At 66.3% G+C, this 55,797-nt stretch carries 56 protein-coding genes (2 of these 56 running past the window's edge); 35 read left to right on the top strand and 21 right to left on the bottom strand.

Annotation, left to right across the window (positions count from 1 at the left end):
- Together mgtE and VGT77_RS08025 are read left to right on the top strand one after the other, a co-directional pair.
- A protein-coding gene (gene mgtE, locus VGT77_RS08030) for a magnesium transporter (RefSeq protein WP_327461318.1) crosses the window boundary here: on the top strand, positions 1-324 show its final stretch. 1,080 nt of this gene lie to the left of the window's left edge; 324 of the gene's 1,404 nt are visible here — the last part of the coding sequence; its start codon lies off the left edge, out of view; it ends in the stop codon at positions 322-324.
- 7 nt (positions 325-331) lie between these two features.
- Entirely contained in the window at positions 332-730 is a 399-nt protein-coding gene (locus VGT77_RS08025) for a DUF1489 domain-containing protein (RefSeq protein WP_327461316.1), read from the top strand.
- Between the two features lie 97 nt (positions 731-827).
- Here the strand turns inward: VGT77_RS08025 and VGT77_RS08020 are convergent, their stop codons facing one another.
- The 5 genes from VGT77_RS08020 to VGT77_RS08000 form a co-directional block, all read right to left on the bottom strand.
- On the bottom strand, positions 828-1,547 hold the full coding sequence (locus tag VGT77_RS08020; RefSeq protein ID WP_327461314.1) for a head GIN domain-containing protein: 720 nt from the start codon (positions 1,545-1,547) through the stop codon (positions 828-830).
- Positions 1,548-1,819: 272 nt separating this feature from the next.
- Positions 1,820-2,368, bottom strand: coding sequence for a CarD family transcriptional regulator (locus VGT77_RS08015; protein WP_327461312.1), 549 nt, complete (start codon positions 2,366-2,368; stop codon positions 1,820-1,822).
- Between the two features lie 241 nt (positions 2,369-2,609).
- A complete protein-coding gene (gene fdxA, locus VGT77_RS08010) occupies positions 2,610-2,948 on the bottom strand; it encodes a ferredoxin FdxA (RefSeq protein WP_327461311.1) in 339 nt (112 codons plus the stop codon).
- Between the two features lie 31 nt (positions 2,949-2,979).
- On the bottom strand, positions 2,980-3,270 hold the full coding sequence (locus VGT77_RS08005) for an RNA-binding S4 domain-containing protein (RefSeq protein WP_327461310.1): 291 nt from the start codon (positions 3,268-3,270) through the stop codon (positions 2,980-2,982).
- A gap of 124 nt (positions 3,271-3,394) precedes the next feature.
- Positions 3,395-5,881 (bottom strand): helicase-related protein, encoded by a 2,487-nt coding sequence (locus VGT77_RS08000; RefSeq protein ID WP_327461308.1) that lies wholly within the window; start codon positions 5,879-5,881, stop codon positions 3,395-3,397.
- 179 nt (positions 5,882-6,060) lie between these two features.
- On the opposite strand from VGT77_RS08000, the gene VGT77_RS07995 reads away from it, so the two are divergent.
- Positions 6,061-7,527: a M23 family metallopeptidase gene (locus tag VGT77_RS07995; protein WP_327461306.1), complete on the top strand. Its 1,467-nt coding sequence runs from the start codon at positions 6,061-6,063 to the stop codon at positions 7,525-7,527.
- Between the two features lie 105 nt (positions 7,528-7,632).
- On the opposite strand, the gene VGT77_RS07990 is transcribed toward VGT77_RS07995, so the two are convergent.
- A complete protein-coding gene (locus tag VGT77_RS07990; RefSeq protein WP_327461304.1) occupies positions 7,633-8,232 on the bottom strand; it encodes a YdeI/OmpD-associated family protein in 600 nt (199 codons plus the stop codon).
- A gap of 140 nt (positions 8,233-8,372) precedes the next feature.
- Here VGT77_RS07990 and VGT77_RS07985 point away from each other — a divergent pair, with 140 nt between their 5' ends.
- Both VGT77_RS07985 and VGT77_RS07980 read left to right on the top strand, forming a co-directional pair.
- Positions 8,373-9,029: a DUF4893 domain-containing protein gene (locus VGT77_RS07985; protein ID WP_327461301.1), complete on the top strand. Its 657-nt coding sequence runs from the start codon at positions 8,373-8,375 to the stop codon at positions 9,027-9,029.
- A 54-nt stretch (positions 9,030-9,083) separates the two neighbouring features.
- Positions 9,084-9,554, top strand: coding sequence for a hypothetical protein (locus tag VGT77_RS07980; RefSeq protein ID WP_327461299.1), 471 nt, complete (start codon positions 9,084-9,086; stop codon positions 9,552-9,554).
- Here VGT77_RS07980 and rarD read toward each other — a convergent pair.
- The 3 genes from rarD to VGT77_RS07965 all read right to left on the bottom strand — a co-directional run bounded on the left by rarD (position 9,529) and on the right by VGT77_RS07965 (position 11,946).
- Positions 9,529-10,437, bottom strand: coding sequence for an EamA family transporter RarD (rarD, locus tag VGT77_RS07975; RefSeq protein WP_327461297.1), 909 nt, complete (start codon positions 10,435-10,437; stop codon positions 9,529-9,531). The genes VGT77_RS07980 and rarD overlap by 26 nt on opposite strands.
- Positions 10,434-10,655, bottom strand: coding sequence for a hypothetical protein (locus VGT77_RS07970; protein WP_327461295.1), 222 nt, complete (start codon positions 10,653-10,655; stop codon positions 10,434-10,436). Before VGT77_RS07970 ends, rarD begins: the two co-directional genes overlap by 4 nt.
- Positions 10,656-10,797: 142 nt before the next feature.
- A complete protein-coding gene (locus VGT77_RS07965; protein WP_327461293.1) occupies positions 10,798-11,946 on the bottom strand; it encodes an acyl-CoA dehydrogenase family protein in 1,149 nt (382 codons plus the stop codon).
- Positions 11,947-12,077: 131 nt separating this feature from the next.
- On the opposite strand from VGT77_RS07965, the gene VGT77_RS07960 reads away from it, so the two are divergent.
- Positions 12,078-14,030, top strand: a complete 1,953-nt coding sequence (locus tag VGT77_RS07960) for a S9 family peptidase (RefSeq protein WP_327461291.1) — start codon at positions 12,078-12,080, stop codon at positions 14,028-14,030.
- Complete coding sequence (locus VGT77_RS07955; RefSeq protein ID WP_327461288.1) at positions 14,027-14,875, top strand: SMP-30/gluconolactonase/LRE family protein; 849 nt, start codon at positions 14,027-14,029, stop codon at positions 14,873-14,875. Before VGT77_RS07960 ends, VGT77_RS07955 begins: the two co-directional genes overlap by 4 nt.
- Here the strand turns inward: VGT77_RS07955 and VGT77_RS07950 are convergent.
- On the bottom strand, positions 14,826-15,308 hold the full coding sequence (locus tag VGT77_RS07950) for a hypothetical protein (RefSeq protein WP_327461286.1): 483 nt from the start codon (positions 15,306-15,308) through the stop codon (positions 14,826-14,828). The genes VGT77_RS07955 and VGT77_RS07950 overlap by 50 nt on opposite strands.
- Positions 15,309-15,445: 137 nt before the next feature.
- On the opposite strand from VGT77_RS07950, the gene VGT77_RS07945 reads away from it, so the two are divergent.
- From VGT77_RS07945 to VGT77_RS07935, 3 genes are all read left to right on the top strand, one after another.
- Complete coding sequence (locus tag VGT77_RS07945; RefSeq protein ID WP_327461284.1) at positions 15,446-16,717, top strand: thiamine pyrophosphate-dependent enzyme; 1,272 nt, start codon at positions 15,446-15,448, stop codon at positions 16,715-16,717.
- A gap of 184 nt (positions 16,718-16,901) precedes the next feature.
- Positions 16,902-17,906: an alpha-ketoacid dehydrogenase subunit beta gene (locus VGT77_RS07940; RefSeq protein WP_327461575.1), complete on the top strand. Its 1,005-nt coding sequence runs from the start codon at positions 16,902-16,904 to the stop codon at positions 17,904-17,906.
- Between the two features lie 111 nt (positions 17,907-18,017).
- Positions 18,018-19,352, top strand: a complete 1,335-nt coding sequence (locus VGT77_RS07935; protein WP_327461282.1) for a dihydrolipoamide acetyltransferase family protein — start codon at positions 18,018-18,020, stop codon at positions 19,350-19,352.
- 94 nt (positions 19,353-19,446) lie between these two features.
- Here VGT77_RS07935 and VGT77_RS07930 read toward each other — a convergent pair whose 3' ends face one another.
- A complete protein-coding gene (locus tag VGT77_RS07930) occupies positions 19,447-20,820 on the bottom strand; it encodes a glutamate--cysteine ligase (RefSeq protein WP_327461280.1) in 1,374 nt (457 codons plus the stop codon).
- A gap of 41 nt (positions 20,821-20,861) precedes the next feature.
- The gene (locus VGT77_RS07925; RefSeq protein ID WP_327461278.1) at positions 20,862-21,608 is read right to left on the bottom strand and encodes a 16S rRNA (uracil(1498)-N(3))-methyltransferase; all 747 of its coding nucleotides are present in this window, start codon (positions 21,606-21,608) and stop codon (positions 20,862-20,864) included.
- A gap of 111 nt (positions 21,609-21,719) precedes the next feature.
- Between VGT77_RS07925 and ubiA the strand changes: the two genes are divergently transcribed.
- From ubiA to VGT77_RS07880, 9 genes are all read left to right on the top strand, one after another.
- Complete coding sequence (ubiA, locus tag VGT77_RS07920) at positions 21,720-22,637, top strand: 4-hydroxybenzoate octaprenyltransferase (protein WP_414713369.1); 918 nt, start codon at positions 21,720-21,722, stop codon at positions 22,635-22,637.
- 24 nt (positions 22,638-22,661) lie between these two features.
- The gene (locus tag VGT77_RS07915; protein WP_327461276.1) at positions 22,662-24,008 is read left to right on the top strand and encodes a TldD/PmbA family protein; all 1,347 of its coding nucleotides are present in this window, start codon (positions 22,662-22,664) and stop codon (positions 24,006-24,008) included.
- The gene (locus VGT77_RS07910) at positions 24,001-24,780 is read left to right on the top strand and encodes a 3'(2'),5'-bisphosphate nucleotidase CysQ (RefSeq protein ID WP_327461274.1); all 780 of its coding nucleotides are present in this window, start codon (positions 24,001-24,003) and stop codon (positions 24,778-24,780) included. Before VGT77_RS07915 ends, VGT77_RS07910 begins: the two co-directional genes overlap by 8 nt.
- Positions 24,781-24,952: 172 nt before the next feature.
- Positions 24,953-26,155 carry a Na+/H+ antiporter NhaA gene (gene nhaA, locus VGT77_RS07905; RefSeq protein ID WP_327461571.1) on the top strand — a complete coding sequence of 401 codons (1,203 nt, stop codon included), beginning with the start codon at positions 24,953-24,955 and terminating at the stop codon, positions 26,153-26,155.
- On the top strand, positions 26,152-27,180 hold the full coding sequence (locus VGT77_RS07900) for an LLM class flavin-dependent oxidoreductase (RefSeq protein ID WP_327461272.1): 1,029 nt from the start codon (positions 26,152-26,154) through the stop codon (positions 27,178-27,180). The genes nhaA and VGT77_RS07900 overlap by 4 nt, the downstream gene beginning before the upstream one ends.
- A 52-nt stretch (positions 27,181-27,232) precedes the next feature.
- A complete protein-coding gene (recQ, locus tag VGT77_RS07895) occupies positions 27,233-28,987 on the top strand; it encodes a DNA helicase RecQ (protein ID WP_327461271.1) in 1,755 nt (584 codons plus the stop codon).
- Positions 28,988-29,045: 58 nt separating this feature from the next.
- Positions 29,046-29,471, top strand: coding sequence for a TIGR01244 family sulfur transferase (locus tag VGT77_RS07890; protein WP_327461270.1), 426 nt, complete (start codon positions 29,046-29,048; stop codon positions 29,469-29,471).
- Positions 29,468-29,761, top strand: a complete 294-nt coding sequence (locus VGT77_RS07885) for a hypothetical protein (RefSeq protein WP_327461269.1) — start codon at positions 29,468-29,470, stop codon at positions 29,759-29,761. Before VGT77_RS07890 ends, VGT77_RS07885 begins: the two co-directional genes overlap by 4 nt.
- A gap of 104 nt (positions 29,762-29,865) precedes the next feature.
- Positions 29,866-30,837: a sterol desaturase family protein gene (locus tag VGT77_RS07880; protein ID WP_414713373.1), complete on the top strand. Its 972-nt coding sequence runs from the start codon at positions 29,866-29,868 to the stop codon at positions 30,835-30,837.
- Here the strand turns inward: VGT77_RS07880 and VGT77_RS07875 are convergent.
- Entirely contained in the window at positions 30,724-31,383 is a 660-nt protein-coding gene (locus tag VGT77_RS07875; protein ID WP_327461569.1) for an MBL fold metallo-hydrolase, read from the bottom strand. The genes VGT77_RS07880 and VGT77_RS07875 overlap by 114 nt on opposite strands.
- A 180-nt stretch (positions 31,384-31,563) precedes the next feature.
- Between VGT77_RS07875 and pabB the strand changes: the two genes are divergently transcribed.
- The 5 genes from pabB (at position 31,564) to VGT77_RS07850 (ending at position 38,994) form a co-directional block, all read left to right on the top strand.
- Positions 31,564-33,267: an aminodeoxychorismate synthase component I gene (gene pabB, locus VGT77_RS07870; protein ID WP_327461267.1), complete on the top strand. Its 1,704-nt coding sequence runs from the start codon at positions 31,564-31,566 to the stop codon at positions 33,265-33,267.
- A gap of 29 nt (positions 33,268-33,296) precedes the next feature.
- Complete coding sequence (locus VGT77_RS07865; RefSeq protein ID WP_327461266.1) at positions 33,297-34,499, top strand: pyridoxal phosphate-dependent aminotransferase; 1,203 nt, start codon at positions 33,297-33,299, stop codon at positions 34,497-34,499.
- 333 nt (positions 34,500-34,832) lie between these two features.
- Positions 34,833-34,973 carry a hypothetical protein gene (locus VGT77_RS07860; RefSeq protein WP_327461265.1) on the top strand — a complete coding sequence of 47 codons (141 nt, stop codon included), beginning with the start codon at positions 34,833-34,835 and terminating at the stop codon, positions 34,971-34,973.
- Positions 34,974-34,977: 4 nt separating this feature from the next.
- Positions 34,978-35,658 (top strand): peptide-methionine (S)-S-oxide reductase MsrA, encoded by a 681-nt coding sequence (gene msrA / locus VGT77_RS07855; RefSeq protein WP_414713368.1) that lies wholly within the window; start codon positions 34,978-34,980, stop codon positions 35,656-35,658.
- Positions 35,659-35,808: 150 nt separating this feature from the next.
- The gene (locus VGT77_RS07850; RefSeq protein WP_327461264.1) at positions 35,809-38,994 is read left to right on the top strand and encodes a bifunctional cytochrome P450/NADPH--P450 reductase; all 3,186 of its coding nucleotides are present in this window, start codon (positions 35,809-35,811) and stop codon (positions 38,992-38,994) included.
- Positions 38,995-38,996: 2 nt separating this feature from the next.
- Here the strand turns inward: VGT77_RS07850 and VGT77_RS07845 are convergent, their stop codons facing one another.
- A complete protein-coding gene (locus VGT77_RS07845; RefSeq protein ID WP_327461263.1) occupies positions 38,997-40,172 on the bottom strand; it encodes a hypothetical protein in 1,176 nt (391 codons plus the stop codon).
- Positions 40,173-40,246: 74 nt separating this feature from the next.
- Here VGT77_RS07845 and VGT77_RS07840 point away from each other — a divergent pair, with 74 nt between their 5' ends.
- The 8 genes from VGT77_RS07840 to rfbA all read left to right on the top strand — a co-directional run bounded on the left by VGT77_RS07840 (position 40,247) and on the right by rfbA (position 47,608).
- Positions 40,247-41,191, top strand: coding sequence for a LysR substrate-binding domain-containing protein (locus VGT77_RS07840; RefSeq protein ID WP_327461261.1), 945 nt, complete (start codon positions 40,247-40,249; stop codon positions 41,189-41,191).
- Positions 41,154-42,377, top strand: coding sequence for an esterase-like activity of phytase family protein (locus VGT77_RS07835; RefSeq protein WP_327461259.1), 1,224 nt, complete (start codon positions 41,154-41,156; stop codon positions 42,375-42,377). Before VGT77_RS07840 ends, VGT77_RS07835 begins: the two co-directional genes overlap by 38 nt.
- Positions 42,378-42,447: 70 nt before the next feature.
- Positions 42,448-43,902, top strand: a complete 1,455-nt coding sequence (locus tag VGT77_RS07830) for a wax ester/triacylglycerol synthase family O-acyltransferase (RefSeq protein ID WP_327461257.1) — start codon at positions 42,448-42,450, stop codon at positions 43,900-43,902.
- Complete coding sequence (locus VGT77_RS07825; RefSeq protein WP_327461255.1) at positions 43,895-44,203, top strand: phasin family protein; 309 nt, start codon at positions 43,895-43,897, stop codon at positions 44,201-44,203. Before VGT77_RS07830 ends, VGT77_RS07825 begins: the two co-directional genes overlap by 8 nt.
- Positions 44,204-44,254: 51 nt before the next feature.
- Complete coding sequence (gene rfbC / locus VGT77_RS07820) at positions 44,255-44,818, top strand: dTDP-4-dehydrorhamnose 3,5-epimerase (RefSeq protein ID WP_327461253.1); 564 nt, start codon at positions 44,255-44,257, stop codon at positions 44,816-44,818.
- Positions 44,818-45,882: a dTDP-glucose 4,6-dehydratase gene (gene rfbB / locus VGT77_RS07815; protein WP_327461251.1), complete on the top strand. Its 1,065-nt coding sequence runs from the start codon at positions 44,818-44,820 to the stop codon at positions 45,880-45,882. Before rfbC ends, rfbB begins: the two co-directional genes overlap by 1 nt.
- Positions 45,879-46,739: a dTDP-4-dehydrorhamnose reductase gene (rfbD, locus tag VGT77_RS07810; protein WP_327461249.1), complete on the top strand. Its 861-nt coding sequence runs from the start codon at positions 45,879-45,881 to the stop codon at positions 46,737-46,739. Before rfbB ends, rfbD begins: the two co-directional genes overlap by 4 nt.
- Entirely contained in the window at positions 46,736-47,608 is an 873-nt protein-coding gene (gene rfbA, locus VGT77_RS07805) for a glucose-1-phosphate thymidylyltransferase RfbA (RefSeq protein ID WP_327461247.1), read from the top strand. The genes rfbD and rfbA overlap by 4 nt, the downstream gene beginning before the upstream one ends.
- Positions 47,609-47,674: 66 nt before the next feature.
- Here rfbA and VGT77_RS07800 read toward each other — a convergent pair whose 3' ends face one another.
- The 3 genes from VGT77_RS07800 to panC all read right to left on the bottom strand — a co-directional run bounded on the left by VGT77_RS07800 (position 47,675) and on the right by panC (position 50,431).
- Positions 47,675-48,073: a thermonuclease family protein gene (locus tag VGT77_RS07800; protein ID WP_327461245.1), complete on the bottom strand. Its 399-nt coding sequence runs from the start codon at positions 48,071-48,073 to the stop codon at positions 47,675-47,677.
- 86 nt (positions 48,074-48,159) lie between these two features.
- Positions 48,160-49,548, bottom strand: a complete 1,389-nt coding sequence (gene fumC / locus VGT77_RS07795) for a class II fumarate hydratase (protein ID WP_327461565.1) — start codon at positions 49,546-49,548, stop codon at positions 48,160-48,162.
- A 37-nt stretch (positions 49,549-49,585) separates the two neighbouring features.
- Entirely contained in the window at positions 49,586-50,431 is an 846-nt protein-coding gene (gene panC / locus VGT77_RS07790; RefSeq protein WP_327461243.1) for a pantoate--beta-alanine ligase, read from the bottom strand.
- Between the two features lie 84 nt (positions 50,432-50,515).
- Here panC and VGT77_RS07785 point away from each other — a divergent pair, with 84 nt between their 5' ends.
- The 3 genes from VGT77_RS07785 (at position 50,516) to pgmG (ending at position 53,084) form a co-directional block, all read left to right on the top strand.
- Positions 50,516-51,301, top strand: coding sequence for a division plane positioning ATPase MipZ (locus tag VGT77_RS07785; RefSeq protein WP_327461241.1), 786 nt, complete (start codon positions 50,516-50,518; stop codon positions 51,299-51,301).
- A complete protein-coding gene (locus VGT77_RS07780) occupies positions 51,301-51,576 on the top strand; it encodes a J domain-containing protein (protein WP_327461239.1) in 276 nt (91 codons plus the stop codon). Before VGT77_RS07785 ends, VGT77_RS07780 begins: the two co-directional genes overlap by 1 nt.
- 119 nt (positions 51,577-51,695) lie before the next feature.
- Complete coding sequence (pgmG, locus tag VGT77_RS07775) at positions 51,696-53,084, top strand: phosphoglucomutase/phosphomannomutase PgmG (RefSeq protein ID WP_327461237.1); 1,389 nt, start codon at positions 51,696-51,698, stop codon at positions 53,082-53,084.
- 104 nt (positions 53,085-53,188) lie between these two features.
- On the opposite strand, the gene nusB is transcribed toward pgmG, so the two are convergent.
- The 4 genes from nusB to VGT77_RS07755 form a co-directional block, all read right to left on the bottom strand.
- Complete coding sequence (gene nusB, locus VGT77_RS07770) at positions 53,189-53,644, bottom strand: transcription antitermination factor NusB (protein WP_327461235.1); 456 nt, start codon at positions 53,642-53,644, stop codon at positions 53,189-53,191.
- A complete protein-coding gene (gene hisD / locus VGT77_RS07765; protein WP_327461233.1) occupies positions 53,641-54,915 on the bottom strand; it encodes a histidinol dehydrogenase in 1,275 nt (424 codons plus the stop codon). Before hisD ends, nusB begins: the two co-directional genes overlap by 4 nt.
- A complete protein-coding gene (gene hisG / locus VGT77_RS07760; RefSeq protein WP_327461564.1) occupies positions 54,912-55,562 on the bottom strand; it encodes an ATP phosphoribosyltransferase in 651 nt (216 codons plus the stop codon). Before hisG ends, hisD begins: the two co-directional genes overlap by 4 nt.
- A 131-nt stretch (positions 55,563-55,693) precedes the next feature.
- Positions 55,694-55,797, bottom strand: the end of a protein-coding gene (locus VGT77_RS07755) for a hypothetical protein (RefSeq protein WP_327461231.1). 121 nt of this gene lie beyond the right edge of the window; 104 of the gene's 225 nt are visible here — the last part of the coding sequence; its start codon lies off the right edge, out of view; its stop codon occupies positions 55,694-55,696.

Below are 55,797 nucleotides of genomic sequence, written 5' to 3'. Positions count from 1 at the left end.
AACCAGCTGACCCAGTCCAATACCTGGCGTTCGATCTGGCGGGAGCTTCGCATCGCGCTCCTCAACGGCGGCACGGTGGCGGTGGTAATCGGCGTCGGCGTCGCGCTTGTCTTTGCGAACTCGCAGCTTGGGGGCGTGATCGCGGCGGCCATGCTGATCAATATCCTGATCGCCGGGCTTGCCGGAGTGATGGTGCCGTTGTTGCTCGACCGCCTGAACCAGGACCCGGCGGTCGCCTCCTCGGTGTTCGTGACGATGCTGACCGACTCGATGGGTTTTCTCGCCTTTCTGGGGCTTGCAACGGCGGCAGGACTCGCCAGCTAAGCATTTGATGTCTCTGCATTTGACGAAAGTGGCGATGGGTTGCACCACGGCACAGGCGCTGCGCGCGCGCGTCGCGGCGCGGGCCGAGGGCGGGGTGATGCGGATCGTCACGCGCTATCGGCCGACGCGCCATGCCGAGCTGATCGGCGGATCGCTCTACTGGATCATCAAGCACCAGCTGGTCGGGCGGCAGGAAATACTCGGCTTTGCCGAGGCTGAGGACCGGCGCTGCATCATCGAGCTGGAGGCACGGCTGGTGCCGGTGCTCGGCGCGCCGAAGCGCGCGCACCAGGGCTGGCGCTATCTGCCGGCGGCCGACGCGCCGGCCGATGTCAGCGGCGGCAGCGGCCTCGCCAACCTCCCCCCGCAGATGCTGCAAGAGCTGAGTGCCTTGGCTCTCGTATAGAGAGGATCGTCATTGCGAGGAGCGCAGCGACGAAGCAATCCAGTTGCTCCAACTTCGGCTGGATTGCTTCGCTGCGCTCGCGATGACGAAGTGAAGTCTAGCCGCAGCGGACGGTGCCGGAGCCCATTTTGCTGACCTTGCAGCGCGGATTGCCGACCAGCTGGACGTCTCCCGAGCCCATGATCGACACGTCCGCTTCGCCGCTGACCTGGGCGCGGACATTGCCGGAACCGGCGATGCTGATCTTGGCCCGCTCGGCCTTCAGCCCCTGCGCGGAAAGGTCGCCCGAGCCCGCGATGGAGACATCGATCGAGCGCGCCTGACCGACCAGCGACGCCCCGCCGGATCCAGCGATGCTGAGCGACGCCTCCTCCGCCTGGAGACCGCCGATTGCCAGGTTGCCGGAGCCCGCAATCGAGCCGTCGAATGAGGCGGCCTGCACCCGGTCCACATGCATGTCCCCGGAACCGGCGACCGAAGCGCCGCGAATGCGCGGCAGAGTAACGGTGATCGTCACCGGCTTGCGGTCCGGCGACCAGCCCATGCGCCACTTCTTCTCGCGGCCGACGCGCAGCTCGCCATTGACCACTTCGACTTCAAGCCGCTCCAGCAAATCCTCCGGTCCGGTCGCCGTGACCGACTCGGCGCCGCCGACCTTGACGATCACATTGTCCGATCCGCGCAGCTCGACCCGATCGAAGCCGCGCACGGCAAAGCTGCGCGTGCCGGATGCGCCGCCGTCGCCGCTTTCCGCGCGGACCATGCCGCAGGCGCTTAAGGTGGCGATCGCAATGGCAAGAAGTGGCAGACGTGACATCAGGTCCTCCCGAACTGTGTTGCATGCGCAATACACCACGCTCGATTTGATGTCCAGCATCCTCCCCGCTCGTTCTGAGCGAAGGCCGCAGGCCGTAGTCGAAGGGCGCCTGCTCTGAGCCGCGCCCTCGACTTCATGCCGGAGGCATGAAGTTCATCCTGAGCGCCGGCCTCAGCAGGCAGCCGGAGGGCTCACGACGAGCGAATGAGTTCGTGCAAAGGAAAAGGGCGGCGCCGTCTCCGGCACCGCCCTTTCGTTTGTCGGACCTAAGCCTACTCGGCCTCAGCGGCCGCCTCGGCCTTGGCCTTGTTGTAGATGGCGGCGGCCTTGTTGAGGATCTCGAGGATCTTCTTCAGCGCGCCCGGCTCGTCCAGCTGTTCCATCGCCGCGAGCTCGCGGGCGAGGCGGCTGGCGGCCGCTTCGAAGATCTGGCGCTCGGAATAGCTCTGCTCCGGCTGGTCGTCGGCGCGGAACAGGTCGCGCACGACCTCCGCGATCGAGACGAGGTCGCCGGAGTTGATCTTGGCCTCATACTCCTGGGCGCGGCGCGACCACATGGTGCGCTTGACCTTGGGCTTGCCCTTCAGCGTTTCCATCGCCTCGCGCATCGTCTTGTCCGACGATAACTTGCGCATGCCAACGCTTTCCGCCTTGTTGGTCGGAACGCGGAGCGTCATCCGCTCCTTTTCGAAACGCAGCACATAAAGTTCGAGGCTTGCACCGGCGATTTCCTGCCGCTGCAGTTCCACGACGCGGCCCACGCCGTGCTTGGGGTAAACAACATAATCGCCAACGTCGAAGCTGAGCGCCTTGGCAGCCATGAGTGACCTTTCTGTCTTCTTGGTCCGTCCCGACGCGTGCTCCCGGGCCCCGGGGAGCATAAGCGACCTCATCGGGATTGGACGGTCAGAGGAGGAGTTGGACCTTTCTGCAGATGTAAGGGACATCTGTTCCGAGCCAAGCCCGGTGGGAGACCACTTAACAGATTCGCAATATAATTGCCAGCGGTGTCAGTGACCCCTTAGTCGTCACCCCGAACCTGGTTCGGGATGACGAGGAGCATCAGTCTCCCTGCCCGGGCTCCGGCGAGAAGAACTTGTCGTATTTGCCTTCCTGACCCTTGAACTCGTCGGCGTCGGCGGGGGCGCCGCGACTGCGGGTGACGTTCGGCCATTGGGCGGAGAAGGTCGCGTTCAGCTCCAGCCATTGCTCCAGGCCGCTCTCCGTGTCGGGCAGGATGGCTTCGGCCGGACATTCGGGTTCGCACACGCCGCAATCGATGCACTCGCTGGGATTGATCACCAGCATGTTCTCGCCTTCGTAGAAGCAGTCGACCGGGCAGACCTCGACGCAGTCCATATATTTGCAGCGGATGCAGGCGTCGGTGACGACATAGGTCATTTGTGCGGGCCCCTTAGGTGTTTCCCTGTCGCTATGTCGCCGAGGCGGATGCGTCAACAGGGGGCGACAGGTCGGCATAGCAGAGCCGCGCTTCAGAGGCGGGGCCGCGCCGCGCCGGCAGCGCCTCGACCCGGATCACCCGCACGCGCCCGTGCAGCGGAAAGCTCAGCACGTCGCCGATCCGAACCGGAGCATGCGCCCTGTCGACGATCCTGCCGCTGATCCGCATGTGGCCCGCCTCGGCGACTGCCTGGGCAACGGTCCGCGTCCTGGCGAGGCGGGCGAACCAGAGGAATTTGTCGAGGCGGAGGGTGTCGCTCAAAAGGCGTCATCCCGAACTTGTTTCGGGATAGGGCCTCCCTCGCTTTTGGTCCGCAGCAACCCCCATGCTGTCCGCTGCCCCACTCTTATCCCGAAACAAGTTCGGGATGACCAGAAATGTACGCTCACCGCCCCAACTCCGCCAGCTTGGCGAACGGGCTGTTGGGATTGACCTGAACCTCCTCCTCGCGCCGGCGCCGGCCCTGCCAACGCCATGACGGCGCGGCGCCAGCCTCGACCGGCAGAGCGCGGAAGCCGAGGCTCAGCATCAGGCGGTTGAGCGTCGCCGGCTCCAGCCCCACCGAGGTCGCGAGCGAGGCATCGGGCACGAAGGCGCGCTTGCCCTCGCGCGCTTCGTGCGCGGCGCGGGCGATGCGCTCCACCATGTCGATCCGCACCTGCTGCCGCCCGATGCTGCGGAAGCCGGGCACATTGCCGGACGGCAGGATCACCGCTCCGGCAGGCGGCAGCTCGGCCATCGGAGCGCCGCGCCGGACGGCCAGCAGCGCAGTGCGCCAGCGCAGCGGCTCCGGCTTCAGCAGCGCCGGCGCGAACACGTCCATGGCGCCGATGGTGATGCCGAGCTTGCGGGCGGCGGCGCGGTCTTCGCGCGTCAGAGCAGCGAGCCCCGGCTCGACGCTGCGCCGATCAGCGATGCCGCCTGCTTCGACCAGAGGTGCGAGCAAGGCCCGCAAGGCGCTCGGCGTCGCGGGATCGGCGGCGGCGGCCGTCATTTTCTCGAGCGGATCGAGCAGTTTCTCCGTGCGCTCCTCCAGCCACTTGTGGAGGCGCGCGAAAATCAGGTCGCGGTTCGCGGGCTCGAGTGCGGCGGCCGCGCGCTCCAGCTTCAGGCGCGGGCGCAGCAATTCGCGCGTCGGCTCGAAGCTGGCGATCGGCCGCCCTTGCCACAGAATGGTCGGGGGCTGCCCGGCTTCGGTTGATAGCGCGAACGCCTCGTCCCCACTCGCCGCCAAGGCCCGCGAACGTTTGACACGCTCCGTTGCGAGCAGCCGATCGGCGGCGGCGATCAGTCGGCGGGTGTCGCCGTGGCGCGCGCTCGCATCAGGAGTGAAGGCGAAGCCATCGAGCCGGCCAATCGGCTCTTCATCGACGGTAACGGCACCATCCTCGCCAATGACCACCGGCAACTCGCTCAAGCCAGCCCCGATCTCGCGCAGCAGCACCGAAGTGCGACGGTCGACGAAGCGCTGGGTGAGCGCCGCGTGCAGTGCGTCGGAGAGCCGTTCCTCGATAGCGCGCGTCCGCTCGGCCCAATGCGCCGGGTTCTCCAGCCAATCGGGCCGGTGCGCGATATAGGACCAGCTGCGGATAGAGGCGATGCGGTCCGCGATCGTGTCCACGTCGCCGCCCATCCGGTCGAGCCGGGCGATCTCCTCGGCGAACCAGCTGTGCGGCACATGGCCTTCGGAAAGATGCTGGTAGAGGCGACCGACGAAGCGGGCATGATGGTCCGCCCCGGTCTTGCGGAAATCGGGTAGACCGCAGGCCACCCAGAGCCGCTTCACCGCCTGGGGGCTGCGCGTGCGGGCGCGGACCCAGTCCTCGCCCGCCAGCTTCTTGAGCACGGCCAGGTCGATCGCTTGCGGCGCGGCACGCAGCACCGGCTGGTCCGGTTTCTCCTCCAGCGACGCGATCAGGTCGTCGAGGCTAGACATACCCGGCTCGCCGTTGCGCCAGTAGAGATGCTCGAGCCTGGGAAAGTCGTGGTTCTCGATCGCCTCAATCTCTTCGGGCGTGAAGGCGCCCGGCCCGTCCTCTCCGCCGAGAGAGCCAAAGGTGCCATCCCGCTGGTGCCTCCCCGCCCGACCGGCGATCTGCGCCATCTCGGCCACCGTCAGCCGGCGTGTCCGCCGCCCGTCGAACTTCTGCAGCGACGCAAAGGCGACATGCGCCACGTCCATGTTGAGGCCCATGCCGATGGCGTCGGTTGCGACCAGATAATCGACCTCGCCGGCCTGGAACATGGCCACCTGGGCGTTGCGCGTACGGGGGCTGAGCGCCCCCATCACCACTGCCGCGCCGCCGCGCAGCCGCCTCAGCGTCTCGGCGACGGCATAGACTTCCTCGGCCGAGAAGGCGACGATCGCCGACCGTTTGGGCAGCCGCGACAGCTTCTTGGCGCCGGCGAAACTGAGCGTCGAAAAGCGCGGCCGGGTGACGATCTCCGTCTTCGGCAGCAAGGTGCGGATCATCGGCCGCATGGCTTCGGACCCGAGGATCAGCGTCTCCTCGCGGCCACGGGCGCGCAGCAGCCGATCGGTAAAGACATGCCCCCGCTCCGGGTCCGCACCCAGCTGCGCTTCATCAAGCGCTACGAAGGCAACGTCGCGGTCGACCGGCATCGACTCCGCCGTGCAGAGCAGCCAGCGCGCATGCGGCGGCATGATCTTCTCTTCACCGGTGATCAGCCCAACCTGCGCCTCGCCCTTGATCGCGACCACCCGGTCATAGACTTCGCGGGCCAGCAGCCGCAGCGGGAAGCCGATCATGCCGGAGGAGTGGGCACACATCCGCTCGACCGCCAGGTGCGTCTTGCCGGTGTTGGTGGGGCCGAGCACCGCCGCAACGGGCGAGGACGCAAAACTGGACATGGCGCCTCCAACTTGGGGGTTCCGCCAGACTTGGCAAGCACTTGATCCATTGAACGCACGAGTCCAGCGTTTCGCCGCAGCAACGGCTTCTGGCGCGGCGCTTTAGGTTGACGTTAACCCCGATTGCCCACAGCAGAAGCACCTCGACGCCACACGCGCCGCCATGCCGGGGGGCAGATTTGTACCAGCACAAGGGTCAGGAGTTCAGCCTCGGCGGCAGCGCAGGCGCGATTGCGCTGGCTCCTGCCGGGTTCGGGCGCCGCGGACCGGCTGTTGCCCTCCCCGTCCGCTCTGCTTCGGACTTCGACCTTGTTCCCGATCTCGGCGCCCGCATCGGCTCGCGCGACTGGTGGCGAGGGCTCGCGACGCTCATCGCATTGTGCGGCTCTGCGATCGCGCTCGGACCCTCGCTTAATCGTCCCGTCCTTGCGCCGGCACCGGCGCCGCTGACCGGCGAGGCAGCCGAGCAGGCGCGCGCGCAATCCATCTCTCCGCTCGCCTATGGCGCCGACACCGGCAGCCGCATGGCCGCAAGCGACCTGGTGCGCCCGCTCGGCGAAGCGCCCGAACGGCCGATGCTGGAGCTGACGGCCGCGCTTGGCGCAGGCGACAGCTTTGCACGAGTGCTGGAACGCGCGGGCGTCGGTGCGGCGGAAGCCAAGAGCGTGGCTGACCTGGTGGCCGGCACGACGCCGCTATCAGGCATTGCGGATGGCACCAGGCTCGACATCCGCCTCGGACGGCGCCCCAATAAATTCGTGCCGCGCCCCTTGGAGGCGCTGGCCTTCCGCGCCCGCTTCGATTTGCGCATCGAACTGACGCGGGTGGATGGCGCACTCAGGCTCACGCCGATACCGATCCGCGTCGATCACACGCCGCTGCGCGTCCAGGGCGTAGTCGGCGATAGCCTTTATCGCGCCGCCCGCGCGGCCGGCGCTCCGGCTGGAGCCGTTGAAACTTACCTCCGCGCGCTGGCGGGCAAGGTGTCGATCGGATCGATCGGCTCCGGCGCCCGCTTCGACCTGATCGTCGAGCAGCGCCGTGCCGAAACCGGCGAAGTCGAGACCGGGCAATTGCTGTTCGCTGGGCTCGATCAGGGCCGCCGCAAGCTGCAGCTGCTGAAGTGGAATGTCGGCGGCCGCGCCGAATGGTATGACGCAGCGGGTGTCGGCGAAAAGCGGGCGGGCCTGACGCGGCCGGTCGCGGGGCGCCAGACCTCGGGCTTCGGCATGCGGCTCCACCCGTTGCTCGGTTACAACCGCTTCCATCGCGGCATCGACTTCGGCGCGGGCCATGGCTCGCCCATCTATGCGGTGAGCGACGGCCGCGTCGCCATGGCAGGCCGCGCGAGCGGTCATGGCAACTATATCCGCCTGCTCCACGGCGGCAACATGGCGACCGGCTATTCGCACCTCAGCCGCTTCGCCGTCCGCGCCGGCCAGATGGTCCGCCAGGGGCAGGTGATCGGCTATGTGGGCTCGACCGGTCTGTCGACCGGACCGCATCTGCATTTCGAAGTCTATCGCGGCGGCGCCCCCGTCAATCCGAAGAGCGTCAACTTCGTCAGCACCTCGCTCTTGAGCGGCAATGAACTGAAGGCGTTTCGGGCGAAGCTGGCCGGCCTGCTATCGACGCCGCTCCGCTGAAGATTTGCCCCACCTGATCGTCATCCCCGCGAAAGCGGGGCCCAGCTCTCACACTATGCCCTTTCCGGGTTCTTGCCTTCGCGGGAATGACGAGAGTTGGGGAGCTCAGCACTTCTCATATTTCCAGTTGCGGCGCTTGCCCTCAGCCATCCATTCGACGGCTTGGGCCACACGCTTGGCGCGCGTCTCGGGGCGTTTCGCCTCGACCACCCACTCGAGATAGTCGCGACGGCAACTGGGCGGGAAAGCGTCATAGGTCGCCTGCGCCGCGGGTGAAGCGGACAAGGCTTCGGCAAGGTCCGCTGGCATGGTCAGTTCGGGCTTCGGATGTTTGACCGGGCGCCGCGCTTTCATGCCGCTGTCGATCAATGCCACGGCCTTGCCGATCAGCGCGTCCAGCTCTGCATCGGAGGGAAGGTCGGCGATGCTGGTCAGCCGCCCGAACTGGCCCATGGCCGATCGGCTCTCATCTTCGCCCGACACTTCCTTGCCGCGCCAGAAGCCGAAGGTCGCATGCGACTTGAACGCCGCCATCTGGCACAGGATCTGCCCCTTGTAGGTGAAGCTGGGCATCGACCAGCGGAGCGTCTCCTCCACGCCGGGACAGGCACGGTGCACGGCGGCGCGGAGATGCTGCAAGATGGGCCGGGCGAATGCGGGCTTGCCATCGATATAAGCGTCGACGCGCGGATCGGTGCTGGGCATGATCGTCTCCCCTCCCGCCCAAGCTAGCGCAAGCCGCGCCGCATGCGAACTGCTCCGGAACGGAGCCAATGCTCCGCTAACCATGGCCCTCCTGCTGACCTTGAGGTAAACAGTGCGCGTTTGTTGCTGGAGCCTGTCCGATGACCGGCCGTGTTGCGTTCGTTGTTCCGATGCTGCTGGCGCTCGCCTTGCCGGGCTGCGCCCTGTTCCGCGCCAAGCCCGCACCCGCGGCACCTGCGGCCGTGGTCGAGGTGACGGAAGATCCGGTGCCGCTGGAATGGAAGTCTGTCGCCAGCCCCCGTGACCAGGAGCGGCTGGAAGCCATGCCTGAGACCTGGCGCGCCGCGCTCGCGTCCGCGCGCCGCTATCGCGGCGCGATCGCGTCGGAAGGTCCGCTGCTGGACCCGGACGCAGCCCTGCCGCGGGCGATGCCGACGCCCGGCGCCTATCTCTGCCGGGTGGTGAAGCTTGGCGCCCGGCCTGCCTTCATCGCCTTCCGGCCCTTTTATTGCTACGTCGAGGCCGAAGGCGACCTATTGACGCTGGTCAAGGGCACCGGCTCGCAGCGCCCGGCGGGCCGGCTCTGGGCCGATAGCGACAGCCGCCTGGTGTTCCTGGGCGCGATGGGCTTCGATCGCGAAGACGCGCCCGCCTATGGCGAGGACGAGAGCCGCGACGTGGCGGGGTATCTGGAGCGGGTCGCGCCGTTCCGCTGGCGGCTCGTCGTTCCCGAACCGGGCGACGGCGCCCTGCTCGACGTCTACGAACTCCTGCCGTCCATCCCGCTCGAGCCTTGACCGCGCACCTCCGCCGACCTACTGTGTTGCTATAGCAATACAGTGGAGGTGCTGGTGTACGCACGGTTGACGCTCATGACTGGCCTTGCCCTGCTCGCGGCCTGCGACCGCACGAACGACGCGCCCGTCGAGATCCGCTCTGCCGAAAAGCCTGGGCAGAGCCGGCTGAAGATCGAAGCCGACGGCTTCAAGGCGGACGTCAACCTGCCGCTGGTCAGCATGATATCGGATAAGATGGAGGTCGATGGGGTCAAGCTCTTCCCGGGCTCCAAGATCTCCGGCGTCGACATCGACGCCAAGGGCGAGCAGGAGGGCCGCGTCACCATGCGGTTCGAGGCGCCGGCGCCGCGCGACAAGGTTGCGGCATGGTTCCAGGACCAGTTCACGCAGCAGCGCTTCGAGGCGCGGACCACCAGCGGCGGCTTTGCCGGCACCAGCCGCGACGGCAATTGGTACACGCTTGATCTGAAGGAGGCGGGCGGCAGCACCGCCGGCGAGTTCAGGCTCGGGAAGGCGCAGCGCTGACCGGCCGCGCGGCGCGGCGCAGCCCGTCCGCCGCATAGATGGCAAGCCCGCTCCAAATACAGGCGAAGCAGATCAGGTGGGCGGTGGTCAGCGGCTCGCCATAAGCGAGCACGGCCAGCAGGAACTGGATGGTCGGCGCGATATACTGCAGCAAGCCAAGCGTCGAATATTGCAGCCGCCGCGCGCCGGCCGCGAACAACAGCAGCGGGGTCGCGGTGACCACGCCGCCCAGCGCCAGCAGCACGGACAGGTCGAGCTCGGTCCCGAAGCGAATCGCGCCTGTCGCCGAGAGCCAGAAAAGATATGCCGCGGCGACCGGCGCCAGCAGCACGGTCTCGATCGTCAGTCCTTCCAGGCTGTCCACGGGTGCGATCTTTCTGATCAGCCCATAGGTGGCGAAGCTCAGCGCCAGCGCCAGGCTGATCCACAATCCCGACCCCGCGCCGACCGCCAGCACCGCGACGCCCGCCGCCGCGAGCGCCACCGCCAGGCCTTGCGCGCGCGTCAGCCGCTCCTTCAGCAGGGCCACGCCCATGACGACGTTGACCAGCGGATTGAGGAAATAGCCGAGGCTCGTCTCGAGCACGTGGCTGGCGCCGATCGCCCAGATATAGACCAGCCAGTTGAAGCCGATCAGCAGTGCGGACGCGGCAAGGAGCTTCAACGCCTTGGGATTCCTTAAGGCCGAAAGCAGTTGCGGCCAGCGCCGCGTGCCCGCGATCAGCCCCGCCAGCAGCAGCACGGACCACAGTACACGCTGCGCGACCACTTCGGTCGGCAGCACTTCGCCCAGCAGCTTGAAGTAGACGGGCAGGAAGCCCCAGAGCAGATAGGCGGAGAGGCCGAAGCCGACCCCCTTCTTCGCCTCGGCGTCCGAAATCAAAAGATGCCGCCGCCCAGCATCAAGCGCAGGCTCGCCACGACGATCACGACCAGGTTCAGGTTCCGCCCGGAGGTCCGGCTCGACACGACGCCCAGCGCCAGGCCCAGGATCGCCCACGGCAGCACCAGCCAATTCAGCGCGCCAATAAAAGGCAGAAAGGCCACCAGCGCCCAGAGCAGCGCGCCGATGCCGATCACGATGGAAGCGATGTTCAGCATGGGGCGCGATATGGGCGCGGTGTGTTAAGCACGCAAGTCAGCACATCTCTGACGAAAATGGGGACAGTCCCAATTTTGGCGAAGCTCCGGGACAGACCCCTTTCTTTCGGGGAAAATAGGGACTGTCCCCATTTTCCGGCGGTTAGAGCTTGCGGCCGATCAGTTCCTTCATGATCTCGCTGGTGCCGCCATAGATGCGCGAAACCCGGGCACCCCGCCACATGCGGGCAATCGGATATTCGTTCATATAACCGGCGCCGCCATGCAGCTGCAGGCACTTATCCATCACTTCCCACTGCAACTCCGTGTGCCACAGCTTGGCAGCGGCGCCTTCCTCCGGCGTCAGCTCGCGCCGCAGGTGGCGGGCCAGCGCCCAGTCCAGATGCGCCCAGCCGACCTGCAGCTTCGACTTGAGGTCCGCGAGCGTGAAGCGGGTGTTCTGGAAATCGAACACAGTCTTGCCGAACGCCTTCCGCTCCTTGACGAAGGCGACGGTGTCGTCGAACGCCCGCTGCGCCGAAGCCTGGGTGCCGACCGCGATCGATAGACGTTCCTGCGGCAGTTCGGACATCAGATAGATGAAGCCCTTGCCCTCTTCGCCCAGGCAGTTGGTCATCGGTACGCGGACGTCTTCGAAGAACAGCTCGGACGTGTCGGCGGCGTCCTGGCCAATCTTGTCGAGGTTGCGGCCGCGCTTGAAGCCTTCGCGGTTGGCCTCGACCAGGATGATCGAGACGCCTTTCCACGCGGGCTGCACTTCGGTGTCGGTCTTGGCGCAGACCAGGATCAGGTCGGCATTCTGGCCGTTGGTGATGTAGGTCTTGGAGCCGTTGATCACATAGTGATTGCCGTCCTTTCGGGCGGTCGTGCGGATGCCCTGCAGGTCGGAGCCGGTGCCCGGCTCGGTCATCGCGATTGCGGTGACGACCTCTCCCGAGACCATCTTGGGCAGCCATTCCCGCTTCTGCTCTTCCGAACCGTAGGAGACGAGGTAGTTGACGACGATGTCGGATTGCAGGCTGAAGCCCAGTGGCGTGCCCGCATAGCTTACTTCCTCGTCGATCACGGCATTGTAGCCGAAATCGAGGCCGAGCCCGCCATATTCCTCCGGCACTGTCGGGCAGAGCATGCCAATCTCGCCGCCTTTCACCCAAATGTCCTTGTCGACGATGCCGTTTTCTTCCCAGCGGTTGACGTGCGGCACCGCCTCTTTCTGCAGCCAGGCGCGGACGGTCTGCCGGAAAGCTTCGTGGTCGGGCGTGTAAACGGTGCGGGCGTGGCTATCGAGCAATGGACCTCTCCTATTCAGGGCAGAAGAGCCATGCTTTACGTTTCCGTCAAGGGGAGGACTTGATAGACGTGGCGTATTGCCGCCGATCCGCCGCACCTCTAGCTTCTCCCCAAAAATCAGGGGGGATCACCATGCGCCGGTTTCTACTTTCCTCAGTTGCGCTTGGCGTCGCCACAATCGCCAGCGCCGCAACGCCCGTCCCGACTCCCGTCAAGACGATCACCGATTCCGCCAGCATTACCTCGCCCGCCAATCCCAAGGCGCAGCCAGTGCCGCTTGGCGATCTGTCGGCGGTCCGGGGCCTTTATGGTGCCGCCTGGGCGCCCGACGGCAAGTCGCTCGTCATCTCGACCAACCTGACCGGGCGGTTCAATCTCTGGCGCGTCGATCTCGGCGGCAGCTTTCCGGTCCAGCTCACCGCCTCGAACGAGACGCACAACCCGGTGGCCGTCACGCCCGACAATCTGGTGCTGTTCGAACAGGATAGCGGCGGCGACGAGCTTCACGATCTTTATGCCGTGCCGCTTTCGGGCGGGGCGGTGGTCAACGTGACCAAGACGCCCGACTTCGCGGAAGCCGATGCCCGGCTGACCCCGGACGGATCGTCGCTGGTCATGACCCGGCGCGCAAAGACGGGGACCATCATCGACCTCGTGATCATGGACCGGCGCACGGGCGCCGTCCGTCAGCTTACCAACGAAAAGGATGCAGCCCGACTCTGGTCGCCTGCGGGCTTTACCGATGGCGGTCGCACGCTGATCGCCAACCGCAGCGACATCACCTTTACCCGTTCCGCAATCTACCGGATCGATCTGGCGAGCGGGCAAGCCACCGCCGTGACGCGCGAAGCTCCGGGCCTGATCGTGCAGGCGTCGGGCGTATCCCCGGACGGCCGCTTGATTGCGGTCAGCTCGAACGAAGCAAACGGACAGTTGCGGGCCGGTCTGATGGACCTCGCGACGGGTAAGAGCCGCTGGCTCAAGAACACGCCCTGGGAACAGTTGGCCGGAGCCTTCTCGCCTGATGGCCGGTCGCTGGTGATCCGCACAAACGCGGATGGTCGCTCCGATCTGTCGATCGTCGATGTCGCAACCGCAGCGGAGCGGCCGCTGCCCTTCCCGCAAGGCGTCAACAGCTTCGGCAACGCGTCGGAACCCTGGAGCCGTGACGGTCGGCTGCTCGTGCTGCGCAACGGCGCCGATTCGCCGGGCGACCTCTGGCTGCTCGACCCGTCAAGCGGCCGCTCAGAAGCGGTGACCCGCTTGGCGATCGCCAGCCTCGACCCCGCGAACCTGCCGAAATCGCGGATCGTCGCTTATCGAAGCTTCGACGGAACGCCGATCAGCGCCGTCCTCACCCTGCCCTTCAACCTGAAACGGGACGGCTCCAATCCGGCGATCGTGATTCCGCATGGCGGCCCCACCGGACAATCACAGGACAATTTCTCTCGCCAGGCGACCATGTTCGCCTCGCGTGGCTATATCGTGCTGCGCCCGAACTTCCGCGGCTCGACCGGCTATGGCCGCGCTTTTCAGGAGGCAAATGTCAACGATCTCGGAGGCGGCGACCTTGAAGATGTCGTTGCCGGTGCGCGCTTCCTCGTCGACACCGGCTATGTTCACCCCAAGCGGATCGGCATCACCGGCGGCAGCTATGGCGGCTTCATGACTTTGATGGCGCTGGGCAAGCGCCCCGAGGTGTTTGCCGCCGGAGTCAACGAGTTCGGCATCATCAACTGGTTCTCGATGTGGGAGAACTCCGTTGGCGGCCTGCGCGAATATCAGCGTGCGCTGGTCGGCGATCCGGTGGCCGACAAGGCGCTGTACGAGAAACAATCGCCGATGACCTACGCCAAGAACATCAGGGTGCCGCTGCTCAATCTGCAGGGCGAGAACGACGTGCGGGTGCCCAAGGGGCAGACCGATGAAGTCATGAAGCTGATCAAGGCGAATGGCGGCACAGTCGAGGCGGTCTATTATCCGGCTGAGGGTCATGGCTTCAGGAAGCTCGAAAATCAGGAGGATTCCCGCCGCCGCACACTCGAATGGTTCGACAAGTATCTGAAGGCGCCCGCCGTTCCGTGACGCATACCCCTACGCTGGTCGTCGATGCCCGCGCGGAGCTTGGCGAAGGGCCGCGCTGGCATGCGGGAGAGCGGCGGCTCTATTGGGTCGATATCGCGCGTAACGAACTGCACCGCTTCAATCCCGAAAGCGGTGCCGATGAGAAGCGCGTGTTCGATCAACCGGTCGGCTGTTTCGCCTTTCGGCGTTCAGGTGGGCTGTTGCTGGCGATGAAGGACGGGTTCGCCACGCTAGACAGCTGGGAGACGGAGCCTGAGCCGTTTGGCGAGCAGGTGCTGGCGAACAAGCCGGACTATCGCTTCAATGACGGCCGGACCGATCCATGGGGCCGCTTCTGGGCCGGCAGCGTCGATATGACCAAGCAGACCGGCGAGGCGGCACTGTACCGGCTCGACCCCGACGGGCGGGTGACCTGGATCGAGGGTGAGATGCTGACCTGCAACGGCGCCGCCTTTTCCGCCGACGGCAGCCGCTTCACGCACGCCAACACGCCCAGCCATGCGCTGCGCCTCTATGACGTCGTCGATCGCAAGCTGACCTATCGCCGCACCTTCCACCAATGGCCGATCGGCGAGGGGCGGCCCGATGGCGGCTCGTTCGACGAGGCCGGCTTCTACTGGTCCGCGCTGTTCGATGGCGGCCGGATCGCCCGGCTCTCGCCTTCGGGCGAGGTGGTCGAGGAAGTCGAACTGCCCGTCACGCGGCCGACGATGATCGTGTTTGGCGGGGACGACCGGCGCACGGCTTATGTCACCAGCGCCCGGCGCGAGGGCGAGCCGCAGTCGGGCGGGATCTTCAGTTTTCGCGTTGAGGTGCCCGGCGTGCCAGAGTGGCCGTTCGGCTGATCATCAGCCATTTGAGATCGCCCGTGGTGGCGAAAGCGGCGTCACAAGCCTGCGCCATCGTGTCCAAGCACTTATGCAGCACACGGCCCGAGAACATCCACTCAAGCGTATCGAGCCCGCGCTGCACCAGATCATCACGGTGCAGGATGCGGCCGGCGCGCATCAGCGCTTCGGGCAGACGACACGCATCATCCTCGAACATGATCTCGAACCAGGCCCAATCAGGCCGGCGTTCCGGGTCGAGCAGCCCGGCTAGCTCGTCGCTGCCGCGCTCCAACAAGGCGCGGGCGCTCTTCAGCTGCGGGTTGGCCTGCAGCTTTTCGGCAGCCGCGAGCATCACCTTGACCAGGTCGCGCGGCGCCGCCGGGCGCGGCTTTTGCTGGCTCTGGCGAGGAATGAAGGCGGTCGTTTCGGCTGTGGCTTCCCTGAACATAAGCTTACAAACGCAAGGACATGCAGCTTGGTTGCATGGTGCCTTCGCACCTGCAGCAATCTATCCGTCCTCACAGCCTTTGTAATTTTCTTACACTCGCGGCAAAGGGCGCTTCAGAGCCCGAATCTGGAGAGAGGATGTCCAGCCGTCCCAATCTGCCGCCGCTGCGGCTGCACGTTCCCGAGCCGAGATTCCGGCCCGGCGACGAGGCGGATTTCAGCGACGTCGCAATTCCGCCCGCGGGCGCCGCACCGCGCCCTGCCATCGAAGCGGCACCGCATGATTTCCGCGAATTGTCCTACTCGCTGGTGCGCGTGCTCGACGATGAGGGCCGCGCGGTCGGACCCTGGGACCCGAAGCTTTCGCCCGACACGCTGCGCGCGATCCTGAAGGCCATGGCGCTGACCCGCGCCTTTGACGAGCGCATGTACCGGGCCCAAAGGCAGGGCAAGACCAGCTTCTACATGAAATGCACGGGCGAAGAGGCGATCGCCTGCTCCCAGGCCTTTGCGCTCCACCGCGACGATATGTGCTTCCCCAGCTATCGGCAGCAGGGCCTGCTGATCGCTCGTGGCTGGTCGCTGGTCGACATGATGAACCAGATCTATTCGAACAAGGGCGACCGGCTGCAGGGGAAGCAGCTGCCGATCATGTATTCGACGAAGGAGGGGTCGTTCTTCTCCATCTCCGGCAACCTCGCCACCCAGCTGCCTCAGGCGGTGGGCTGGGCAATGGCCTCGGCGATCAAGGGCGACACACGCATTGCCGCCACCTGGTGCGGGGAAGGATCGACCGCGGAAGGCGACTTCCATTCGGCGATGACGTTTGCGACCGTCTACAAGGCGCCGGTCATCCTGAACGTCGTCAACAATCAATGGGCGATTTCGAGCTTTTCAGGGTTTGCCGGCGGCGAGGCGACGACCTTCGCGGCGCGGGCGATCGGCTATGGTATTGCGGGCCTGCGCGTGGACGGCAATGACGCGCTTGCCGTCTATGCCGCGACCGAATGGGCGGCAGAGCGGGCGCGAACCAACCAGGGCGCGACCCTGATCGAGTTCTTCACCTACCGCGCCGAGGGCCACTCCACGTCGGACGATCCCAGCGCCTATCGCTCGGCCAACGAAAGCGCTGCCTGGCCGCTCGGCGATCCGATCGCACGCCTGAAGCAGCACCTCGTCGTCACCGGCGAATGGGATGATGAGCGGCACGCTGCCATGGACCTGGAATGCGCAAACGCCGTCAAGGCCGCGCAGAAGGAAGCCGAGAAGAACGGCATTCTCGGCCACGGCATGCACCAGCCCATGTCCACCATGTTCGAAGGCGTGTTCGAGACACTGCCATGGCATCTTGAGGAACAGCGCCAGCAAATGCTCGCCGAAGCCCGCGCCGCAGGGATCGAGACCACGTGATGGGGAATGGGTTCACGCAGAGGCGCGGAGACGCGGAGGGTGCGGTGTTTCCGAGCATAGTCGGCGAAGCTGAGCCGCAATATTCATTTGGCTTCGCCGGAGAGGCACGGAGACTCGGACCCTCCGCGTCTCCGCGCCTCCGCGTGAACCAACGCCTTCTTTCGGGTGCCTGCTGATGGCGCGGATGAACATGATCCAGGCGATCAACTCGGCATTGGACGTGCTGATGGATCGCGACCCGGACATCGTCGTCATGGGCGAGGATGTCGGCTATTTCGGCGGCGTGTTCCGCGCGACCGCGGGTTTGCAGGCTAAATACGGCAAGACCCGCGTCTTCGACACGCCGATCAGCGAGCTCGGCATCATCGGTGTCGCGGTCGGCATGGGCGCCTATGGACTGCGGCCGGTGCCGGAGATCCAGTTCGCCGATTACATCTACCCGGCCCTCGACCAGCTGGTCTCCGAGGCGGCGCGGCTTCGCTACCGCTCGGCCGGCGAGTTCACCGCGCCGATCACCGTCCGTTCGCCCTTCGGCGGCGGCATCTTCGGCGGGCAGACCCACAGCCAGTCGCCGGAAGGCATCTTCACCCATGTCTCGGGGCTGAAGACGGTCATCCCCTCCACCCCGTATGACGCCAAGGGCCTTCTGATCGCCGCCATCGAGGACAATGACCCCGTCATCTTCTTCGAGCCCAAGCGCATCTACAACGGTCCCTTCTCAGGCCATTACAACCGCCCCGCCCAGAACTGGTCGCAGCATCCCGGCGGCGAGGTGCCGGAGGGCTATTACCGGATCGATCTCGGCAAGGCTGAGGTCGTGCGGCCCGGCGAAGCGCTGACCGTGCTCGCCTATGGCACCATGGTCCATGTCTGCGCCGGCGTGATCGAGGAGCAGGGGATCGACGCGGAGCTGATCGACCTGCGCACGCTGCTGCCGCTCGACATCGACACCATCGAGGCGTCGGTCAAGAAGACCGGCCGCTGCATGATCGTGCACGAAGCGACCCGCACGTCAGGCTTCGGCGCCGAGCTGTCCGCGCTGGTGCAGGAACGCTGCTTCTATCACCTCGAAGCGCCGATCGAGCGCGTCACCGGCTATGACACGCCCTATCCGCACAGCCTCGAATGGGCCTATTTTCCGGGCCCCGTCCGCATCGGCGAGGCGCTCAAGAAGATCATGAAGGACTGATGATGGCGAGCTTAAACAACTCCGTTCGCTTCGAGCGCAGTCGAGAAGCCGCATCCGCGAGACAAGTGTGTCTCGACTTCGCTCGACACGAACGGGTGGGGGGATAACGAAATGGGCCTGTTCACTTTCCGGCTGCCGGACATTGGCGAAGGCATCGCCGAGGCCGAGATCGTCGCCTGGCACGTCAAGGTCGGCGACCGCATCGAGGAAGACGGCAAGCTCGCCGACCTGATGACCGACAAGGCGACGGTCGAGATGGAATCGCCCGTGGCCGGCGTGGTCCGCGAAGTAGCGGGCGAAGTCGGCGACGTGATCGCGATCGGCTCGGCACTTGCCGTGATCGAAGTCGAGGACGAGGCCGAGGAGGTGACGGACGTCGCGGCCCCCGTGGCGAGCGAGACGTCGACCGAGCCGATGCCGCGCCTCAGCCCCTCTCCCTTTGAGGGAGAGGGCGACTCGCCGGAGGCGAGCGGGGTGAGGGGTCCAGAGCAAAGCGAAGCGAGCGTGGAGCCTAGCTCCGACACCCCCTCACCCTCCCACTCTGCTGACGCAGAGCGGGCCCCTCCCTCTCCCTCAGGGGGAGAGGGGCATTCCGTCCTCGCCTCCCCTGCCGTCCGCGCGCGGGCGAAGGAGCTGGGCATCGATCTCGCGCAGGTGAAGCCCAGCCAGGAGGGCCGCATCCGTCACCAGGATCTCGACGCCTTCCTCACCTATAATGCCGGCCAAGGCTATGGCCGCCCTTCGGCGCCGCGCAGCGACGAGCAGGTGAAGGTGATCGGCATGCGCCGCCGCATTGCCGAGAATATGGCGGCATCGAAGCGCCACATCCCGCATTTCACCTATGTCGACGAGATCGACGTCACCGCGCTCGAAGACATGCGCGCGGACCTGAACGAGAATCGCGGCGAGCGGCCCAAGCTCACCATGCTGCCACTGCTGATCGTCGCCATTTGCAAGACGCTGCCCGACTTCCCCATGCTCAACGCGCGCTATGACGACGAAGCGGGCGTGGTGACGCGCTATGGCGCCGTCCATATCGGCATGGCGACGCAGACCGATGCCGGGCTGATGGTGCCGGTCATCCGCGATGCGCAGGACAAGAATGTCTGGCAGCTCGCGCGCGAGATCGGGCGGCTCGCCGAGGCGGCGCGTACCGGCAAGGCGGCGTCGGCGGAGCTGTCGGGATCGACGATCACCGTCACATCGCTCGGGCCCTTGGGCGGGATCGCCACCACCCCGGTCATCAACCGCCCTGAAGTCGCGATCATCGGCCCGAACAAGATCGTCGAGCGGCCGGTCTTCGACGGCGACGACCTCGTCCGCGCTAAGCTGATGAACCTGTCGATCAGCTGCGACCACCGCGTCGTCGATGGCTGGGACGCGGCCAGCTACGTGCAGGCGCTGAAAAAGCTGCTGGAAACGCCCGTCCTGCTGTTCGCGGATTAACTTCCCCTGTCATTGCGAGCGAAGCGAAGCAATCCAGGCGGCCGCGAGCAACTGGATTGCCGCGTCGCTACGCTCCTCGCAATGACGAAGAGGCTCAGAAACTGAACTCGTCGTAGATCCGCGACAGGTCGCCCGCCCAGCTGCCGCGATAAAGCTCAAGCAGCCGCTGCGCCGGCGTCTTGCCGGTGCGCACCGTCTCCTGCAGCGGCTCCAGGAATCCGACCTCGCTCTCGCCGGAACCGCTGAGTTCGGCGCGGTAGCGAAGGCCGGAGGCGGCGATCGAAAGCACCTCGCCCGCGATGTCGATCAGCTTGCCGCCACCGGGAAGCGGCGCATCCAGCCCGAGGCGCGGCACATCGCGGCGAAGCGCCTCCCGCTCCTCCATCGACCAGGCCTTCACCAGATCCCAGGCCGCGTCGAGCGCGGGTCCGCCATAGAGCAGCCCGACCCAGAAAGCCGGCAACGCGCAGATCTTGCTCCAGCGGCCGCCATCGGCACCGCGCATTTCCAGAAAGGTCTTCAGCCGCACTTCCGGGAAGGCAGTGGAGAGATGGTCCGACCAGTCGGACAGGCGCGGCTTCTCGCCGGGCAGGACCGAGAGCTCGCCCTTTAGGAAGTCGCGGAAGCTGAGGCCGGCGGCATCGATGTAGCGCCCTTCGCGGAATACGAAGTACATCGGCACGTCGAGCGCATAGTCGGCATAGCGCTCATAGCCGAAGCCGTCCTCGAACACGAATGGCAGCATGCCGGTACGGGCGCCGTCCGTGTCCGACCAGATACGGCTCCGGAAAGACAGGAAACCGTTCGGTTTCCCTTCAGTGAAAGGCGAGTTGGCGAACAGCGCCGTCGCGAGCGGCTGGAGCGCCAGCCCGATGCGAAACTTCTTCGCCATATCGGCTTCGGATTCATAGTCGAGATTAACCTGAATGGTGCAGGTCCGCAGCATCATGTCCAGGCCGAGGCTGCCCACCTTCGGCATGTGATTGAGCATGATCGCATAGCGGCCCTTGGGCATGATCGGCAGCTCGTCGCGCCTTTTGTCCGGCCACATGCCGAGGCCGAGGAAGCCGAGGCCGAGCTCGTCCCCGACCGCCTTGACTTGCTCAAGATGCCGCCCCGTTTCGGCGCAGGTCTGGTGCAGATTCTCGAGCGGTGCGCCGGATAGCTCCAGCTGCCCAGCGGGCTCCAGGCTGATCGTGCCGTCCACGCCCCTGAGCGCGATGACCTTGTCACCCTCAGTAATTGGCTGCCAACCGAAGCGCATCAGGCCCGAAAGCAGATCGCGAATGCCGCCCGGCTCGTCATAGCTCGGCGCGCGGTGATCGGCCGTGCGATAGACGAATTTCTCGTGTTCGGTGCCGATCCTCCAAGCCTTGCGGGGCTTCTCGCCGGACGCGAACAGCTCGATCAGCTGGGCGCGGCTTTCGATGATCGGATCGACCTTGCCCGTCTCTTCGCGCGTGCTCATTGCCGCGCCTTACGGAGCGAGTGGCAAAATGCAACTGCCGGTCAGGTCCAGTCTCCATTGGCTGCCATCCAGACGCTGACCGCCGTCAGCGCCGCCGTCTCGGCACGCAGGATTCGGGGCCCTAAGGAGACCGGCACCGCCTTGGTCAAGGCGCGGATCGCGACCCGCTCGACCAGGTCGAAGCCGCCTTCCGGCCCGATCAGGATCGCCGCGGGTCCGGGATGCTCGCGCACCGCCTCCAGCATCGGCTTGCCGCCCTCTTCATCGGCGAAGAACAGGGTTCGGGAGGCCGGCCAGTCGCGCAGCAGCGCATCCAATCGGGTGAGCTCCGCCAACTCCGGCAGCGCCGTCCGCTCACACTGCTCCGCCGCCTCGATCATGTGCGCACGCAGCCGCTCGCCATTGAGCTTGTCCACCACTGTGCGCCTTGTGACCACCGGCATCAGCCGGGCCACGCCCAGTTCGCTCGCCTTTTCGGCCACCCAGTCGATGCGGCTCTTCTTGATGGGCGCGGCGCAGAGCCACAGGTCCGGCACCGCCTCCCTTTCCCGCAGGCGTGCGGCGATGCGCAGCATCAGGTCGCGCTTGCCGACGCCGGTCACTTCGCCCAGCCACTCGCCAGTTCGGTCGTCGAACAATTTGACCGTACCGCCCTGCCGCACCCGCATGACGGACGAGAGGTAATGCGCCTGCCCGCCCTCGATGCGCAGCTCCATGCCGTCGCCGAGCGGCTGGTCGATGAAGAGGCGCGGCGCGCTGTTCGGCGGCCATGCGGGCGTAGCGGGCATATATCCACCATTACCGTTCGGGCTGAGCTTGTCGAAGCCCTCCCTTTCTTTTCTGATGAAAGGGAAGAAGAAGGGAGGCCTTCGACAAGCTCAGGCCGAACGGAGTTTAGGGTGCAAAGAGCCAAGCCGACTGACGCCCTCCCTGACACCGAACATCACCGCCTCGCCCGCTCCGGAGGCCTGCGCCCGTACATCCTCTTGGCCCGGCTTGACCGGCCGATTGGATGGTGGCTGCTCTTCTGGCCCTGTGCATGGGGCGTGGCCCTCGCGGGTGGGGCGTTCGATCGCTTCGACCTGATCCTCTGGATGCTGCTCGGCGCCATCGCCATGCGCGGGGCGGGCTGCGTCTATAACGACATTGTTGACCGCGACCTCGACGCGCAGGTGGAGCGCACCAAGGGCCGCCCTCTCGCCAGCGGCGCGGTGTCGCTGAAGGCGGCCTGGGCCTGGCTGCTGATACTGTGCGGGATCGGCCTGGTCGTGCTTGTCCAGCTGCCGCTGCTCGCCGCCATGATCGCCCTCGGCAGCCTTGCCTTCGTGGCCGCCTACCCCTTCATGAAGCGGATCACCTGGTGGCCGCAGGCCTGGCTCGGCATCGTGTTCAGCTGGGGCGCCCTGGTCGGTTGGGCGGCGTACGCGCGCGAGATCGGCGCGCCGATGTGGTTCCTCTATGGCGGTACCATCGTCTGGGTGATCGGCTATGACACCATCTATGCGCTGCAGGACCGGGAGGATGATGCGCTGATCGGCATCCGGTCGTCGGCGCTCCGGCTCGGTCGCCATGTGAAGACTGGCGTCGCCTTGTTCTACGCCGCCGCACTCGCGCTGTGGAGCGTCGCGATTTGGCTGATCCGGCCTGAGCCTCTCGCCTTCGTCGCGTTGGTGCCGGCGGCGCTGCAGCTTGGCTGGCAGGTGCTCAGCCTCGATGTGGAGGACGGCGGCGATGCCCTCGCCAAGTTCCGCTCGAACCGCTTTGCCGGCCTGCTCGTCTTCCTCGCCTGCCTGACGGTCGGCACTGGCGCCGCCTGACCTGCATCCCTAAGTGCATCGGCGATGCTTTCCCTCGACGATGCGCAATCCCGGCTCCAGGACCTCGTCTCTGCCGCGCGCAAGGCCGGCGCCGACGCCGCCGATGCGCTCTACCATGGCGACCGCTCGACCGATGTGCATGTGCGCCTCGGCGCCCTTGAGAATGTCGATCAGTCGGAAGGCGAGGAGATCGGCCTGCGCGTGTTCGTCGGCAGCCGGTCGGCGAGCGTCTCCGCTTCCGATCTCGCGCCCGACTCGCTCCGCGCGCTCGCCCACCGCGCCGTTGCCATGGCACGGGAAGCGCCGGAGGACCGCTTCGCCGGACTGGCGCCCGAGGACCGCCTTCAGCGCGGCGCCGCGCCCGATCTCGACCTTGATGACGGCCGGGAGCCCGACCCTGCCGCGCTGAAGGAACGAGCGCTCGCAGCCGAGGACGCGGCGCGCTCCATCGCCGGCGTGACCAACAGCGAAGGCGCCAGCGCCTCAACAGGCCGCAGCCAGGTCGCGCTCGCCACCAGCCATGGCTTTGCCGGAGGCTATGCCGCGAGCGCCCATTCGATCGGCGCGTCGATGCTGGCCGAGCGCGACGAGCAGAAGCAGCGCGACGGCGCCTGGCACTGGGTGCGGTTTCTCGATCAGCTCGACAATGCCGAAGCGATCGGCCGGCTCGCGGGCGAGCGCGCGGTCGCCCGGCTGGGCGCGCGCAAGCTGCCCAGCGGCTCCATGCCGATCGTCTTCGATCCGCGCATCGGCGGTTCGCTCATCGGCCATCTGCTCGGCGCCATTTCCGGCCCCTCCATTGCGCGCCGCACGAGCTTCCTGCTCGATCGATTGGGCGAGCGGGTGTTCGATGAGTCGGTCACCATCCTGGACGATCCGCACCGGGTGCGCGGCCTGCGCTCTCGCCCGTTCGACGGCGAAGGCCTGCCGACCGCGCCACGCAAGCTGATCGACGCCGGCCGCCTGACCGGCTGGCTGCTCGACAGCGCCTCTGCCCGCCAACTCGACCTGGAGCCGACCGGCCATGCCGCACGGGGTGTCGGCGGCGCGCCGGGCGTTTCGGCCAGCAATGTCCATGTCGCGCCGGGACGCCAAAGCCGGGATGCGCTGATCGGAGGCATCAAGCGCGGCTTCTACGTCACCGAACTGATCGGCCAAGGCGTGAACGGCGTCACCGGCGATTACAGCCGCGGCGCGGGCGGCTTCCTGATCGAAGATGGCAAGCTCGGCCACCCCGTCGCCGAAGTGACGATCGCGGGGAACCTGAAGGACATGTACGCGCGCATGACGGCGGCGGACGATCTCGAATTCCGCTATGCCGTCAACACCCCGACGCTGCTGGTCGAGGGGATGACCGTCGCCGGTGACTGATCCCCACCTTGCCGCGGTCAGCGCCGCCGCCGCCGAAGCGGGCCGCATGGCGCACGGCCTGTGGCGCGGCGACTTCAAGCGCTGGGAAAAGGCGCCCGGCAATCCGGTCTGCGAAGTCGATCTGGCCGTCGACGACTTGCTCCGCGCCCGCTTGGAAGAGATCGATCCCGAAGCCGGCTGGCTGTCCGAAGAGACCGCCGACAGCGCCGAGCGTCTGCTCCAGTCCAAGGCCTGGGTCGTCGATCCGATCGACGGCACGCGGGATTATATCCGAGGCCGTACCGGTTGGGCGGTTTCGGTCGCGCTGGTCGAAGGCGGCAAGGTGCTTCTTGGCGTGCTCGACGCTCCATCACGCAACCAGCAATGGTGCGCGGAAGCGGGCGGAGGCGCGTGGCTGAATGGCGAACGCCTCCGCGTGACCGACCGGGACGAGCTGCCCGGCGCGCGCGTTCCCGCCGACACGCTTCCCAAGACGGACGCGGACCTGATCGGCGTGCCGCGGCCCAACTCCATCGCACTCCGCATCGCGATGCTTGCGGCCGGTGAGGTCGATCTGGTGGCGACGCTCCGCTGGGGCCGCGAATGGGACATCGCCGCCGCACACCTGATCGCGCAAGAAGCCGGCGCCATCGTCACCGACGCGCTCGGCCGGCCGATCCGTTTCAACTCGACCAGCGCCGAGGCCTTCGGCGTGCTGGCGAGCGTGCCCGGCATCCACCAGGCCGCCGTCCAGCGCCTCTGGTCGCGGGCGATGAAGGCCAGCGCGCGGTAAATTCTCGATCGTCATCCCGAACTCGTTTCGGGATAAGGGCTGAGCAGCGGGAAGTCCGGCGTGCCTTCCCGCACTTGAAGCGACGGCAGTCTTATCCCGAAACAAGTTCGGGATAACGGTCCAAGACCGATTGCCATTGAACCTCTGGGCCGTTCGCGACACAGGACGGCCGATGGTGCGCGCAGGCCCTCGTTCCGCCCTCCGGGACTTTCTCGAGAGCGAAGCTTCCGGCGGGATCGTCCTGATCGCAGCGGCTCTGCTTGCGCTGATCGTCGCCAATCTCCCGGCCACTCACTCCCTTTACGAGCACTTCATCCATGCCGAGACCGGGCCGGTGCTGAGCCCCAAGCTCGGGGTCATGACCGTCCATCTCTGGGTCAATGATGGGCTGATGGCGCTTTTCTTCTTCCTGGTCGGGCTGGAAATCAAGCGCGAGCTACTGGACGGCCAGCTCTCCCGCCCGGCCGACCGCGTGCTGCCGATCGTCGCAGCAGCCGCCGGCATGGCGGTGCCGGCGATCGTCTATCTGGCGATCACCCGATCGGTGGACAATCTCGCCCGTGGCTGGGCCATTCCGGCCGCCACCGACATCGCCTTTGCCATCGGGGTGCTGGCGTTGCTGGGCAAACGCGCGCCCACCTCGCTCAAGCTGTTCCTGACGACCGTCGCCATCGTCGACGATATGGGCGCGGTGGCAATAATCGCCGCAGTCTATACGGAGTCGCTGAACCTGCTGGCGCTTGCCGGAGCGGTGCTGGTGCTCGCCGCTATGTTCGGCATCAACCGCGCCGGGGTCCGGAGCCTTTGGCCCTATTGGCTGGGATTCGGCTTGCTTTGGTATCTCGTGCTGCTGTCAGGCGTGCACGCCACGATCGCGGGCGTGCTGGCCGCCTTCACCATCCCGATTAAGATCACGCCAGCCGCGCCCGATGCCGCCGACTCGCCGCTGCACCGGCTGGAGCATGGGCTGCATCCCTGGGTCGCCTATGGGATCGTGCCGCTGTTCGGCTTCGTGAACGCCGGCGTGACGCTGGGCGGGGCCTCGCTTCTCGATCCGCTGCCGCTCGGCATCACCGCGGGCCTGTTCCTCGGCAAGCAGCTGGGCGTCTTCGGCGCCATCTGGGCGACAGTGAAACTCGGCTTTGCCTGCCGGCCGGCAGGCGCCAGCTGGGCCCAGATTTACGGCGTGTGCCTGCTCTGCGGCATCGGCTTCACGATGAGCCTCTTCATCTCCGGCCTCGCCTTCATCGGCGAGCCGCGCTTCATCGACGAAGCCAAGATCGGCATTTTGGGCGGCTCGCTGCTCTCGGCACTCGCCGGCTGGGCGGTACTGCGCTTTGCCAAGCCGGCGGGCGCACCTATCTCTTCCAAGTGAAGCTCTCCGTCCTCGATCAATCGCCCATTCCCGCTGGCGGCACCGCTGCCGATGCGGTCCGCAACACCATCGATCTCGCGCAGGCCGCCGAGCGGTTCGGCTATCACCGCTACTGGATGGCCGAACACCATGCCTCGCCCGCCTTGGCCGGAGTCGCGCCTGAGGCGCTGATCGGACCGGTCGCGCTGGCGACGAGCCGCATTCGCGTCGGCTCGGGCGGCATCATGCTGCCGCACTTTTCGCCGTTCAAGATCGCGGAGACGTTTCGCCTGCTGGGCGCCATGGGTCCGGGCCGCATCGATCTTGGCGTCGGCCGCGCGCCGGGCAGCGATCAGCGCACCGCCTATGCGCTACAGCGCGACCGGTCGAAGCGCATGCTGGTCAACGACTTCCCCGAGCAGGTGGCAGAACTGCTCGGCTATCTCGAAGGCACGCTGCCAGATGATCATCTCTTCAAGCCGCTGGAAGCGACACTCCCGGCCGGCCATGGGGGGAGCCCCGATTTGTGGATGCTCGGCAGTTCCAGCGACAGTGCGGTGTGGGCCGGGCAGATGGGCCTGCCCTATTGCATCGCCGACTTCATCAACTCGGACGCGCTGCCGCTCGCCGATCTCTATCGCCAGCATTTCACGCCATCAGAGCGCTGCCCGGAGCCTTATGTGATGGTCGCCGTCTGGGCGATCGCCGCGTCGGATCGCGCTGGGGCTGAGCGGATCGCCGGACCGGCCCGGATGATGTTCGCGCATCTCGTCCGGGGCTCGCTGATCCCGGTGCCTACCGTAGAAGAGGCGGAGGCCTGGCTCGCCGCCAACCCGCTGCCGCCCGCTCGCCGCCGCACCTTGCTCGGCACCGGCGCCGAAGTGGCGGAGGAGGTCCAGACCGTCGCGAAGCTTTATGGCGCGCAGGAAATGATGCTGGTCAACATCCTGCCCGAACACGGCCCGCGCGTGCGAAGCTACGAGTTGGTCGCCAAGTGTCTCAATCTCGTGCCGTTCGTTTCGAGCGCAGTCGAGAAACGCGCGTAACGCCCAGCACCGCTTCTCGACTTCGCTCGAAGCGAACGGGTAAGGGGCGCCCGTGTCCCTTTCCGACCTGCTCCATTCCACTTTCGGTTTCAGCGACTTCCGCGGCGTCCAGCGGCAGGTGGTGGACCGCGTCATGGCGGGCGATCGCACGCTTGCCGTCATGCCGACGGGCGCGGGCAAGTCGCTCTGCTACCAGTTGCCCTCGGTCGCGCTCGACGGCACCTGCATCGTCGTCTCGCCGTTGATCGCGCTGATGCACGATCAGCTGCGCGCAGCGACTGCAGTCGGCATCCGTGCGGCCACCCTGACCTCGGCCGACGACAATCGCGCCGAGACGATCGAGCGGTTTAAGGGCGGTGAACTCGACCTGCTCTATGTCGCGCCGGAACGCGCTTCGACCGGGCATTTCCGCGAGCTGATCTCGCGCGCCAAACTGTCGCTTTTCGCGATCGACGAAGCGCATTGCGTCTCGGAATGGGGGCATGATTTCCGCCCCGACTATCGCCTGCTCCGGCCGCTGCTCGACAGCTTCCCGGACGTGCCGCGTCTCGCCCTCACCGCCACGGCCGACGCCCACACCCGCGACGACATTCTCGTCCAGCTCGGCATTCCCGCAGAAGGCCTGATCGTCGCCGGCTTCGACCGGCCGAACATCCGCTACGCGATCACGCCGCGCCAGAATACGAGCCAGCAGATTGCCGACCTGCTCCGCGAGCAGCCCGGCCCCGGCATCGTCTATGTCCAGTCCCGCGCCGGCACGGAAAAGCTGGCCGCGCAGATCGCCGGCACCGGCCGCCCGGTCCGCGCCTATCATGCCGGCATGGAGCCGCCGGTCCGCGCTGCCAACCAGACGGCCTTTGTTGCCTCAGAAGACATGGTGATGGTCGCGACCGTCGCCTTCGGCATGGGCATCGACAAGCCGGACGTGCGCTTCGTCGCCCATGCCGGCCTGCCCAAATCGATCGAGGCCTATTATCAGGAGACCGGCCGCGCCGGTCGCGACGGCGACCCAGCCGTCGCGCACATGTTCTGGGGCGCCGACGATTTCGCCAAGGCGCGCCAGCGTCTGTCGGAGATGGATGCATCGCGTCTCCAGGGCGAGCGCGCGCGGCTCACCGCCCTTGGCGGGCTGGTCGAGACCTCCGGCTGCAGGCGCGCGCTGCTGCTCCGCTATTTCGGCGAGACGCCGCCCGAGGGATGCGGCAATTGCGACAACTGCCTGAACCCGCCGGAGTCGGTCGACGCCACCGAACTCGCCCGCAAATATCTGTCCGCCGTGTTCCGCACCGGGCAGATGTTCGGCACCGGCTATATCGAAAGCGTGCTGACCGGCCAGTCGTCCGAACGCAGCCTGATGAACGGCCACGAAACGCTGTCGGTCTGGGGCATTGTCGACGGAGAGGAAGCCGCGCTGTTGAAGCCCATCGGCCGCGCGCTGCTGCTGAAGGATGCGCTCCGCGCCAATCACCATGGCGGATTGGAGTTCGGCCCAGCCGCGCGCGGGCTGCTGAAGGGCGAGGACAGCCTATCGCTGATCGTCCCGCCAAAGCGCGAGCGCAGGCGCAAGCGAGACGCGGCGCCCAACCCGGTCGGCGATCCGCTGTTCGACGCGCTCCGCGCCTGCCGCAGAGAGTTGGCCGAGGAAGCGGGAATGCCGCCCTATGTGATCTTCCATGACTCGACGCTGCGCGAGATGGCGGCGGTCCGGCCGCAGACGCTGGCCCAGCTCGGCGAGATCACCGGCGTCGGCAAGCGCAAGCTGGAGGCTTATGGCGAGGCGTTCCTGGCGGTGATCCGGCAACGCTAGCTCCGTTCGATTCGAGCCGTATCTCGACTTCGCTCGATACGAACGGGTAAGGGGATGCATGTTCCGCAGACTCGACGAGTATACCTACGTAGCGCCCCAGCTTTCGCCGCAGGACCTGGCCGATGCTGCTGCGCTCGGTGTTACCCATGTGATCAACAATCGCCCCGACGAAGAGGAGGCCGGCCAGCCTTCCGGCGAGATCATCGCTGCGGCGGCGCAGACGTCTGGGCTCACCTACACGGCTATTCCCGTCACCCATGCCGGCTTCAGCCATGCACAGGTGGAGGCGATGTGCGCGGCGCTTGAACAGGCGAACGGACCGGTGCTCGCTTATTGCCGCTCCGGCACCCGCTCCACCTATCTTTGGGCCCTGGCACGCGCGAAAATAGGGGACAGTCCCTATTTATTGGCCGAGAAGGCGGAAGCGGCGGGTTATGATCTCCGCCCGATCCGGCCGATGCTGGACGCGCTCGCGCAGCGATGAACTGGACGCTGCTCGCCGGCTCGCTCGCGGGCGTGCTTGGCCTGGCGCTGATCGCCAAGCTGCTAGGGCTCGGCGGCGGCGAGTTGGCGGATGAGGCCGAGGCGATTCAGATTGCCGAAGCCGAAATACCGGGCTTCGTGGCTGTGTCCGCGGAACTGGCGAAGGACAGGCGCAGCGCCAGGGTCACAGGCGCGGACGGCCGCACGCTGCGGATCCGCCAGCACGGTGCGCAGTTTGTGGCCTCCCCTCTCTCGTCGGGAGAGGGCGACTCGAGCGAGCGAGCGGGGTGAGGGGATCGGAGCTGTCCGGATTGCGCGCGATCCCCTCACCCGGACGCGCGAAAGCGCGTCTCGACCTCTCCCGACGGGAGAGGTAAGTTTTACCCGTGCCCAACCTGCCCGATCCCGTCGATTTCGCCGTGCCCGGCTTCATCGCCCTGGTGCTGGCGGAAATGCTCGTGGCGCGCGCTCGAGACCACCGGCGTTACTGCCCAAAGGACACGCTTACCTCGCTGATGCTCGGCTTCGGCTCCACCATCGCCAGCGCGATCGTCGGCGGCACGGTGTTCGCGCTCGCCAGCTGGACGCATCAGTTCCGCCTGTTCGATATTCCCTATGTCTGGTGGGCCTGGCCGCTCTGCTTCGTGCTCGACGACCTCGCCTATTACGTCTTTCACCGTTCGGCGCATCGGGTACGCTGGTTCTGGGCGAGCCATGTGATCCACCACAGCTCGCAGCATTACAATCTCTCGACCGCGCTCCGGCAGACCTGGACGGGTTTCTTAAGCATCGCCTTCATCTTCCGTCTGCCGCTGTTCCTGATCGGCTTCCCGCCGGCCATGGTGTTCTTCTGCGCCGGCCTGAACCTGATCTACCAGTTCTGGATCCACACCGAAGTGATCGGCCGGATGCCCCGCTGGTTCGAAGCGGTGATGAACACGCCCTCGCACCACCGCGTCCACCACGCGACCAACCCGCGCTATCTCGACACCAATTATGCCGGCGTGTTCATCGTTTGGGACAAGATGTTCGGCAGCTTCACGCCCGAACTGGATGAGGACCGCCCGCGCTACGGGCTGGTCAAGAACCTCGGCACCTTTAACATCTTATGGGCCGCCTTCCATGAATGGGTCGGCATAGCCCGCGACCTGTGGCGAGCGCCTTGGGGCAGCAAGCTCGGCTACGCCTTCGGCCCGCCCGGCTGGAGCCATGACGGCAGCCGCGACACCAGCGAGACGATTCGGGCGAAGTGGCTAGGACGCCAGCACCCGGTCCGCGACGAACGGATTGGTCTTCCGCTCATGCCCGAAGGTGGACATGGGACCGTGCCCCGGCACGAAAGCGGTCTCGTTCCCCATCGGCCATAGGCGCGTGGTGATCGCGTTCAGCAGGTCCGCATGGTTTCCCATCGGGAAGTCGGTCCGGCCGATCGACCCCTGAAACAGCACGTCGCCGACGATCGCCAGCTTCGACGGCGCATGATGAAAGACGACATGGCCCGGCGTGTGGCCCGGGCAGTGGCGCACGTCGAGCGTCAGATTGCCCACCGTCACCTGATCGCCATCGACCAGCCAGCGGTCGCTCTCGAACACCTTGCCGCAAATGCCATAAGTGCGGCCGTCATCCTCCAGCCGGGCGATCCAGAAACGATCCGCCTCGTGCGGGCCTTCAATCGGAACGCCGAGTTCCTCCGCCAGGACCGCCGCCTGACCGCAATGATCGATATGACCGTGGGTGATCAGGATCTTCTCGATCTCGACGCCGGCCTGTTGCGCCGCCGCCTTCAGTCGCGGCAGGTCGCCGCCGGGATCGACGAAGGCGCCCTTGTTGGTCTCGGTGCACCAGAGAAGCGTGCAATTCTGCTGAAGCGGCGTAACCGGCACGATCGCCGCTTTGAGCGGGGGATTAGGCATGAAGGCGATGTGGCGACTTTGCCCCGCCCGGACAACCCACGCCGTCATCCCGAACTTGTTTCGGGATAAGGGTCGTGCCAGGCGTGATCCCGTCCGGTTGGCTGCGAGCTGGGCCTTATCCCGAAACAAGTTCGGGATGACGCTTGTGCGGGTGGTCGGCTTCCGCTCTTACGCCTCTCTGTGCCGCCCTTCATCCTCCTCGACGACGCACGATCCGGCGCACCTGCGCGGCTGTTTCGGAAGCCCCGTCAGATCGTGCGGGCCGACACGCTCAAACAGGTCCGGCCGTCACTGGAGACACTGCGGCGGGCAGGCACCCACGCGGCGGGGTTTATCTCCTACGAAGCAGCATTCGCGCTCGAGCCGAGGCTCGCGACTATGTTCCGGCCTCCAGACACCCCGCTCCTGTGGTTCGGGCTGTTCGACGACGTGGAGGAAGTCGACGCGAAGACTTGGCTTCCGGATGCCGCTGGCGGATCGACCGGCGCTCCGCGGCCGCTGATCGAATGTGCCGACTATCTTCGTCAGGTCGACCGCGTGCAGCAGGCGATCGTCGCCGGCGACATCTACCAGGCCAATCTCACCTTCCGCGCCGAAGTGCCTGTCGCCGGCGATCCGCGCGCCATTTACGCTGGCCTGCGCCAGCGCGCGCGCGCATCCTATGGCGCGCTCATCTGGACGGGCGAGGACTGGCTGCTGTCCCTTTCCCCCGAACTCTTCTTCAACCGACTAGGCGACCGGCTGACGGCCAAGCCGATGAAGGGCACCGCGGCTCCCGATGCCGACCCGGAGCTGCTGCGTGGCGATCCCAAGCAGCGGGCCGAAAATCTGATGATCGTCGACCTGCTCCGCAATGATCTGTCGCGGGTGGCGGCCCCCGGTAGCGTCTCGGTGCCCGAGCTGTTCGCGGTCGAGACCTACCCGACCGTCCAGCAGATGACCTCCACCGTCACCGCGTCGCTGGCGGAGGGCCGCGACACCATCGGCACTCTGGAGGCGCTCTTCCCCTGCGGCTCGATCACCGGCGCCCCCAAGCTCCGGGCGATGGAGATCATCGCCGAGGTCGAGCAGGCGCCTCGCGGCATCTACACCGGCGCCATCGGGCACATTAACCCCGAAGGTGAGGCCGCCTTTAACGTCGCCATTCGCACCCTGCACTTGAAGCCGGGCGCGCGCACGGCCACTCTTGGGCTGGGTTCGGGCATCGTCGCCGACTCCGTGCCCGCGGCCGAGTGGCTGGAATGTCTGGCGAAGGGAGTATTCGTGGAGTCCGACCGTCGTTTCGATCTGATCGAGACCATGGGTTTCGATCCGCACGACGGCCTGACCCGCCTCGACCGCCACATGGCGCGGATGAAGGCGAGCGCCGAGGCATTCGGCTTCACCTTCGACCGCCACGCCGCACGAAACGAGCTGCAGGCGGCGACATTTCGCCTGCGCGAACCATCCCGAATCCGTCTACTCGCTTCGCCGGCTGGCAGCTATGCGATCGAGGTGCGCCGGCTTGAACAGCCGCCGGATACGGTCGAGGTCGCGCTCGCGCCGCTGCCTGTCTCCTCTGATGACTTCCGTCTTCGGCACAAGACGACAGATCGAGGCTTTTACGACCAGGCTCGCCGCGCCGCCGGCTGCTTCGAAGTCGCGTTCACCGACACGGACGGCTTTCTCACCGAAGGCAGCTTCACCAGCATCTTCGTGGAGCGCGACGGCATGTTGCTGACGCCGCCTCTCTCGCGCGGGATGCTGCCGGGCGTGCTCCGCGCCGAGTTGATCGAGACGGGCCGCGCCGTCGAGGCCGACCTCCGTGCCGAGGATTTGTCGGGCGATTTCTTCATGGGCAACTCCGCCCGGGGACTGTTGCGGGCGCGACTGCGTTCGGTATAGCCGCCCCCGTCCGATTGGGGGAACCGACCATGCCTCGCCTGTCAGCCGCGCTCGACCGCATCCACCCGTCGCAGACGCTGGCGATGACCGCCCGCGTCGCCGAGCTGAAGCGGCAGGGGGTGGACGTCATCGGGCTTTCGGCCGGGGAGCCCGACTTCGACACGCCCGACTTCGTCAAGGAAGCGGCGATCGACGCGATCCGGGCAGGCAAAACCAAATATACCAATGTCGACGGCACGCCTGAGCTGAAGGAGGCGATCGCGCGCAAGTTCAAGCGCGAGAACGGCCTCGACTATGCGCCCAATGAGATCATCGCCGGCGTTGGCGGCAAGCACGTCATCTTCAACGCGCTCGTCGCGACCTGCGAAGCCGGCGACGAGGTCATCATCCCCGCGCCCTATTGGGTCAGCTATCCCGACATGGTCGCCTATTCGGGCGCCACGCCGGTGATCATCGAAGGCGGCGCGGACCAGGGCTACAAGATTACGCCTGAACAGCTCGTTGGGGCGATCACGCCGCGGACCCGCTGGGTGATCCTCAACTCGCCGTCCAACCCATCGGGTGCCGCCTATTCGGCCGAGGAGCTGAAGGGCTTGGGCGAAGTGCTCCGCAGGCACGAGCATGTGATGCTGCTCAGCGACGACATGTATGAGCACATCTTCTATGCCGACTTCCCCTTCACCACCATGGCGCAGCTTTGCCCGGACCTGAAGGACCGGATCCTGACCGAGAATGGCTGTTCCAAGGCCTATGCGATGACCGGCTGGCGGATCGGCTATGCGGGTGGCCCTGCCTGGCTGATCAAGGCGATGGCCAAGCTCCAGTCCCAGTCCACGTCCAATCCCTGCTCCATCGCCCAGGCCGCCGCTGCCGCCGCGTTGGACGGTCCGCAGGATTTCCTCGCCGAACGCCAGACCGCCTTCCGCAAGCGCCGCGACTTGGTCGTCGACATGCTGAACCAAGCGCCGGGCCTGCACTGCCCGACGCCGGAAGGCGCTTTCTATGTCTATCCGGATGCGAGCGGCTGCATCGGCAAGACCACGCCCGACGGCAAGCGGATCGGCTGCGACGACGACCTGATCGGCTATTTCCTCGACCATGCTCGCGTCGCGGCGGTGTGCGGCACGGCATTCGGCCTCTCCCCCGCCTTTCGAGTCAGCTATGCGACTTCGGAAGAGGTGTTGCGGGAAGCCTGCACCCGAATTCAGGAGGCGTGCGCGGCGCTGAAGTAAGCTCCCCGGCACGGGGAGGGGGACCGCGACGCGAAGCGGCGTGGTGGATGGGGCCCACCATGCTGCAGTTCGGGCGGCGGGCCCCCTCCACCATGCTGCGCATGGTCCCCCTCCCCGCACCGGGGAGGATTTATCGAAACACAGCGTTTCAAATTCCGCACCTGTAACGACCTCATCCCGTCCCTACATGTTCATCGTCCAATCAGCCGGATTGATCGTCTGAACCTCGCCTTGTGATGCTGTTCACAGCAGGGGCAGCATCCATCTGGCAAACGACTCCGTAAATGGAGCGAAGGGTCATCAAGACCCGAGCAGAGCAAGGGAAAGAAAGTCATGCGTGCGCTGTTTCGGTCCGATCTGTTTCGCAGCCTGAGCGGAGGCTTTGTGATGGGCCTGGCGGCTCTGGTGGCGATGACGCCGGCCGAGGGCACCGACACGCTCAAGTCCAAGATCGAGTCGATCTACAAGGCCTGACGCGATGCGCGCGCGGGCCTCGTTCGGCATCATCGCGGGTCTGAGCCTGGCGGCCTGGGCCGTCGGCGGCGCGTCGATCGCCGAGAGCGCGCGCGCCGTTGCCGTGCCTGCTCCGAAGATGGACGCCGCCCGCGCCACCGGGCTGCAGACGGCCGTCCTCGCCGGGGGTTGCTTCTGGGGCGTCGAGGCGGTGTTCGAGCATGTGAAGGGCGTGAAGAGCGTCACCTCGGGCTATGCCGGCGGCGACCAGAAAACGGCGAACTATGATGCGGTCTCGACCGAGAAGACCCGCCATGCCGAAGCGGTCCGCATCCTCTACGATCCGCGCCAGATCAGTTACGGCACGTTGCTCCGCGTTTATTTCGCCGTCGCGCATGATCCGACGCAACTCAATCGCCAGGGTCCCGATATCGGCCCCAGTTACCGGTCGGCGATCTTCCCGATCGGTGCTGAGCAGGAACGGGTGGCCCGCGCCTACCTGGCCCAACTCGCCGCAGCCCGCGCCTATCCGCGGCCGATCGTGACCAGGATCGAACGGGGCCCCTTCTTTCCGGCGGAAGCCTATCACCAGAACTTCGCCCGCCGGAACCCGAACCACGGCTATATCCGCGCGCACGACGCGCCCAAGCTGGTCGCGCTGAAGGCGGCGTTCCCGAACCTGTGGCAGGACGGCTGGAGCGGCTAAATCTCGTCATCCCGAACTTGTTTCGGGATAAGGTCTCCGCCACTCCGAGTACCAGGGTGCCCCCCAGACATCCCGCTGCTCTAACCTTATCCTGAAACAAGTTCGGGATGACGCCTTGAGCGGTCGGCTGCCTTCCGCCAAGCTGCGGCCATGGCGAGCACAGCACCAGCGAGCATTCCCTCCCCTCCCGGCCTGCCGATCGTCGGCCATCTCCACCAAATCGCCAAATCAGGGCTGGTGGGCCACCTGCTCGAGGTCAGCCGGGACATGCCGGAAGGCATCTTCAAGCTGAAATTCGGCAGCCGCGTCGGCCTGTTCGTCACTTCGGCCGATCTGGTCGCCGAGCTGTGCGACGAGACGCGCTTTCGCAAGATGCCCGGGCCGGGGCTGCGTGTCGTGCGCCGCTTTGCGGGCGACGGGCTGTTCACCGCGTTCAGCGAAGAGCCGAATTGGGGCAAGGCGCATCGCATCCTGCTGCCCGCCTTCAGCCAGCGCGCGATGAAGGGCTATTACGACCTGATCCTGGAAGTGTGCGACCAGCTGATCACCAAATGGTCGAAGCTCGAAGGGCAGGACATCCTCGTCGCCGACGACATGACGCGGCTGACCCTCGACTCGATCGCGATCGCCGGCTTCGGCCACCGCTTCAACAGCTTCGAGAAGGATCAGCTCGACAGCTTCCTCGAAGCGCTCGCCCGGGCCCTCGGCGAGTCCCTGAACACGATCACCCGCCTGCCGATCCAGAACCGGCTGGCGAAAAAAGCAAAGCGTCAGTTCGACGCCGACATCACCGAGATGAACGCGCTGGTCGACGGCATCATCGCCGAACGGCGCAAGCATCCGATCGAGTCGAACGATCTCCTCAACCTGATGATCAACGCGGTCGATCCGGAGACTGGCGAGCGCCTGGATGATCTCAACATCCGCTACCAGGTGCTGACCTTCCTGATCGCCGGCCACGAGACCACGTCCGGCCTGCTCGCCTTCACCTTCGCCCTGCTGCTCCGCCACCCGCACGTGCTGGCCCAGGCCTATGCCGAGGTCGACCGTGTGCTGCCGGGCGACACCAGGCCCGAATTCCATCACCTCGCCCGGCTCGAGGTGATCGAGCGGATCATCAAGGAGTCGCAGCGGCTCTGGCCGACCGCGCCCGCCTTCAGCCTCGCACCGTTTGAGGATCAGGTGATCGGCGGCAAGTGGCTGATGCGCAAGGATCGGCCGGTCAATGTCTTCTCGCCCGGCCTTCACCGCGACCCGAAGGTCTGGGCCAACCCCGACGAGTTCGACATCGACCGCTGGCTGCCCGAGGCCGAGCGCGCCCGGCACCCGCATGCGTACAAGCCGTTCGGCAACGGCGCCCGCGCCTGCATCGGACGGCAGTTCGCGCTCGTCGAAGCGAAGCTCGCCATCGCCATGATCCTGCAGCGCTTCGCGATCAGCGACCCGCACGGCTATCGCCTGACCATCAAGGAGACGCTGTCGATCAAGCCCGACGAGTTCCACATGCGCGTCCGCAGCCGCAGCTCGCATGAGCGGCTGTCGGTCGCCGGTGTCGCCGAGACGAAGGCGGAAAAGGAGATGGCGTCCGTCAGCGGCGGCGGCCAGCGCCTCGCCGTTCTCTACGGCACCAGCCTGGGCACGGCGCGCGACGTGGCGGAGGAAATCGCCGAGCGCGCCTCGCTGGACGGGTTCGACACCGTCGTCCGCGCGATGGACGAAAGCTTCGCGCGCGGGCTGGAGGCGGAGGACCGAGTGCTGGTTGTCGTTACGGCAACCTATAACGGCCGCGCGCCGGACAGCGCCGTCAATGTCGAGAAAGCGATCGAGGCCGGCTTCTTCGACGCGAAGCACTGGCCCGAGGCGCGCTTCGCCGTGCTCGGCCTCGGCAACTCGCAATGGCCCAATTTCCAGGCTTTTCCCCGCCGCGTGGACGAGGTGCTGGAAAAGACGGGCGCCCGCCGTCTCGTCCCACGTGCCGAAGCCGACGCGGACGGCGATTTCGATGGCGCCATCGCGACCTTCCTGCGCGACCTCTGGAAGGCGCTTGGCGGCGAGGCCGAGCCAAGCCAGGCGCAGCCGACCCTATCGCTGCGCATCGTCGAAGCCGGCGCGATCCGCGCCCAGGCCCTGCCCGAACACGCGACGCGTCTGACGATCGTCGAGAACCGTGAACTAATCCGCCCGGCCGATGGCCTGTGGGATTACGCGCTGGAGTCGCCGCGCGACTCCACGCGCTTTATTCGCCTGAAGCTGCCAGAAGGAGCCAGCTATCGGACCGGCGATCACATCGCCGTCTACGCCCGCAACCGGCCCGCTTTGGTCGAACGGGCGCTCACCCGCCTGGGGCTCTCTGGCGAAACTCAGGTCGAAGTCGGCGGTCAGGGCAGCCGTTTCCGCCACTTGCCGCTTGGCCAGACCGTCTCCGTTCGCCAGCTCCTGACGGATTTCGTCGAACTGCAGGAGCCGGCGCCGCGCCGCGCGCTGGACCTGATCGCCCGCCACACGCGCTGCCCCAACAGCCGGACGCAGCTGACCGAAATGGAAGGTAAGTGGGACGATTATGCCGCCCGCCGCATGACGGTGCTGGACCTACTCGACCTCGTGCCCGCCGCCGAGCTGCCCCTGGACGGGCTGGTTGAACTTTCGCCCGCCATCGCCCCTCGCTTCTACTCGATCGCGTCCAGCCCGCTGGTCACGCCCGACCATGTCGACCTGATCGTCGGCACCACCCGCGCGCCCGCCTGGTCCGGCCTCGGCGAGCATCAGGGCTTCGCCTCCTCCTATATGCGCGACGTAAAGCCGGGCGACGAGGTGTTCGGTTATGTCCGCTCGCCGAACCCGCCCTTCGCGCCCCCAGCCGATCCGAGCCTGCCGATGATCCTGATCGGGCCGGGGACCGGCTTCGCTCCGTTACGCGGCTTCCTGCAGGAGCGCGCCGCCCAGAAGGCCGCGGGCGGCCGCACCGGTGAAATCCTGCTCTTCTTTGGCTGCCGCCATCCGGACCATGACTGGCTCTGCCGCGAAGAGGTGGAAGGTTGGGCCGCGGACGGTCTCGTCCAGCCTTTCCTGGCATACTCGACGGTTAAGGATCACCCCTGGCGCTATGTCCAGGACGCGCTGCTCGCTGAGCAGGAGCGCGTCTGGTCGGGGCTGCGGGCTGGTGCCCAAGTGTTCGTCTGCGGCGACGGTCGCTACATGGCGCCCGCGGTGCGCGACACGCTGATCGCGATCCACGGCACCATGTCAGGCACGGATCACGAATACAGCTCCACCTGGCTGGAAGAGCTGATGGAACAGGGCCGTTACCACCAGGACGTGTTCGGCTTCGGAAAGTAACCCTAGAGCCTGACCCGGACGAGCGCGGGCAGAGTCTTGTCCTGCTCGTCCCGTGTCCGCGTGAAGACGAACGCCTCCTTGCCGACGACGGCCACTGTTGCCGAGTTGCGGAGCGCCCCGTCGGCGAGCAGCACCCCCACCCGCGCCCGCCGCGCCGCCGCGTCGGGGCGGATGCGAAGCAGGCGGGCGGGGACGGTCTGGTTCTGCACGCCGATGAGGGCACCCTCGTGCCACACCATGCCGTCCAGGGCGGCGAAGCTGCTCGTCTCCGGCTCCAGTTGCCAGCTTTCGCTGGTGGTGAGGTCATGCACCACGATGCCGTTTGCATCGGCGACGAAGAGGCGGCCGGCGGGGTCGGCGGCGATTCCGTTCGGCAGAAAGATGGGCAAGGTAAGCCTGACCGGCGCCAGCCGATCATTCTCCAGGCGAAAGACCAGGCTGTTGTTGCTGTCGGTGACGGCGAAGCCGTCGCCGGGGAGAATGGCGATGTCGTTGCACAAGGCGCCCGTAGCAGGGAGCGGATAGGTCGCAAGCACCGCGCCGTCGGACAGGCGATGCCGCGCGACCTGCGCCGTCTTCACCTTCTCGTTGCTGACGCACACCAGAAAGCTGCCGGTGGCGGGATCGGGACGGATGCCGAGCACGCCTTCGGCCCATCCCGCGAGCAGCCGCTGACCGCGCCCGTCGCGATCGAGACTATAGACGCCGCCCTTGCCGCCGAGCAGGAAGGACTTGCTCGCGGGCGACCAGGCAATCGCTTCTCCGCGTAGCTCGTCAGCGAGCGGAATGGAGCCCAGCCTCGACCGAATATCGCCCCCGTTGTTGGCCAGCAGCGTCGCCTCCACTTGGCGAAACTCCGGATCGTCAGCCCAGGCCGCGAAGGCCAATTCCTCGGACAGCTTGTAGCCGAAACCCTGCCGCGCCAGCGTCCGTAGTTCGGCAAGCGCCGCATCGCGCTGCCCGTTCAGCGCATGGGCTCTGGCCAGGCGGAAGCGAATGGTGGCGTTGCCGGGAAGCAGCGCATGCACCTCCCGCACATGGCCGAGATAGGCTGGGTAGTCCTTACGGTCCTGCGCTGCCCGCGACTCGCGATTGTGCAGCTGGAAGCGCTCATAGGCCGTAAGCTCCGCTCCGGCGCCAAGCAGCAGGAGAAAGGAAAGCGTGAAAATGCCTGTCATGGCGGCAGGCTATCCTGCGCACCGAGCGCGGAAAATTTGAAACTTCGCGCCGCTGAATGCAGAAAAACTGAAAGATGAACCCGAGCTTCCAACCGAGCCTGAAGGCGCTCCGCAGCTTCGAGGCGGCCGCGCGCCTGGAGAGCCTCACTTTGGCAGCGCGCGAGCTGAACGTCAGCGTCTCGGCCGTCGCGTTTCAGGTCCGTCAGGTGGAAGCGGGCCTCGGCCAGAAGCTGCTGACGCGGAACGGCCGCGCGCTTGCCGCCACGGAGACGGGCAAGTCCTTGGCACGCGAACTCCAGGCGGCATTCGCGCGAATCGACGCGTCTCTGGCGAGCTTTCTGTCGAACGCGTCGCAGACGGTGACGGTCACCATGCTCCCGAACTTCGCCGCGCTGTGGCTGCTGCCCCGCCTGGCCGGCTTTCGCGCGCTGCACCCGGAGATCGACGTGCAGATCCTCACCACCGAGCGGCTGGTGAAGCTCGACGCGGAGCGCGTCGATTGCGCGATCCGGTGCGGACCAGGACATTGGCAGGGTCTCCGCGCGGAGCTGCTCTTCTCCCAGCAACTTGCGCCCGTCTGCCGGCCCGACCATCCGTCGACCGGGAGGCCGCTAGGAGAGCTCGCCCCCGAAAGCATGATCGTGAACAGCCGCCAGCCGCCGGAGTGGAGCATCTGGTCCAAGGCCACTGGCAGCAAAGTGCCCGATCTACGGCGGAGCCAGTCGCTCGACGGGCGTGAGCTGGTCGCGGAGGCGGTGTTTGCCGGCCTGGGCGTCGGCCTGATGGACGTGTCGATCTTCGCCAGCCAAATCCGCAACGGCCGTCTGCACCAGCTCGGCCCCGCAATCCCAACCGGCTGGAGCCATTACTTCGTCACGCCCGAGCAAGCCTCCGGCTCTCTGGCCCGGCAAGCCTTTCGAGACTGGCTGATGGCCGAGGCGCACGATGCAGTCGGCGAGCCGATTGGTGCGTTCGAGGAAGATGAACGCGATCGGGATCACGCCACTCCTCTACTCTGACCAGGAACTGACCAGGCTGAAACTGCCCGGTGGTGACATGCGCGTGCTGCGCGGGATCGGCTCGGGGCTCAGCAAGAGTCCGGACGGGCGGATCTGGGCGATAGGCGACCGGGGACCCAATCTGAAGGTGAAGCTAGCGATCGAACGCTATGGCCTGAGGCATTTGGCGGACAAGAGCTTCCCCTCGGGCGCGAAGCTGATGCCGTGCGTCGCTATCGGCCCCGCAATATCGGAACTCGACGTCCGAGCTGACCGGGTCGAGATCGCCCGGACCATCGAACTGCGGGACTGCAACGGGCGTCCGCTGTCCGGCCTGCCGGCACCCGGGAGCGACCATTGCTCGACCGAGCCGGCGATCGACTTGGACGGCGAACGTCTCTCGCCCAGCCCGTCGGGCGCGGACACCGAGGGCATTGTTTCGCTTGCCGATGGCAGCTTCTGGGTCGGTGACGAATATGGCCCATCTCTGCTCCGGATCGGCGCAAATGGCGAAGTCGTGGTGCGCTGGGTGCCGTCCGGCAGCGAAGCGGCTTTCGCAGGAGCGCCCTACCCTGTCGTGGGCGCGCTGCCGTCGATCGCGGCCAAGCGGCAGATCAACCGCGGCTTCGAGGCACTCGGCATATCGCCCGACCAGCGCCTTCTCTACCTCGCCTTCCAGAGCCCGCTCGCGCATCCGGACGAAGCAGCGCACGAACAGGGCCGCTGGGTGCGGGTGTGGAAGCTGGATAAGGCGACCGGCGATCTGCTGGCCCAGTTCGCCTACCCGCTCGACGATCCCGCGACCTTCCGGCGCGACCGCGAGGCCGGCGCAATTGACTGGGCGGACCTGAAGGTCAGCGAGCTGACCGTCATCGGCGAGGACCACCTGCTGTTCCTCGAACGCGGCTCGCATACGACGAAGTTCTACGAGGTCAGGCTGACCGACTCGTGCCGCCTGCCCGCAGAGCATGCGGAACGTTCGACACTGCCGAGCCTGGAGCAACTCAGCCGGCACGGATCGGGAGTGCCGCTGCTGTCGAAACAGCTCATCTTTTCGACGGACGATCACCCGGAGATCGGACCCGATCTGGAGGGGATGGTGCTGCTCGCCCCCGACAGCCTGCTCCTCGTGAACGACAATGATTTCGGTGTGGAGGGGGTGGAGACCCGCTTCTGGCGCGTCGATCTGGACCAGCCCCTCGGTTGATCCGGCCGCGGCGCGGATTGCGGATGCGCAGCCTTTCGGGCAGCCTGTTACAAAAGAGGGGAGAGAGAAGATGCAGCAGCTGAGCGGCCAGGATGCGAGCTTCGTCTATCTGGAGACGCCGCACACGCCGATGCATATCGGCTCGGTCGGCATCTACGATCCCTCGACGGCGCCCGGCGGCTTTGTCCGCTTCAAGGATATCTTGGAGTTTATCGGTTCGCGGCTTGGCGGGGCGCGATCCTTCCGCCAGCGGCTGGTGCGGCTGCCTTTCGATCTCGACCACCCTTACTGGATCGAGGATCCGGACTTCGACCTCGAATATCATGTCCGCCACATCGCCCTGCCCAAGCCGGGTGACTGGCGGCAGCTTTGCATCCAGGTAGCGCGGCTCCATTCGCGACCGCTCGACCTGTCCAAGCCGCTCTGGGAGTTCATCATCGTCGAGGGCCTCGACAATATCGAGGGCCTCCCGCCAGGCTGCTTCGCCTTGGTCGCCAAGGTCCACCATGCCGCGATCGATGGCATGTCTGGGGTCGAGATGTCGGCCGCCATCCACGATCTCTCGCCCGACAAGCCGAACCGCATCGCCAACGACGATTGGAAGCCTGACGATCTGCCCGGCGTCTCCGACCTGCTGATCAAAAGCTATTTCAACTCGCTGCGCAAACCCTTGCAGTTCGCCGAAACCATAGCGCGCGGCGTGCCCGGCCTAGCGCGCCTCGGACAGAGCGTATCCAAGGGCGACGTGTCGATCGCCAATCAGCGGCCCGCGCCACGCACGCCGCTGAACGGCAAGGTGGGTTCGCACCGGGTGTTCGACGCGGCGCCGTTTCCGCTGGCCGACATCCGCACGATCAAGGACGCGGTGCCCGGCGCGACGGTCAACGACGTCATCCTCACGATCGTCGGCGGCGGGCTGCGGCGCTATCTGCTAAACCGCGGCGCCTTGCCGGCCGAAAGCATGACCGCCATGGCGCCGATCTCCGTCCGCGCCGAGGGCGAAAAGGCGGCGCTGGGCAACCTCGTTTCGGCGATGGTGGTCGGTCTCGGCACCCATATCGCCGATCCGATGGAGCGGCTGCGCCATGTCCATGCCGAAGCAGTCAACTCCAAGGCGCTGACCAACGCGGTGGGCGCACGGACGTTGACCGATTACAGTCAGTTCATGCCGGCCGGCCTGTCCGGCGTGGCGGCCCGGCTCTACACCCGCCTCGGCGCTGCCAATGCCCACGCGCCGGTGTTCAACACGGTCGTCACGAACGTGCCTGGCAGCCGCGTGCCGCTTTACTTCGCCGGCGCGAAGATGGTCTCCATGTACGGGCTCGGGCCGATCTTCGACTCGATGGGCCTGATCAACACCATCTATTCCTATGTCGACACCATCGCGATCAGCTTCACCGCCGATCGCGACGCCATGCCCGATCCGTCCGTCTATGCCGATGGGCTGCGGCAGAGCTTTGAGGAGCTCAAGGCCGCTGCTATTCCGTCCGCCACCAAGCCCAAAGGAGCAAAGCAACATGCTTGAACCGGACAAGATGAAGGCCGCCGGCGACGCGGTTCGCGAAGGCGCCACCAAAGCCGCCGAGAACAGCGCGGCGCTCAGCATGAAGGTCATCGACCATGCCGAGGAGAATTCGCGGCAGGCCTTCGCCGCGCTCCGCGCCGCTGCCAAGGCTGGCGGCGTTACCGAGCTGATGCAGGTCCAGTCCGAATATGTGCGCGAACAGGGCACGCGCAGCATGGCCCAGGTGCGCGAGATCGGCGAGATGATCGCGGCGTTCGGCCGCCAGGCGATGTCGGGCCTTTCAGGCAAGAAGGACGGTTAACCGGGCTTTGACTGCTTGACTCGGGCGGGGTCCGGCTTAGGCCCCGCGCCCATGCCGGTCATCCGCATCACACCCAGGCGTTTCGCCGATACGCGCGGCTGGTTCAGCGAGACTTACCAGCGCGATCGCTACCGCGCGGCCGGGATCCACACGGAGTTCGTGCAGGACAATCATTCCTTTTCGGCGCCTGCCTTCACATTGCGCGGCATCCACTTCCAGACGCCGCCGTCCGCCCAGGCAAAGCTGGTGCGCTGCCTGCGCGGCCGCATCTGGGATGTCGCCGTGGACCTTCGCTCTGGCTCGCCCACGCAGGGCCAGTGGGTCGCGGCTGAACTCACTGCGGAGCGCGGCGAACAGCTCTTCATTCCGGCGGGCTATGGCCATGCCTTTCTGACGCTCGAGCCCGACACGGAGGTCGCCTATAAGGTCGACGCCTTCTACGCGCCTGAGGCCGATAGCGGCATTCGCTGGGACGATCCGGACCTCGGCGTGGACTGGCCGCTGAAAGGCGCCGAGCCCGCGCTGTCCGACAAGGACCAGAAGCTGCCGCTTCTCAAGGATTTCGTCAGCCCCTTCGCCTATGACGGGCAACCTCTCCAACTTGTGGACGCTTGATGGCTCGTATCCTTGTCACCGGCGGCGCCGGCTTTATCGGCTCGGCCCTGGTCCGGCACCTGATCGCCAACACCGGTCATGCCGTGCTGAACGTCGATGCGCTGACCTATGCCGGGAATCTCTCGTCGCTCGAGCCAGTCGCGCAGAGCAACCGCTACCGCTTCGCCAAGGCCGACATCTGCGACCGTGACGCCGTCGCGAAGCTAATCCAGGATTTCCGGCCGCAAGTGATCACCCACCTCGCCGCCGAAAGCCATGTCGATCGCTCGATCGACGGCCCCGCCGCTTTCATCCAGACCAACCTGGTCGGCACTTTCTCGATGCTCGCTGCGGCGCTCGATTACTGGCGCGGCCTGGAGGGCGCCGAAAAGGACGCCTTCCGCTTCCACCACATTTCGACCGACGAAGTGTTCGGCGCGCTTGGCGATGACGGCTTCTTCACCGAAGAGACGCCTTACGATCCGCGCTCGCCGTATTCGGCGTCCAAGGCGGGGTCGGATCACCTCGTCTCGGCCTGGCACCACACTTACGGCCTGCCGGTGCTGATCACGAACTGCTCGAACAATTACGGACCTTATCACTTTCCCGAAAAGCTGATCCCGCTGATGATCATCAAGTGCCTCTCGGGCGAGGCGCTGCCGGTCTATGGCAAGGGCGCGAATGTCCGCGATTGGCTCTATGTCGACGATCACGTTCGCGCGCTGACGACAGTATTCGAGCGCGGCACGCCCGGCGAAAGCTATATGGTCGGCGGCCGGTCGGAGCGGACCAACCTCGCTGTTGTGGAAACCATCTGCGACACGCTCGACCGCATCCGCCCCCGCACCGGCGGCAAGAGCTATCGGGAGCAGATCAGCTTCGTCGCGGATCGACCCGGCCATGACTTCCGCTACGCCATCGACGCCTCGAAGCTGGAGCGCGAGCTCGCCTGGAAGCCGCAGGAGAGCTTCGAGACGGGCATGGATAAGACGATCCGCTGGTATCTCGATAACGAGAGCTGGTGGCGGCCGATCCTGGAGCGCAATTATTCGGGCGAGCGGCTGGGGCTGAAGGCGACGGCGTGAAGCGGCTGCTCGTCACCGGCGGGACCGGCCAGGTCGGCACCGAGCTGCGGCTGCGCGCTGCCCGGCATGGCTTCGAATTGGTCGCACCCACACGATCGGAGCTGGATCTCGGCTCGACCTGCGCCATCGAGCGGTTTCTCGACGATCATCCCTGGCACGCGGTAATCAACTGCGCCGCCTATACCGCGGTGGACAAAGCCGAGAGTGAGCCGGACCTCGCGCAGGCAGTGAATGCGGTCGGGCCCGACATCATAGCCCGAGCCGCCGCCAAGCGCGCCATCCGCCTGCTGCACGTTTCGACCGATTATGTGTTCGACGGGACCAAGCAAGATTTTTACGAGGAAAGCGATCCCGTCGCCCCGCTCGGTGCCTATGGCGCGTCCAAGGAAGCGGGAGAGCGGGCAGTGCGGCAGGGCAATGCCGATCACGTCATCCTCCGTACCGCCTGGGTGGTCAGCCCGCACGGCAACAACTTCGTGAAGACGATGCTGCGGCTGGGCGGCGAGCGCCCGCTGCTGCGCGTCGTCGACGATCAGCGCGGCTGCCCGACCAGCGCCGGCGACATCGCCGAAGCGCTGCTCACCATTGCGGGCGGCCACGGCCATATCGGCACCTATCATTTCGTGAACGCCGGTGAAGCGAGCTGGTGCGACCTCGCTCGCTTCGTGCTTGCCCGCGCCGGCATCGACACGCCGGTCGAAGCGATCACGACGGCCGATTATCCGACGCCCGCCAGGCGCCCGGCCAATTCGCGCCTGTCGACCGCCAAGCTTCAGCGGGACTATGGCATCGTGCCGCGGCCGTGGCAGGATGCAGTCGGCGAAGTGGTCGACGCGCTCGTCAAGGGGGGCATGTGAAGGGTATCATTCTCGCCGGCGGGTCCGGCACGCGGCTTCATCCGGCGACGCTGGCGATCAACAAGCAGCTGCTGCCGGTCTATGACAAGCCGATGATCTACTACCCCACCTCGGCCCTGATGATGGCCGGGATAAGGGACATATTGATCATCTCTTCGCCCGAATATCTCGACAACTACAAGCGCCTGTTCGGCTCGGGCGAGCAGTTCGGCCTCGCCGTCGACTATGCCGTCCAGCCCAGGCCCGAAGGCCTCGCCCAGGCGTTCCTGATCGGTGAGGCGTTCCTCGCGGGCGGCCCCGGCTCGCTGGTGCTGGGTGACAATATCTTCTTCGGCGCCGGCCTTGGCAATCTGATGCAGAGCGCCCGCGCCCGCACCCGCGGCGCCACCGTCTTCGCCTATCATGTCGAGGACCCGACGGCCTATGGCGTGGTCGAGCTGGACGGCGAAGGCCGCGCCCTCTCGATCGAGGAAAAGCCCAAGGCGCCAAAATCCAGCTGGGCGGTCACTGGCCTCTACTTCTACGATGAGCGGGTGACCGAGTTCGCCAAATCCGTGAAGCCCTCCGCGCGCGGTGAGCTCGAGATTACCGACCTCAACCGCATCTACATGGAAGCCGGCGAGCTGTTCGTCGAGCGCATGGGCCGCGGCTTCGCTTGGCTCGACACCGGCACACACGACAGCTTGCTTGAAGCCAGCGAGTTCGTCCGCACGCTCCAGAAGCGCCAGGGCGTCCAGATCGCCAGCCTGGAGGAAATCGCCTTCCACAATGGCTGGATCAGCCCGGAGGCACTGCGCGAACGCGGCAGGCTGTTCGAGAAGACAGCCTATGGCCGCGCCTTGCTCGATCTAGCCGACGGGCGCGGCTGACAATTGATGTGCTCCGGCGAAGGCCGGAGCGTTGGCCAGGGCTCTGGCCTTCGCCGGAGCACAGATTCACGCGCTCTCGCACCAGGGCCGGCGCCGCCCTTCGTAGCGCCGCGCCAGACCTTCTGCGACCAGTTGGTCGCCGACCGAGCGGCCGCCGACCATCACCAGCCTGAGCTTGCGGCCATAGCGGTCCTCGTCGCGGCCCGCCGCCTGAAGCTCGAAGGGCCGCGCCAGCAGCTGCCGCAGCCGCTCGGTTGCGCGCGCGCCCAGCTCGGCCTCAAAGGCGCAGCGCGCGGGATGCGTCTCCGGCGTGTCGATGTCCAGGATACGGATGCGCTCGCCGGCATAGTCGAACGTGTCACCGTCGATCACCCGCACCGCCAAGCTGCGGACCGGGCGATCTGCCGGCTTGGCCGGAATGGCTTGAGCGATGACGAGCCCGGCGAACGTGCCTCCAAGGACCATAAGGCGAAGCTGGCTTGCGATACCCATCCGGCCACAGTGGCGCGGACGTGCTTAACCCCTGCGGAATCGGGATGGTTGATAAAGGCTTAGCGTCCGACCATCGTCTCTGGACGCACGACCCGATCGAACGTGTCCGCATCGACCAGGCCCAGTTCCAGCCCCGCCTCGCGCAGCGTCAGCCCTTTCGCATGGGCATGTTTCGCAATCTTGGCCGCATTGTCGTAACCGATCTCCGGCGCGAGCGCGGTCACCAGCATCAGCGAACGGTCGACGAGTTCGGCGATGCGGCCACGGTTGGGCTCTGTCCCTTCCACCATCCGTTCGGCGAAGCTCTGCATGCCGACGCTCAGCAGATGGATCGACCGCAGCACCGCCGCTCCGATCAGCGGTTTGAAGACGTTCAGCTCCATATGCCCCTGCAGCCCGCCGATCGTCACCGCAGTATGGTTCCCCATCACCTGCGCCGCGACCATGGTCAGCATCTCGGCCTGGGTCGGGTTGACCTTGCCCGGCATGATCGAGCTGCCGGGTTCGTTCGCCGGCAGATCGAGTTCACCCAGGCCGGAGCGGGGCCCGGAACCGAGCAGCCGCATATCGTTGGCGATCTTGGTCAGCGACACTGCAAGCACGTTGAGCGCGCCCGATAGCTCGACCAGCGCGTCATGGGCAGCAAGCGCTTCGAATTTGTTCTCCGCGCTGACGAACTCGATGCCGGTCAGCGCCCGCACTTCCGTCGCGAAATCCTCGGCAAAACCGGGCGGTGCGTTCAGCCCCGTCCCGACGGCCGTGCCGCCTTGCGCCAACTCGTAAACGTCCGTTGCAGCACTCGCGATGCGGCCGCTGGCCTTGGCGATCTGGGTCGCATAGCCGGAAAATTCCTGGCCGAGGGTCAGCGGCGTTGCGTCCTGCAGGTGCGTGCGGCCGATCTTGACGATATCGTCCCACGCCCCCGCCTTGGCGAGGAGCACGGCGAGCAGACGGTCGAGCGCCGGCTCCAGTCGGTCCCGCAGAGCCAGGCCAACGGCAATGTGCATCGCCGTCGGAAAGCTGTCGTTCGACGACTGGCTCATATTGACGTGATCGTTCGGGTGCACCGGCGCTTTGCCACCCCGCGTGCCCGCCAGCCGCTCATTAGCGATGCCGGCGATCACCTCATTGACGTTCATGTTGCTTTGGGTGCCGGAACCCGTCTGCCAGATGAGGAGCGGGAATTGATCGTCGAACTTGCCCGAGGCCACGTCGGCCGCCGCCGCTTCGATCGCATCTGCAATCTCCGCCGGCAGGCCGTGCCGTCTGTTCACGCGCGCCGCCGCCTGCTTCACCATGGCGAGCGCATGGACGATCCCGATCGGCATCCGCTCCTCCGGCCCGAATGGGAAATTCTCGATCGATCGCTGCGTTTGCGCGCCCCAATAGGCCGATGCGGGAACCTCGATGAAGCCCATGCTGTCGGTCTCGGTCCGCGTCTCGCGCATCATCAAGGAACTCCGCACTGAAAAATAGGGACAGTCCCTATTTTCTGACTACCGGCACATTGTCGATCAAACGCGCCGCGCCGATCCTGGCTGCGGCGAGCAAGCGGGCCGGCCGGTCCAGACAGGTGATCGGCTGCAGCGTGACGGCATCGCACAGGGAAACATAGTCGACTGACTGGAAGCCGCTCTCGATCAGGGTGGCCTCGGCCCTGGCGAGCGCTTCGGCCACATCGCTGCCGCCTTCGATCGCGGTGACTGCAGCGCCCAGTGCGCGCGGCAGGGCCCGCGCCTGCTGCCGCTCTTCCTCAGTCAGATAGACGTTGCGCGACGAGAGAGCGAGGCCGTCCTCCTCTCGTTCGGTCGGCACGCCGATGATCTCGATGTTGAAGTCCAGATCGACGACCAGCCGGCGGATCACGGCCAGCTGCTGAAAATCCTTCTCGCCGAACAGCGCGATATCCGGCCGCACCTGGTTGAACAGCTTGGCGACGACCGTGGCGACCCCGTCAAAATGTCCGGGCCGCGCCAAGCCGTCCAGCCCATCGCTGACGCCCCCGACCGACACGTTGGTCGCATGACCGGCCGGATACATCACCTCCACGTCCGGCATCCACAGCACGGATACGCCCGCCTCGGAAAGCATCGCCGAATCCTTGGCCGCACGGCGCGGATAGGCGGCAAGGTCTTCGGTCGGCGCGAACTGTTTCGGGTTGACGAAGATCGACGCGACGACATGATCCGCGCGCCTCCTCGCTTCGGCAACAAGCGCCATGTGGCCGGCGTGCAGCGCGCCCATGGTCGGCACGAGAGCGACCTTGCCCCCCTCGGCACGGAGCGCGGCGATGGCTTTCCGAAGCGGCTTCAGCTGACGGATGGTTTGCACGATGACTCTGGCTTGGTATGGCTAGCTTCCATAGGGGGGCGTCAGCACCTCGATCAAGTAACCCGAGCTACGGAAAGCCGCTTCATGGCCACGCACGGCGCCCACGTCATTGTTTTCGCGAACGAAAAAGGGGGCACGGGCAAGTCGACCACCGCCGTGCACGTGGCGGTCGCACTGGCCGCACAGGGCCGCTCGGTCGCCGCGCTCGACCTCGACCACCGCCAGCGCACTCTTGCCCGCTATCTCGAAAATCGCGCCGCCACGATGAAACGCCGCGGCGTCGAGCTGCCCCAGCCGCGTTATGCAGTCGTGGACGGATCGAGCGAGGAGAATTTTGACGAGCGCCTCGCGGAAGCAGCGCGCGACGCCGAGTTCGTCGTGATCGACACGCCCGGCCGCGACGACCCGATCGCCCGCCGCGCCGCGACCCGGGCCAACACGCTGGTCACGCCGATGAACGACAGCTTCGTCGATTTCGACCTGATCGGCCAGGTGGATGCCGAGACCTACAAGGTCAGCCGGCCAAGCTTTTATTCCGAGCTGATCTGGGATGCCCGCAAGGCGCGCGCCAAGACTGACGGCGCCACGATCGACTGGATCGTGCTGCGAAACCGCATGCAGCATATCGAGGCGCGCAACATGCGCCGGGTCGGCGAGGCGCTGATCGCACTATCGAAGCGTGTTGGCTTCCGCATCATTCCGGGCCTCGGCGAGCGCGTCATCTATCGCGAGCTCTTCCCCTCGGGCCTGACCATGCTCGACATCGGCCAAATCCCCGATATCGGTCTGGGTCATGTCGCTGCGCGGCAGGAGTTGCGCGAACTGGTCTCCGGCCTGTCGCTTCCCGAACGGATCGGCGCCGCCGCCTGATGTTCAAGCTGCTGCTGATCGCAGGCGTGATCGTCCTGCTGCTCTTCTGGCTGAAGGGCAATCAGCAGCGGCAGCGCGACGTTATGGGCCTGGACGAAGCACGCGCACTGCTCGGCGTCGACGAATATGACGATGCCGAGGCAATCCGCGCCGCTCATCGCCGCATCATTTCCCGCGTCCATCCGGACAGCGGCGGCACACCCGAACTCGCCCGCCGCACCAATCTCGCCCGCGACATCCTGCTGGCGGAACTGTCCCGAACGCGAAACGATTAACGCCTAAACTCGGTTCGGCCTGAGCTTGTCGAAGGCCTTCCTTCTTCTTACGGCTTCAAAGAAAGGGAGGGCTTCGACAAGCTCAGCCCGAACCGCTTTGGGGCAGATCTGGAGCAACAATGACCTACAGCTTCCATCCCACCTCTTTGCGCGAGTACGACATTCGAGGCGTCATCGGCGAGACGCTGGGCGCCGATGACGCACGCGCGATTGGCCGCGGCTTCGCGACCTTGCTGCGCCGGGCCGGCGGCACGCGCGTGGCGATCGGCTGGGACGGGCGCGACAGCTCGCCGATGCTGGCGGAAGCGCTGGTCGACGGCCTGACCCGCAGCGGCTGCGACGTGGTGCGGGTGGGCCTCGGTCCGACGCCGATGCTCTATTATGCCGAAGCGGTGCTCGAAGTGGATGGTGGCATCATGATCACCGGCAGCCACAATCCGCCGAGCTATAATGGCTTCAAGATGGTGTTCCAGCACCGGCCCTTTTTCGGCGCCGATATCCAGACCATCGGCAAGCTGGCGGCGGACGGCGACTGGGAAGAGGCGGACACGCCGGGCCAGGTCTCCGACTTCGACATTCTCGACCAATATGTCGAGCGTCTCACCGTCGGCTATCAGGGCGGTGCGTTCCGTGTGGGCTGGGACGCGGGCAACGGCGCCGCCGGCCCAGCGCTCGAGCGTCTGGTCAAGCTGCTGCCGGGCGAGCACCACACGCTCTTCACTGACGTGGACTCGACGTTCCCCAACCATCACCCGGACCCGACGGAAGAGAAGAACCTCGAACATCTCCGCGCCTTGGTGCGGGAGAAGGGGCTGGATTTCGGCATCGCGTTCGATGGCGACGGCGACCGCATCGGCGCGATCGACGGCCAGGGCCGCGTCATCTGGGGCGACCAGCTGCTCGGCATTCTGGCCGAGCCGGTGCTGAAGGCGGAGCCGGGCGCGACCATCATCGGCGACGTCAAGGCGTCACAGGCGCTCTATGATCGCATTGCCGAACTCGGCGGTGAGCCGCTGATGTGGAAAACCGGACACAGCCACATCAAGTCCAAGATGAAGGAAATCGGCTCTCCACTGGGCGGAGAGATGAGCGGCCACATCTTCTTCAAGCATGACTATTACGGTTTCGACGACGCGCTCTACGCCGCCGTCAGGCTGCTCGGCGCGGTGCGGCACTCGGGCAAGTCGCTGACCGAGCTTAAGTCCGAGATGCCGGCGATGGTGAACACGCCGGAAATGCGCTTCCAGGTCGACGAAACGCGCAAATTCGCGGTGGTCGACGAAGTGCTCGACCGGCTGGAGGCGAGCGGCGCCCAGGTCAACCGCACCGACGGCGCCCGCGTGAATACCGAAGACGGTTGGTGGCTGCTCCGCGCATCCAACACGCAGGACGTGCTGGTCGCCCGCGCCGAGGCGAAGGACCAGGCCGGGCTGGACCGCCTCGTCGCGCAGATCGACGAGCAGCTCGCCGCGTCAGGAATCGTGCGGGGGCCGCAGGCGGGGCACTAGAACGTCATCCCGAACTCGTTTCCGGATAAGACTTACGCTCGCTACCAAGCCGGTGATTGACCGCCTGGTCCCAAGCTTATCCCAAACCAAGTTCGGGATGACGATCAGGAAGAACGAACTTCCTTCGCCACCGCGTCGAGCAGCCCATTCACGAAGCTCGTCTCACGCTTTTCGTAAAAGGCGTGGGCGACATCGACATATTCGCTGATCACGCTGCCGACCGGCACGTCGGCGCGGGCGAGCAGTTCGTATGTTCCGGCCCTCAGGATCTGGCGCATCGGCCGGTCGAGCCGCTCCAGGCTCCAGCCCTTGGCCAGCTTGGCGCCGATCAGCCGGTCGATTTCGTCGCGCCGCGCGTCCACGCCCTTCACCAGGTCGTCGAAGAACGTCACCTCCGCATCGGCATATTCCACGTCCTCGATCGTCGCGCCGAGCCGGTGACGGTGGAATTCATGCAGCAGCGCCGGCACGGCGGTCTGCTCCATTTCCTGCTGATAGAGCGCCTGCACGGCCGCGAGACGCGCAGCGGAACGGGAATTGGAGCGGGCAGTCTGGTTCATAGTCTCAATCTGAGTGCGACCGAGCGGGCATGGGCGGGAAGCCCTTCCGCCTCGGCCAAGGCGATGGCTGCTGGGCCAAGTGTGCCGAGCGCGTCAGGAGTGCAACCCAGAAAGCTCGTGCGCTTCATGAAATCGAGCACGCTCAGCCCCGAGGCAAAACGGGCCCGGCGCCCGGTCGGCAGCACGTGGTTCGGCCCGCCGAGATAGTCGCCGATCGCCTCCGGCGTATGCCGTCCGAGGAAGACGGACCCGGCATGGCGGACGGCGCGAAACAGCGGCTCCGGATCCTCGACGGCGATCTCCAGATGCTCGGGCGCCAGGCGGTCGATCAGCGGCGCCGCCTCGATCAGCGATTCGATCAGCACCACCCCGCCATTGACGTGCCAGCTGGTGCGCGCAGCCATCGACAGGTCGGCCAGCTGCCCCTCAACGGCGGCCACGACCCGCTCTGCGAAATCCTCGTCATCGGTGAGCAGGATCGACTGGCTGGTCGGGTCGTGTTCCGCCTGGCTGAGCAGGTCCGCCGCGATCCACTCCGGATCATTCGCCGCATCTGCCACGACCAGTATTTCGGACGGCCCCGCCACCATGTCGATGCCGACGACGCCGTAAAGCTGCCGCTTGGCCTCGGCGACCCAGGCATTGCCGGGACCGACAATCACGTCCACCGGCCGGATGCGCTCGGTGCCATAGGCCAGCGCGCCGATCGCCTGCGCCCCACCAACGCGCCAGATTTCCTCAATCCCGATCAGGGCGGCGGCGGCGAGGACCAGCGGGTTCATCTCTCCGCCCGGCGTCGGCGTCACCATCGCCAGCCGCGCGACGCCTGCGACCTTGGCTGGGATCGCGTTCATCAGCAGCGAACTAGGATAAGCCGCCCGCCCGCCCGGCACATAAAGGCCGGCCGCTTCCACCGCCGTCCAGCGCGCACCGAGGCGTACGCCCAGCGCATCGGTCTCGTCCCGATCCTCGGGCCGCTGCTTCTCGTGATAAGCGGTTATGCGATCGGCCGCGAGTTCGAGCGCGCTGCGCAGCTCTGGCCCCAGCGCATCGAGCGCCGCCCGGCACTCGACCGGGTCGATCGGCTCGCGCAGCTCATGCCCATCAAAGCGCCGCGTATAGTCCGCCAGCGCTGCATCCCCTTCCTCCCGCACCCGGGCAAGGATGGCGGCGACGTCACGCGACACGTCAGCATCCGCTTCACGCCGGGCATTGACCAGCGCATCGAAGCGAACGGCAAAGTCCGGGTCGGAGGCGAACAGTCGGATCATCGCACCGCCGCGCGGAACGCGTCGATCAGCGGTGCGATCTGGGCGGACCGCATCTTGAAGGCGGCGCGATTGGCGATCAGGCGGGCGCTCACCTGCGCGATCACTTCCACCTCGACCAGTCCATTCTCCTTGAGCGTGCGGCCGGAGGAGACCAGGTCGACGATCCGGCTCGACAGGCCGAGCAAGGGCGCCAGCTCCATCGCGCCGTTGAGCTTGACGCACTCCGCTTGCACGCCGCGCGCCTCGAAGTGCCGCCGCGTCAGCGCAGGGTATTTGGTCGCCACCCGCACATGGCTCCACTCGCGCGGGTCGTCGGACGCGGCGAGTTCGGCCGGCTCCGCGACCGAAATACGGCAATGGCCGATGCCGAGATCGACCGGCGCGTAGAGTTCGGAATAGTCGAACTCCTCCAGAACGTCCGACCCGACGATGCCGAGCTGCGCCGCGCCGTGCGCGACAAAGGTCGCCACATCGAAGGCGCGGACACGGATCAGCGAAATGTCGGGCCGATTGGTCGCGAACCGCAGCGCCCGGCTGCCATGGTCGGAAAAGGCCGCCTCCGGCTCGATGCCCGCACGCGCGAGCAGGGGCAGCGCCTCCTCGAGAATGCGCCCCTTGGGAACGGCAATGATGACGGGTTCGGCCATGGCGGCGGCGGTGTAGGAGGTGCTGCCGGACCAGACAACCTCCACTCGTCACTCCCGCGAAAACGGGAACCCAGAGGGATGCGGCAGAAAGCTGAGTCCCCGCTTTCGCGGGGATGACGGAGAATAGGAGCTCAGCGCCCCTTTGCCGTGTTCATCACGATCTGGTTGGTGATCGAGCGGCAGCTGGCCATCAGCTCGGGATAGTCCAGGTCGCCATTCTTGATCAGCTGCGCGC

Source organism: Sphingomonas sp. (assembly GCF_035944535.1).
Taxonomy (GTDB): domain Bacteria; phylum Pseudomonadota; class Alphaproteobacteria; order Sphingomonadales; family Sphingomonadaceae; genus Sphingomonas_B.
Note: the sequence above shows the minus strand (reverse complement) of the source record. Positions and strands in the feature narration are given on the sequence as shown.

What these genes read in the sequence shown, in the direction of transcription:
- VGT77_RS07780 (WP_327461239.1), top strand. Translation starts at nt 51,301, where the DNA reads ATGTTCAAGCTGCTGCTGATCGCAGGCGTGATCGTCCTGCTGCTCTTC.
- hisG (WP_327461564.1), bottom strand. Translation starts at nt 55,562, where the DNA reads ATGGCCGAACCCGTCATCATTGCCGTTCCCAAGGGGCGCATTCTCGAG.
- VGT77_RS07845 (WP_327461263.1), bottom strand. Translation starts at nt 40,172, where the DNA reads ATGACAGGCATTTTCACGCTTTCCTTTCTCCTGCTGCTTGGCGCCGGA.
- VGT77_RS07860 (WP_327461265.1), top strand. Translation starts at nt 34,833, where the DNA reads ATGCGTGCGCTGTTTCGGTCCGATCTGTTTCGCAGCCTGAGCGGAGGC.
- VGT77_RS07830 (WP_327461257.1), top strand. Translation starts at nt 42,448, where the DNA reads ATGCAGCAGCTGAGCGGCCAGGATGCGAGCTTCGTCTATCTGGAGACG.
- VGT77_RS07890 (WP_327461270.1), top strand. Translation starts at nt 29,046, where the DNA reads ATGTTCCGCAGACTCGACGAGTATACCTACGTAGCGCCCCAGCTTTCG.
- VGT77_RS07945 (WP_327461284.1), top strand. Translation starts at nt 15,446, where the DNA reads ATGTCCAGCCGTCCCAATCTGCCGCCGCTGCGGCTGCACGTTCCCGAG.
- VGT77_RS07835 (WP_327461259.1), top strand. Translation starts at nt 41,154, where the DNA reads ATGAACGCGATCGGGATCACGCCACTCCTCTACTCTGACCAGGAACTG.
- VGT77_RS07925 (WP_327461278.1), bottom strand. Translation starts at nt 21,608, where the DNA reads ATGCCCGCTACGCCCGCATGGCCGCCGAACAGCGCGCCGCGCCTCTTC.
- fumC (WP_327461565.1), bottom strand. Translation starts at nt 49,548, where the DNA reads ATGCGCGAGACGCGGACCGAGACCGACAGCATGGGCTTCATCGAGGTT.
- VGT77_RS07960 (WP_327461291.1), top strand. Translation starts at nt 12,078, where the DNA reads ATGCGCCGGTTTCTACTTTCCTCAGTTGCGCTTGGCGTCGCCACAATC.
- VGT77_RS07885 (WP_327461269.1), top strand. Translation starts at nt 29,468, where the DNA reads ATGAACTGGACGCTGCTCGCCGGCTCGCTCGCGGGCGTGCTTGGCCTG.
- msrA (WP_414713368.1), top strand. Translation starts at nt 34,978, where the DNA reads ATGCGCGCGCGGGCCTCGTTCGGCATCATCGCGGGTCTGAGCCTGGCG.
- VGT77_RS07825 (WP_327461255.1), top strand. Translation starts at nt 43,895, where the DNA reads ATGCTTGAACCGGACAAGATGAAGGCCGCCGGCGACGCGGTTCGCGAA.
- nhaA (WP_327461571.1), top strand. Translation starts at nt 24,953, where the DNA reads ATGGTGCGCGCAGGCCCTCGTTCCGCCCTCCGGGACTTTCTCGAGAGC.
- VGT77_RS07875 (WP_327461569.1), bottom strand. Translation starts at nt 31,383, where the DNA reads ATGCCTAATCCCCCGCTCAAAGCGGCGATCGTGCCGGTTACGCCGCTT.
- fdxA (WP_327461311.1), bottom strand. Translation starts at nt 2,948, where the DNA reads ATGACCTATGTCGTCACCGACGCCTGCATCCGCTGCAAATATATGGAC.
- VGT77_RS07840 (WP_327461261.1), top strand. Translation starts at nt 40,247, where the DNA reads ATGAACCCGAGCTTCCAACCGAGCCTGAAGGCGCTCCGCAGCTTCGAG.
- VGT77_RS07970 (WP_327461295.1), bottom strand. Translation starts at nt 10,655, where the DNA reads ATGCTGAACATCGCTTCCATCGTGATCGGCATCGGCGCGCTGCTCTGG.
- VGT77_RS07800 (WP_327461245.1), bottom strand. Translation starts at nt 48,073, where the DNA reads ATGGTCCTTGGAGGCACGTTCGCCGGGCTCGTCATCGCTCAAGCCATT.
- VGT77_RS07935 (WP_327461282.1), top strand. Translation starts at nt 18,018, where the DNA reads ATGGGCCTGTTCACTTTCCGGCTGCCGGACATTGGCGAAGGCATCGCC.
- VGT77_RS08000 (WP_327461308.1), bottom strand. Translation starts at nt 5,881, where the DNA reads ATGTCCAGTTTTGCGTCCTCGCCCGTTGCGGCGGTGCTCGGCCCCACC.
- VGT77_RS07930 (WP_327461280.1), bottom strand. Translation starts at nt 20,820, where the DNA reads ATGAGCACGCGCGAAGAGACGGGCAAGGTCGATCCGATCATCGAAAGC.
- VGT77_RS07785 (WP_327461241.1), top strand. Translation starts at nt 50,516, where the DNA reads ATGGCCACGCACGGCGCCCACGTCATTGTTTTCGCGAACGAAAAAGGG.
- pgmG (WP_327461237.1), top strand. Translation starts at nt 51,696, where the DNA reads ATGACCTACAGCTTCCATCCCACCTCTTTGCGCGAGTACGACATTCGA.
- VGT77_RS08015 (WP_327461312.1), bottom strand. Translation starts at nt 2,368, where the DNA reads ATGGCTGCCAAGGCGCTCAGCTTCGACGTTGGCGATTATGTTGTTTAC.
- VGT77_RS08020 (WP_327461314.1), bottom strand. Translation starts at nt 1,547, where the DNA reads ATGTCACGTCTGCCACTTCTTGCCATTGCGATCGCCACCTTAAGCGCC.
- VGT77_RS08025 (WP_327461316.1), top strand. Translation starts at nt 332, where the DNA reads ATGTCTCTGCATTTGACGAAAGTGGCGATGGGTTGCACCACGGCACAG.
- VGT77_RS07850 (WP_327461264.1), top strand. Translation starts at nt 35,809, where the DNA reads ATGGCGAGCACAGCACCAGCGAGCATTCCCTCCCCTCCCGGCCTGCCG.
- VGT77_RS07990 (WP_327461304.1), bottom strand. Translation starts at nt 8,232, where the DNA reads ATGCCCAGCACCGATCCGCGCGTCGACGCTTATATCGATGGCAAGCCC.
- VGT77_RS07950 (WP_327461286.1), bottom strand. Translation starts at nt 15,308, where the DNA reads ATGTTCAGGGAAGCCACAGCCGAAACGACCGCCTTCATTCCTCGCCAG.
- VGT77_RS07865 (WP_327461266.1), top strand. Translation starts at nt 33,297, where the DNA reads ATGCCTCGCCTGTCAGCCGCGCTCGACCGCATCCACCCGTCGCAGACG.
- rfbB (WP_327461251.1), top strand. Translation starts at nt 44,818, where the DNA reads ATGGCTCGTATCCTTGTCACCGGCGGCGCCGGCTTTATCGGCTCGGCC.
- hisD (WP_327461233.1), bottom strand. Translation starts at nt 54,915, where the DNA reads ATGATCCGACTGTTCGCCTCCGACCCGGACTTTGCCGTTCGCTTCGAT.
- VGT77_RS07985 (WP_327461301.1), top strand. Translation starts at nt 8,373, where the DNA reads ATGACCGGCCGTGTTGCGTTCGTTGTTCCGATGCTGCTGGCGCTCGCC.
- VGT77_RS07940 (WP_327461575.1), top strand. Translation starts at nt 16,902, where the DNA reads ATGAACATGATCCAGGCGATCAACTCGGCATTGGACGTGCTGATGGAT.
- nusB (WP_327461235.1), bottom strand. Translation starts at nt 53,644, where the DNA reads ATGAACCAGACTGCCCGCTCCAATTCCCGTTCCGCTGCGCGTCTCGCG.
- rfbC (WP_327461253.1), top strand. Translation starts at nt 44,255, where the DNA reads ATGCCGGTCATCCGCATCACACCCAGGCGTTTCGCCGATACGCGCGGC.
- VGT77_RS07915 (WP_327461276.1), top strand. Translation starts at nt 22,662, where the DNA reads ATGCTTTCCCTCGACGATGCGCAATCCCGGCTCCAGGACCTCGTCTCT.